The organism is Paenibacillus sp. TSM33 (genome assembly GCF_056099025.1).
Window position 1 is genome coordinate 1 of sequence record NZ_JBLZXB010000010.1, and the last position, 57,671, is coordinate 57,671.

At 47.3% G+C, this 57,671-nt stretch carries 59 protein-coding genes, 1 rRNA gene and 1 riboswitch (1 of these 61 running past the window's edge); of the genes, 47 read left to right on the plus strand and 13 right to left on the minus strand.

The features are described 5' to 3' along the window. The first annotated feature begins 19 nt into the window (after positions 1–19). From rrf to ACN6NF_RS04085, 4 genes are all read left to right on the plus strand, one after another. A 5S ribosomal RNA gene (gene rrf / locus ACN6NF_RS04070) occupies positions 20–136 on the plus strand. Positions 137–352: 216 nt separating this feature from the next. After that, a complete protein-coding gene (locus ACN6NF_RS04075; protein ID WP_474315397.1) occupies positions 353–1,345 on the plus strand; it encodes a beta-ketoacyl-ACP synthase 3 in 993 nt (330 codons plus the stop codon). A 133-nt stretch (positions 1,346–1,478) separates the two neighbouring features. Continuing rightward, complete coding sequence (locus ACN6NF_RS04080) at positions 1,479–3,614, plus strand: DNA topoisomerase III (protein WP_474315399.1); 2,136 nt, start codon at positions 1,479–1,481, stop codon at positions 3,612–3,614. A 99-nt stretch (positions 3,615–3,713) separates the two neighbouring features. After that, positions 3,714–3,851, plus strand: coding sequence for a hypothetical protein (locus ACN6NF_RS04085; RefSeq protein ID WP_016819760.1), 138 nt, complete (start codon positions 3,714–3,716; stop codon positions 3,849–3,851). A gap of 181 nt (positions 3,852–4,032) precedes the next feature. Here ACN6NF_RS04085 and ACN6NF_RS04090 read toward each other — a convergent pair whose 3' ends face one another. Both ACN6NF_RS04090 and ACN6NF_RS04095 read right to left on the minus strand, forming a co-directional pair. Continuing rightward, complete coding sequence (locus tag ACN6NF_RS04090; protein ID WP_474315402.1) at positions 4,033–5,193, minus strand: type II asparaginase; 1,161 nt, start codon at positions 5,191–5,193, stop codon at positions 4,033–4,035. Between the two features lie 352 nt (positions 5,194–5,545). After that, the gene (locus tag ACN6NF_RS04095) at positions 5,546–5,674 is read right to left on the minus strand and encodes a DUF4023 family protein (protein ID WP_013369463.1); all 129 of its coding nucleotides are present in this window, start codon (positions 5,672–5,674) and stop codon (positions 5,546–5,548) included. Between the two features lie 194 nt (positions 5,675–5,868). Here ACN6NF_RS04095 and ACN6NF_RS04100 point away from each other — a divergent pair, with 194 nt between their 5' ends. The 20 genes from ACN6NF_RS04100 (at position 5,869) to ACN6NF_RS04195 (ending at position 25,561) form a co-directional block, all read left to right on the plus strand. Continuing rightward, complete coding sequence (locus tag ACN6NF_RS04100; protein WP_013369464.1) at positions 5,869–6,132, plus strand: DUF1294 domain-containing protein; 264 nt, start codon at positions 5,869–5,871, stop codon at positions 6,130–6,132. Positions 6,133–6,280: 148 nt separating this feature from the next. Continuing rightward, positions 6,281–6,715, plus strand: a complete 435-nt coding sequence (locus ACN6NF_RS04105) for a universal stress protein (protein ID WP_013369465.1) — start codon at positions 6,281–6,283, stop codon at positions 6,713–6,715. 351 nt (positions 6,716–7,066) lie between these two features. Next, a riboswitch (purine riboswitch) is annotated at positions 7,067–7,168 on the plus strand. Positions 7,169–7,316: 148 nt separating this feature from the next. Further along, positions 7,317–7,802 carry a 5-(carboxyamino)imidazole ribonucleotide mutase gene (purE, locus tag ACN6NF_RS04110; RefSeq protein WP_013369467.1) on the plus strand — a complete coding sequence of 162 codons (486 nt, stop codon included), beginning with the start codon at positions 7,317–7,319 and terminating at the stop codon, positions 7,800–7,802. After that, the gene (purK, locus tag ACN6NF_RS04115) at positions 7,799–8,974 is read left to right on the plus strand and encodes a 5-(carboxyamino)imidazole ribonucleotide synthase (RefSeq protein ID WP_474315405.1); all 1,176 of its coding nucleotides are present in this window, start codon (positions 7,799–7,801) and stop codon (positions 8,972–8,974) included. Before purE ends, purK begins: the two co-directional genes overlap by 4 nt. Before the next feature lie 2 nt (positions 8,975–8,976). Next, a complete protein-coding gene (purB, locus tag ACN6NF_RS04120) occupies positions 8,977–10,275 on the plus strand; it encodes an adenylosuccinate lyase (RefSeq protein ID WP_474315406.1) in 1,299 nt (432 codons plus the stop codon). A gap of 218 nt (positions 10,276–10,493) precedes the next feature. After that, positions 10,494–10,676: a hypothetical protein gene (locus ACN6NF_RS04125; RefSeq protein ID WP_474315408.1), complete on the plus strand. Its 183-nt coding sequence runs from the start codon at positions 10,494–10,496 to the stop codon at positions 10,674–10,676. Positions 10,677–10,885: 209 nt separating this feature from the next. Further along, positions 10,886–11,767, plus strand: a complete 882-nt coding sequence (locus ACN6NF_RS04130; RefSeq protein WP_474315410.1) for a phosphoribosylaminoimidazolesuccinocarboxamide synthase — start codon at positions 10,886–10,888, stop codon at positions 11,765–11,767. 58 nt (positions 11,768–11,825) lie between these two features. Next, the gene (gene purS, locus ACN6NF_RS04135) at positions 11,826–12,071 is read left to right on the plus strand and encodes a phosphoribosylformylglycinamidine synthase subunit PurS (protein WP_063209723.1); all 246 of its coding nucleotides are present in this window, start codon (positions 11,826–11,828) and stop codon (positions 12,069–12,071) included. 4 nt (positions 12,072–12,075) lie between these two features. Then, positions 12,076–12,765 carry a phosphoribosylformylglycinamidine synthase subunit PurQ gene (gene purQ, locus ACN6NF_RS04140; RefSeq protein WP_016819768.1) on the plus strand — a complete coding sequence of 230 codons (690 nt, stop codon included), beginning with the start codon at positions 12,076–12,078 and terminating at the stop codon, positions 12,763–12,765. Beyond that, positions 12,743–14,986: a phosphoribosylformylglycinamidine synthase subunit PurL gene (gene purL, locus ACN6NF_RS04145; protein WP_474315414.1), complete on the plus strand. Its 2,244-nt coding sequence runs from the start codon at positions 12,743–12,745 to the stop codon at positions 14,984–14,986. The genes purQ and purL overlap by 23 nt, the downstream gene beginning before the upstream one ends. Then, entirely contained in the window at positions 14,971–16,452 is a 1,482-nt protein-coding gene (purF, locus tag ACN6NF_RS04150; RefSeq protein WP_474315417.1) for an amidophosphoribosyltransferase, read from the plus strand. Before purL ends, purF begins: the two co-directional genes overlap by 16 nt. A 707-nt stretch (positions 16,453–17,159) precedes the next feature. Further along, complete coding sequence (gene purM / locus ACN6NF_RS04155; RefSeq protein WP_474315418.1) at positions 17,160–18,200, plus strand: phosphoribosylformylglycinamidine cyclo-ligase; 1,041 nt, start codon at positions 17,160–17,162, stop codon at positions 18,198–18,200. Next, the gene (purN, locus tag ACN6NF_RS04160) at positions 18,200–18,814 is read left to right on the plus strand and encodes a phosphoribosylglycinamide formyltransferase (RefSeq protein WP_474315420.1); all 615 of its coding nucleotides are present in this window, start codon (positions 18,200–18,202) and stop codon (positions 18,812–18,814) included. The genes purM and purN overlap by 1 nt, the downstream gene beginning before the upstream one ends. 130 nt (positions 18,815–18,944) lie before the next feature. After that, positions 18,945–20,489, plus strand: a complete 1,545-nt coding sequence (gene purH, locus ACN6NF_RS04165; RefSeq protein ID WP_474315421.1) for a bifunctional phosphoribosylaminoimidazolecarboxamide formyltransferase/IMP cyclohydrolase — start codon at positions 18,945–18,947, stop codon at positions 20,487–20,489. Between the two features lie 63 nt (positions 20,490–20,552). Further along, positions 20,553–21,818 (plus strand): phosphoribosylamine--glycine ligase, encoded by a 1,266-nt coding sequence (gene purD, locus ACN6NF_RS04170; RefSeq protein WP_474315423.1) that lies wholly within the window; start codon positions 20,553–20,555, stop codon positions 21,816–21,818. A 125-nt stretch (positions 21,819–21,943) separates the two neighbouring features. Further along, positions 21,944–22,621, plus strand: a complete 678-nt coding sequence (locus ACN6NF_RS04175; protein ID WP_474315425.1) for a TetR/AcrR family transcriptional regulator — start codon at positions 21,944–21,946, stop codon at positions 22,619–22,621. A gap of 105 nt (positions 22,622–22,726) precedes the next feature. After that, positions 22,727–23,584 carry a transporter substrate-binding domain-containing protein gene (locus ACN6NF_RS04180; protein ID WP_474315427.1) on the plus strand — a complete coding sequence of 286 codons (858 nt, stop codon included), beginning with the start codon at positions 22,727–22,729 and terminating at the stop codon, positions 23,582–23,584. 87 nt (positions 23,585–23,671) lie between these two features. Further along, positions 23,672–24,319: an amino acid ABC transporter permease gene (locus tag ACN6NF_RS04185; RefSeq protein ID WP_474315428.1), complete on the plus strand. Its 648-nt coding sequence runs from the start codon at positions 23,672–23,674 to the stop codon at positions 24,317–24,319. Between the two features lie 13 nt (positions 24,320–24,332). After that, positions 24,333–25,082, plus strand: a complete 750-nt coding sequence (locus tag ACN6NF_RS04190; protein ID WP_474315429.1) for an amino acid ABC transporter ATP-binding protein — start codon at positions 24,333–24,335, stop codon at positions 25,080–25,082. Positions 25,083–25,135: 53 nt separating this feature from the next. Then, the gene (locus ACN6NF_RS04195) at positions 25,136–25,561 is read left to right on the plus strand and encodes an OsmC family protein (RefSeq protein WP_474315432.1); all 426 of its coding nucleotides are present in this window, start codon (positions 25,136–25,138) and stop codon (positions 25,559–25,561) included. Positions 25,562–25,745: 184 nt separating this feature from the next. On the opposite strand, the gene ACN6NF_RS04200 is transcribed toward ACN6NF_RS04195, so the two are convergent. The 5 genes from ACN6NF_RS04200 to ACN6NF_RS04220 form a co-directional block, all read right to left on the minus strand. Then, positions 25,746–26,723, minus strand: a complete 978-nt coding sequence (locus ACN6NF_RS04200) for a FecCD family ABC transporter permease (RefSeq protein ID WP_474315434.1) — start codon at positions 26,721–26,723, stop codon at positions 25,746–25,748. Beyond that, entirely contained in the window at positions 26,720–27,724 is a 1,005-nt protein-coding gene (locus ACN6NF_RS04205; protein ID WP_474315436.1) for a FecCD family ABC transporter permease, read from the minus strand. The genes ACN6NF_RS04200 and ACN6NF_RS04205 overlap by 4 nt, the downstream gene beginning before the upstream one ends. Next, entirely contained in the window at positions 27,721–28,701 is a 981-nt protein-coding gene (locus ACN6NF_RS04210) for an ABC transporter substrate-binding protein (protein WP_474315438.1), read from the minus strand. Before ACN6NF_RS04210 ends, ACN6NF_RS04205 begins: the two co-directional genes overlap by 4 nt. A gap of 204 nt (positions 28,702–28,905) precedes the next feature. Next, entirely contained in the window at positions 28,906–29,634 is a 729-nt protein-coding gene (locus ACN6NF_RS04215) for a response regulator (RefSeq protein ID WP_290404585.1), read from the minus strand. After that, positions 29,627–31,279, minus strand: a complete 1,653-nt coding sequence (locus ACN6NF_RS04220) for an ATP-binding protein (protein ID WP_474315442.1) — start codon at positions 31,277–31,279, stop codon at positions 29,627–29,629. Before ACN6NF_RS04220 ends, ACN6NF_RS04215 begins: the two co-directional genes overlap by 8 nt. Before the next feature lie 182 nt (positions 31,280–31,461). Between ACN6NF_RS04220 and ACN6NF_RS04225 the strand changes: the two genes are divergently transcribed. Beyond that, positions 31,462–31,755, plus strand: coding sequence for a putative quinol monooxygenase (locus tag ACN6NF_RS04225; protein WP_474315443.1), 294 nt, complete (start codon positions 31,462–31,464; stop codon positions 31,753–31,755). 45 nt (positions 31,756–31,800) lie between these two features. Next, complete coding sequence (locus ACN6NF_RS04230; protein ID WP_474315445.1) at positions 31,801–32,625, plus strand: aldo/keto reductase; 825 nt, start codon at positions 31,801–31,803, stop codon at positions 32,623–32,625. A 91-nt stretch (positions 32,626–32,716) separates the two neighbouring features. On the opposite strand, the gene ACN6NF_RS04235 is transcribed toward ACN6NF_RS04230, so the two are convergent. Together ACN6NF_RS04235 and ACN6NF_RS04240 are read right to left on the minus strand one after the other, a co-directional pair. Continuing rightward, positions 32,717–33,370, minus strand: a complete 654-nt coding sequence (locus tag ACN6NF_RS04235; RefSeq protein WP_474315447.1) for an SdpI family protein — start codon at positions 33,368–33,370, stop codon at positions 32,717–32,719. Next, complete coding sequence (locus ACN6NF_RS04240; RefSeq protein WP_025676831.1) at positions 33,367–33,678, minus strand: autorepressor SdpR family transcription factor; 312 nt, start codon at positions 33,676–33,678, stop codon at positions 33,367–33,369. The genes ACN6NF_RS04235 and ACN6NF_RS04240 overlap by 4 nt, the downstream gene beginning before the upstream one ends. A 212-nt stretch (positions 33,679–33,890) precedes the next feature. Here ACN6NF_RS04240 and ACN6NF_RS04245 point away from each other — a divergent pair, with 212 nt between their 5' ends. From ACN6NF_RS04245 to ACN6NF_RS04290, 10 genes are all read left to right on the plus strand, one after another. Next, complete coding sequence (locus ACN6NF_RS04245) at positions 33,891–34,502, plus strand: alpha/beta hydrolase (RefSeq protein WP_474315450.1); 612 nt, start codon at positions 33,891–33,893, stop codon at positions 34,500–34,502. Between the two features lie 73 nt (positions 34,503–34,575). Next, positions 34,576–34,800, plus strand: a complete 225-nt coding sequence (gene tlp / locus ACN6NF_RS04250) for a small acid-soluble spore protein Tlp (protein ID WP_016819791.1) — start codon at positions 34,576–34,578, stop codon at positions 34,798–34,800. 236 nt (positions 34,801–35,036) lie between these two features. Next, entirely contained in the window at positions 35,037–36,329 is a 1,293-nt protein-coding gene (locus ACN6NF_RS04255) for an ABC transporter substrate-binding protein (protein WP_474315453.1), read from the plus strand. Between the two features lie 27 nt (positions 36,330–36,356). Further along, on the plus strand, positions 36,357–37,319 hold the full coding sequence (locus ACN6NF_RS04260; RefSeq protein ID WP_474315455.1) for a carbohydrate ABC transporter permease: 963 nt from the start codon (positions 36,357–36,359) through the stop codon (positions 37,317–37,319). A gap of 3 nt (positions 37,320–37,322) precedes the next feature. Then, positions 37,323–38,162: a carbohydrate ABC transporter permease gene (locus ACN6NF_RS04265; protein WP_013369500.1), complete on the plus strand. Its 840-nt coding sequence runs from the start codon at positions 37,323–37,325 to the stop codon at positions 38,160–38,162. 209 nt (positions 38,163–38,371) lie between these two features. Next, a complete protein-coding gene (gene ilvA / locus ACN6NF_RS04270) occupies positions 38,372–39,658 on the plus strand; it encodes a threonine ammonia-lyase IlvA (RefSeq protein WP_474315457.1) in 1,287 nt (428 codons plus the stop codon). Between the two features lie 196 nt (positions 39,659–39,854). Next, on the plus strand, positions 39,855–40,829 hold the full coding sequence (locus ACN6NF_RS04275) for a glycoside hydrolase family 43 protein (protein WP_474315461.1): 975 nt from the start codon (positions 39,855–39,857) through the stop codon (positions 40,827–40,829). Positions 40,830–41,032: 203 nt separating this feature from the next. After that, positions 41,033–42,118, plus strand: a complete 1,086-nt coding sequence (locus tag ACN6NF_RS04280; RefSeq protein WP_474315464.1) for a FecCD family ABC transporter permease — start codon at positions 41,033–41,035, stop codon at positions 42,116–42,118. Further along, positions 42,118–43,143 carry a FecCD family ABC transporter permease gene (locus ACN6NF_RS04285; protein WP_474315466.1) on the plus strand — a complete coding sequence of 342 codons (1,026 nt, stop codon included), beginning with the start codon at positions 42,118–42,120 and terminating at the stop codon, positions 43,141–43,143. Before ACN6NF_RS04280 ends, ACN6NF_RS04285 begins: the two co-directional genes overlap by 1 nt. Positions 43,144–43,271: 128 nt before the next feature. Further along, complete coding sequence (locus ACN6NF_RS04290) at positions 43,272–44,219, plus strand: ABC transporter substrate-binding protein (RefSeq protein WP_474315468.1); 948 nt, start codon at positions 43,272–43,274, stop codon at positions 44,217–44,219. A 163-nt stretch (positions 44,220–44,382) separates the two neighbouring features. Here ACN6NF_RS04290 and ACN6NF_RS04295 read toward each other — a convergent pair whose 3' ends face one another. Continuing rightward, a complete protein-coding gene (locus tag ACN6NF_RS04295) occupies positions 44,383–44,814 on the minus strand; it encodes a hypothetical protein (RefSeq protein WP_474315470.1) in 432 nt (143 codons plus the stop codon). Between the two features lie 196 nt (positions 44,815–45,010). Between ACN6NF_RS04295 and ACN6NF_RS04300 the strand changes: the two genes are divergently transcribed. From ACN6NF_RS04300 to ACN6NF_RS04310, 3 genes are all read left to right on the plus strand, one after another. Then, entirely contained in the window at positions 45,011–45,310 is a 300-nt protein-coding gene (locus ACN6NF_RS04300) for a hypothetical protein (RefSeq protein WP_474315472.1), read from the plus strand. A gap of 274 nt (positions 45,311–45,584) precedes the next feature. After that, positions 45,585–46,409, plus strand: coding sequence for an alpha/beta hydrolase (locus tag ACN6NF_RS04305; RefSeq protein WP_474315475.1), 825 nt, complete (start codon positions 45,585–45,587; stop codon positions 46,407–46,409). Between the two features lie 92 nt (positions 46,410–46,501). Next, positions 46,502–47,290 (plus strand): dioxygenase family protein, encoded by a 789-nt coding sequence (locus ACN6NF_RS04310; protein ID WP_474315478.1) that lies wholly within the window; start codon positions 46,502–46,504, stop codon positions 47,288–47,290. Between the two features lie 72 nt (positions 47,291–47,362). Here ACN6NF_RS04310 and ACN6NF_RS04315 read toward each other — a convergent pair whose 3' ends face one another. Together ACN6NF_RS04315 and ACN6NF_RS04320 are read right to left on the minus strand one after the other, a co-directional pair. Beyond that, a complete protein-coding gene (locus ACN6NF_RS04315; RefSeq protein ID WP_474315481.1) occupies positions 47,363–48,286 on the minus strand; it encodes a hypothetical protein in 924 nt (307 codons plus the stop codon). A gap of 279 nt (positions 48,287–48,565) precedes the next feature. After that, positions 48,566–49,084 carry a DoxX family membrane protein gene (locus tag ACN6NF_RS04320; protein WP_474315483.1) on the minus strand — a complete coding sequence of 173 codons (519 nt, stop codon included), beginning with the start codon at positions 49,082–49,084 and terminating at the stop codon, positions 48,566–48,568. A gap of 250 nt (positions 49,085–49,334) precedes the next feature. On the opposite strand from ACN6NF_RS04320, the gene ACN6NF_RS04325 reads away from it, so the two are divergent. The 6 genes from ACN6NF_RS04325 (at position 49,335) to corA (ending at position 56,141) form a co-directional block, all read left to right on the plus strand. Next, positions 49,335–50,429, plus strand: a complete 1,095-nt coding sequence (locus tag ACN6NF_RS04325; RefSeq protein ID WP_474315486.1) for a DUF3048 domain-containing protein — start codon at positions 49,335–49,337, stop codon at positions 50,427–50,429. A 188-nt stretch (positions 50,430–50,617) separates the two neighbouring features. Continuing rightward, on the plus strand, positions 50,618–51,232 hold the full coding sequence (locus tag ACN6NF_RS04330) for a DUF47 domain-containing protein (protein WP_013369515.1): 615 nt from the start codon (positions 50,618–50,620) through the stop codon (positions 51,230–51,232). A 14-nt stretch (positions 51,233–51,246) separates the two neighbouring features. Next, a complete protein-coding gene (locus tag ACN6NF_RS04335) occupies positions 51,247–52,236 on the plus strand; it encodes an inorganic phosphate transporter (RefSeq protein ID WP_040102097.1) in 990 nt (329 codons plus the stop codon). A 241-nt stretch (positions 52,237–52,477) separates the two neighbouring features. Then, on the plus strand, positions 52,478–53,926 hold the full coding sequence (locus tag ACN6NF_RS04340) for an amino acid ABC transporter substrate-binding protein/permease (RefSeq protein ID WP_474315487.1): 1,449 nt from the start codon (positions 52,478–52,480) through the stop codon (positions 53,924–53,926). Further along, entirely contained in the window at positions 53,919–54,647 is a 729-nt protein-coding gene (locus ACN6NF_RS04345; protein ID WP_013369518.1) for an amino acid ABC transporter ATP-binding protein, read from the plus strand. Before ACN6NF_RS04340 ends, ACN6NF_RS04345 begins: the two co-directional genes overlap by 8 nt. A gap of 534 nt (positions 54,648–55,181) precedes the next feature. Beyond that, complete coding sequence (gene corA, locus ACN6NF_RS04350) at positions 55,182–56,141, plus strand: magnesium/cobalt transporter CorA (RefSeq protein WP_474315489.1); 960 nt, start codon at positions 55,182–55,184, stop codon at positions 56,139–56,141. A 6-nt stretch (positions 56,142–56,147) separates the two neighbouring features. Here corA and ACN6NF_RS04355 read toward each other — a convergent pair whose 3' ends face one another. Then, a complete protein-coding gene (locus ACN6NF_RS04355; protein WP_474315491.1) occupies positions 56,148–56,663 on the minus strand; it encodes a tyrosine protein kinase in 516 nt (171 codons plus the stop codon). Positions 56,664–56,892: 229 nt separating this feature from the next. Between ACN6NF_RS04355 and ACN6NF_RS04360 the strand changes: the two genes are divergently transcribed. Continuing rightward, complete coding sequence (locus ACN6NF_RS04360; protein WP_007428885.1) at positions 56,893–57,183, plus strand: YerC/YecD family TrpR-related protein; 291 nt, start codon at positions 56,893–56,895, stop codon at positions 57,181–57,183. Next, positions 57,183–57,671, plus strand: the 5' portion of a protein-coding gene (locus ACN6NF_RS04365; protein WP_474315493.1) for a sirohydrochlorin chelatase. 300 nt of this gene lie beyond the right edge of the window; the window shows 489 of its 789 coding nt (coding positions 1–489); it begins with the start codon at positions 57,183–57,185; its stop codon lies off the right edge, out of view. The genes ACN6NF_RS04360 and ACN6NF_RS04365 overlap by 1 nt, the downstream gene beginning before the upstream one ends.

Here is a 57,671-nt window from a genome sequence, read left to right on the forward strand (position 1 = left end):
TTTGCGAAGCAAATTCATGTTTGGTGGCGATAGCGGAGGGGTTCCACACGTACCCATCCCGAACACGACCGTTAAGCCCTCCAGCGCCGATGGTACTTGGACCGCAGGGTCCTGGGAGAGTAGGACGTTGCCAAGCAATAAGTAAAAGGGACCATGATCTTTTTGAGATCATGGTCCCTTTTTTTGTATTAAATAATAGTTGAATTTTAATTAAAGTAAGTTGGTTATAAGTTCGACTGAATCTGTGGATATTAGCTAGTAAATAGATACACATTTTTTAAAGAAAATTAGTACCAGGTATTAGTATCTGGTGTTATAATATGAATAAGGATTATAAAGGAGAGTGATCAGAATGTTAAATTCAAAAGCGAAGTTAACGGCTATAGGCACTTATGTACCTGAACGGATTTTGTCAAATGCTGACTTGGAGAAGCTTGTGGAAACTAGTGACGAGTGGATTGTACAACGGACGGGTATGCGGGAACGGCGAATCGCGGCTGAAGATCAGTATGTATCTGATTTATGTATACAAGCTATTAAACGTATGGTTAACCTTTATAATGTAAATGTGGACGATGTTGACATGATCGTTGTAGCCACGAGCACCCCTGATTACTATTTTCCTAGTACGGCTTCACGTATCCAGGCCTATTTTAATATTCCGAATACAGGGTCAATGGATGTTAGTGCTGCGTGTGCAGGCTTTGCCTATGGACTTCATTTGGCAAATGGCCTTATTACAGGTGGACTACATCGTAAGGTTCTAGTGATCGGAGCCGAAACCTTATCCAAAATTACAGATTATACGGACCGGACGACATGTGTTCTTTTTGGAGATGGGGCAGGGGTAGCACTTGTTGAATATGATGAGGATGAAGGATCGTTTTTGACCTCAGATATAGGAACCTTTGGGCAAGGAGGAGCGCATCTCTACCTCGCAGGATTATCTAACTATTTGGATGGAGAGAAACTGCAAGATAATGGTTTTATCGCTCAAAATGGACGCGAGGTTTACAAATGGGCTGTACGCTCTGTTCCAGCTGGAATCGAACGATTAATGGATAAGGCAAATATGAAGAAGGAAGATCTTGACTGGTTTGTACCTCATAGCGCTAATCTGAGAATGATTGAGTCCATATGTGAAAAGAGTGCAGTACCTTTAGAAAAGACGCTAACGAGTGTAGAGTTGTATGGCAATACCTCGGCGGCATCCATTCCATTGGCTTTACAGTGTGGATTGGATGATGGACGTTTAAGATATGGACAACATGTGGTGTTATATGGATTCGGGGGAGGCCTGACGTATGCGGGCCTGCTATTAAAATGGAGTGTGCCTGATTTGTAAGCTGCCTAACAAATGCATAAGCAATAGTAATAGTGTGTAAAGATCATGTTAATAAAGAGACGTTGGTTGGCATTAGATTTATCGTAAGATGGCAGGATGGTATAATTAACATTATGAGAGAAAGGAGCGTAACATGAAGGTATTGGTATTGGCAGAAAAACCATCCGTGGCCAGAGAGATTGCACGTGTGATGGGCAGCCGTGAGAAGCATAAAAGTTATATAGAAGGACCTAAGTATGTAGTGACCTGGGCTTTGGGTCATTTGGTCGGATTAGCAGAGCCTGAGGATTACGATTCTAAGTATGCGAATTGGAACTTGGAGGACTTGCCCATTCTTCCGAAGAACTCCAAGTTAAAGGTATTGCGGGAGAGCAATCACCAGTTCAAAGCTGTACAGCAGCTGATGAAACGACAGGACATTGGAGAACTTATCGTGGCAACAGATGCTGCTCGCGAAGGAGAACTGTTGGCGCGTTGGATTATACAAATGGCAAACTGGAAAAAGCCGTTCCGGCGCTTATGGATTTCCTCGCAGACGGATAAGGCAATTAAGGCAGGTTTCGCGAAATTATTGCCTGGCCAGCAGTTTGATCGTTTATATGAATCGGCTCGTTGTAGGGCTGAGGCGGACTGGATGATTGGTCTCAATGTGACCCGGGCGTTAACGGTTCGTTATAACGCTCAGCTTTCGGCTGGAAGGGTGCAGACACCGACACTGGGGATGATTATGGAACGTGAGAAAGAGATCACCCAGTTTCGTTCTCAGGAGTATGATACTTTGACGGCCGATTTTGGACATTTTCAGGCAATATGGCGGGCAGAAAATGGGGATTCACGCATGTTTGACCGTACTCAGGCAGAGACTTTGCGCCGCAGGCTTGAAGGGGGCAAAGGTACAGTTGTGAGTGTTAAAAAGAGTGAAAAAAACGAGCCTCACCCGCTGGCGTATGACTTAACTGAGTTGCAAAGAGATGCTAACCAGCGCTACGGCTTCTCGGCCAAGCAGACGTCCAATGTCCTTCAGCGTCTGTATGAGCAGCATAAGCTGGTGACCTATCCACGTACAGACAGCCGTTATCTTACCTCCGATATGGTGGGTACACTTAAGGAAAGGCTCAGTAGCGTAGCAGTCGGCCCGTATGCTTCCTTAGCACATCCACTATTGCGTAACAGCTTGCCAATCACCAAGCGAGTTGTGGATGACAGTAAAGTCACAGATCACCATGCGATTATTCCCACTGAGCAGACATTATTGCTTAATCAGTTAAGCCCAGAGGAACGTAAGCTGTATGATCTGATTGCACGCCGTTTTATTAGTCTGTTCTACCCACCTGCACGTTATGATGCTGTAGCTGTATCCGTCATAGTGGAGCAGGAAACATTTCAGGTAAAAGGTACAACCATAAAAGATAGCGGTTGGCGTGCTGTATATGACGAAAGTCATTATGAATTGGACGATGAAGAGACAGATGATCGGGAAAATAACGGACGGGGCGTTATTTTACCTGAGCTGAGAAAAGGAGATTCCGTCCAATTGCAGCGTTGTATTGTACGAGCTGGACGGACGATGCCGCCGAAGCGGTATACTGAAGCAGCCCTGCTGGCTCAGATGGAAAAGCACGGTCTGGGTACTCCAGCTACCCGCGCAGATCTAATCGAGAAACTCGTTAGCTCGGATACGATAGAGCGCCAGGGAAACGTGATGCATCCAACTGGAAAAGGCAAGCAACTGATCGAACTGGCGGCTCCGCAGCTGAGAACGCCTGAATTGACGGCACGATGGGAAGCAGAGTTGGAACGGATAGCCCGGGGGCAAGGACAACCTGAGCCATTTTTGAATTCTATCCGTGCTATGGCGAAAGAATTGGTTACTACTGTGAAAAATAGCAGTGCGGAGTACAAGCCTCATAACGTGACGAATAGCCATTGTCCGGATTGTGGTACAAAGTTGCTGGAGAAGAAAGGGAAGAAAGGCAAGTTCCTTGTATGTCCAAGTGCGGATTGCGGTTACCGTCGTTCAGGGGAAAAGCGCCTGTCCAATCGACGTTGCCCGCAGTGTCATAAGAAAATGGAAATAAAAGAGGGCAAGGCAGGTTTGTATGTAAGATGCTTACCCTGTGGCATTACGGAGACGCTGGATAAGGACAAGCAACGGGTAAACAAACGGGAACAGCAAAAGCTGGTAAAACAGTTTGAAAAGAAGGAATCTTTTGGCTCCAGTTTGGGTGATTTGCTAAAAGCAGCAATGGAGCAAAAGCAGGGCGAATAAAGAATGGCTCCAATGTGTTACAAGCTACACAATTAGCAGGCGTATGTCGGTATAAAAAAGCTTACTCCTTGGCATGGTAATCCGAGGAGGTGAGTATTTATGCCCAAACATAAGCCGCTTAAAATCAATAATCAGCAAAATAAATCAAGTATACTGGAGGAAGAAATCGCTGCTCATCCAGAGAAGCAAGCTAAATATCCTCCAAGCTTGAATGGGATTCCCAAACAGCAGTCTTAATGCTACCTGTAAGGGAAAACGAATGGCTGTATAAGACCAAGACGTTTGGATACCAGATGTAATCGTTATGGGTGCCAGACATTGTCTTGCATAAAAGAAGCAGCAGTACGGCGGTCAACCGTAACTGCTGCTTCTTTTTTATAATAAGGATGTTGTATTTATTTGATGTGGATAACTGCTCTTAGTATTCATTAAAAAAAGCTTGAATTTGATTAACATCATGCGTTTGGGTCAAAGCGAGCATGAGTAAAATCCGTGCTTTTTGCGGATTGAGCGAATCGGTGGACACAAAGTTCGATGCTGCGTCTTTTGTCGATGGGGACACAACTCCACTCCCTACGCGGGTGGAGCGAGCAATAATAACTCCTTTTTTACCTGCAGCCTCTGCGCCTTCTGAGGAGGTCTTGGACAAGGAACCATTACCGGAACCAGCGACCACTATGCCCTTGGCACCAGCTGCTACGGCAGCATCATACAAATAGCGACCGTTGTTTTGATACTCATATAAAATATCTACTTGTGGTAGTTGGGTGAGATTAGAGATATCGAATACAGAAGAAGTCGTATGCTTATGAGTGGATTTATTGTAGTAGTAAACTTGATCGCCCACTACAGCTCCAAGGTAGCCCTGTTCCACAGACTTGAACGTGTCGACTGCTGTTGTGTTCGTTTTCGTGATGTATCTTGCTGCACCGATGCGATCGTTCAGCAATACGAGTACACCTTGGCCTTTGGAGGCTGAAGCACCGGCAACTTTTACAGCATTATAAAGGTTAAATGGACCATCGGCACTGATGGCAGTAGCTGGGCGCATAGAACCAACAACAACCACAGGCTTATCGCTTTTAACGACAAGGTTGAGGAAGTATGCTGTTTCTTCCAATGTATCTGTACCGTGGGTAATAACAATGCCGTCTACATCATCTCTGGCAAGCAGCTCGTTGGTACGTTTGGCAAGTTTTAAGAGAATTTCATTATCAACGTCGGGGCTACCTACGTTAACCACTTGCTCGCCACTGACATTTGCAATACTTTTCATCTCAGGAACGGCATTGATCAAGGTTTCAACACCTAATGCGCCTGCTTTGTAGCCAGTTGTATCCGTGTTGACGGAGGATGACCCTGCAATGGTCCCTCCTGTGGCCAATATTTTAATATTGGGTAAGTGATTAGTTTGTGGATTTTCAGATTTGTCCGAAGTTGTAGTACTAGAAGTAGATAACGTTGTACTGGTTGTAGCTGCCGCCGCAACGTTAGCGGTAAATCCACCACTCCATAAGGTACTTCCGAGAATAAAGCTGGCCAACAGGGGAATCATTTTCATTTTTTTCATGTTAGTCATATAAAGCTCCTCTCCAATCTGAAACCTCAAAATGATAGATTAACTGACAAATATTTTGTCGAATTACGTTAATATCACGCATTATAGGGTGTAAAATCGTTTTTAGTCAATATATATGTTAGGAAACATGACTTTAAAACTTACTTTTTCATATGTAACCGCTTTAACTACAGACGAATGGGAAAAAATACAAAAAAACAACAAGCAGAAATCTTACAAGGAATCTGCTTGTTGTTTTTGATAAAAGGTGAACAACTGGTTTTACCTTTAATTTCATTTAATGAGAGTGACAAGGTGAAGTTTGTGTTTTACGGTATTTACATAGTTCTACAATTGAATACAGATCCCATGATCAGGGGTTTTTGCTATGCTGTTTTGTTGGCAAGCTAGCGCTGGGAGTCCCTTTTCCTTGTTTACGGTTACGTTCTGCCTTTTTTGCATTTTCTCGTAGCTTTTCAACGTATTCATGGGTGCTTTCCATCGTAGTTCCTCCTTTAAGACAAAATAGATGCACTCGGGAATTGCCCTCATACACCGTTACTATTTCCGCAAAAACGTTTTCCCAGTCAGAGAAAGCGTTGTTTCTATAAAAGGGGTGGGGTTATAATGGAGGAGAGAGCCCTATATAAGTCCTAATACCTGAAACTGGTACGGTGTGCAAAAGGAGGAGAGACATTGCAGACAGGCTTGTTGGTTTGGCTGCTGTTCATCAATGCAGTAGGCTATCTGGTAATGTCGGAAGATAAAAAGAGAGCACGTAAACACCGTGATCGCGTACCTGAACGGACGTTGTTTTTGCTGGCCCTGATCGGGGGCGCATTGGGTGTACTCATTGCGATGTACCGCAAACGCCATAAAACACGGCATATGACCTTCAGATTAGGTATTCCTGCGTTGCTATTCATTAACGCATTGCTCTATGGGTATTTTTTACGGTAAGGCTGGGAGTTTAGCTTCTCATAGGGAAGTTTAATGAGGATTGAGAAGGCTATTCTCGGCCATTACTTGATGTAATGGAGTGAACAACCACAGGAATACATATTTCAGGCTTTGATTAAACAAACTGAATTCGGAAGAGGTGCGTATTATGCTATTTTCAAAAGTATTGCTTGCTTATGACGGTTCGGATGCATCCAACAAAGCTTTACTGAAGGCGGCTGAATTGGTGAAGGCATCACCCTCCTCGAAGCTTGAGGTAGTAACAGCATTCGATTTCCCGCGGATTTTTATGGGCGAAGGTTTGGCTCCAATTCCAGCTTCGGTGAATAAAGAGTATTATGATTTGGCTGAGCAAACTACGGATGAAGTTAAAAAGCGGCTTGCTGAGCAAGGTGTAGACGCCAAGGTGGAGCTGATTCAAGGTTCGCCGGCCGAAGTCATTTTGGATTATGCCAATGAGAATGGCTTCGATGTGATTGTGATTGGCAGTCGCGGATTGGGTGGTATTCGTGAATTTGTATTAGGTAGCGTAAGTCACAATGTGGTGCAGCATGCACGTATCCCCGTGCTGGTCGTAAAATAACGAAGTAAAAAATGTAAAAGTCGGATCACTACCTGTACAGGAAGTGCCGGCTTTTTATTTTTGTTGGTAGAATGTAATGCTGGCCGTTATCAGTGTAGGTAGAAAGATAGCTAAATGTAATACAGTAGTCCTGAGGTATGCATATAAAGGGCTTGGTTTTTGTTAAACACGAACATTTAATTGCATCATTATGACAATGTTCGTTTTCAAGTTGACACAGGGTGTAGGGAATTGTTAAACTATGAAGTGTATTGTCGATAAAAAATGAACTTTAGGTACAATTTAATTAGGTACACATGTTGGAGCCGAAACCCATCACGATTATGCTGGGAAAGTATAGCGTTTTGGTATGGAGTAAGCACAATCCTGACTCGTATAATGCCGGGGATATGGCCCGGAAGTTTCTACCTGGAAACCTTAAATTTCCGGACTACGGGAGACATACGGCTGAAGCCGCATTGGATGCGGTGGAACAGGCTTGCTTTTGGCATGCCTTTAAGAGGCTCTGTCGTTTGTTTTTTCGTAGTCCGGTGTCTTGAAAATAACATTATTTTCGAGTGCCGGATTTTTGGCGCTTATTGATAAACAGGGAGTGAAGGACATGTCAGTGCAGGTCGCTGTCATTATGGGCAGCACATCAGACTGGGACACCATGCAACATGCATGTGCTGTGCTGGACGAGCTTGAAATCGGATATGAGAAAAAAGTAGTTTCAGCCCATCGTACACCGGATTTAATGTTTCGTTTTGCAGAAGAGGCCGCCGGGCGCGGACTAAAGGTCATTATTGCTGGAGCGGGTGGAGCTGCACATCTGCCGGGAATGGTGGCTGCGAAGACATCCTTGCCAGTGATTGGTGTGCCTGTCCAGTCGAAGGCTCTGAATGGTCTGGACTCCTTGCTCTCCATTGTGCAGATGCCGGGTGGTATTCCTGTTGCCACTGTGGCAATCGGTAAGGCAGGCTCTACCAACGCAGGGCTGCTAGCTGCACAAATATTAGGTGCTTTTGACGAAAAGATAAGTCAGCGGGTTGTGGCAAGACGCGACCGTATCCGTGACGAGGTACTGGAAGGCAGTGACTCGCTATGAATGAAGCATGTGAATCCGCAGGCCGTATCCGCCCTCCTGGCACAGTGATTGGAATTTTGGGAGGCGGACAATTAGGCAGAATGCTTGTACTGGCAGGAACAAACCTAGGCTATCGCTTCGTGACGCTAGACCCTGCACCGGATAGCCCGTGTGGACAGGTGTCAGAACAAATCCGTGCAGCCTATGATGATGAGCACGCGGCCAAGGAGCTGGCTGAACGGTGTGACGTGATCACGTATGAGTTTGAAAATGTGGATGCGGGTGTAGCCGCGCTTTTGGAACAGGAATCCAGTGTACCGCAGGGCAGCAGTCTTTTATACACAACACAGCATCGTCTGCGGGAAAAACGTGCTATTGAAGCAGCTGGTGTTCCTGTCGCTCCATATCGTGAAATCGGCAGTCCTGCTGATATGGCTCAAGCGGTAGCCGAACTGGGTGTGCCGTGTGTGCTCAAAACAGCAGTCGGCGGTTATGATGGCAAGGGTCAAGTGGTTATTCGCCAATCAGAGGAAGCCACGAATGCCTACGAGCAACTGGCTGGAAGCGGTGCGGAACTGGTGTTGGAACAGTTCATCCGTTTTCGCTGCGAAATCTCGGTGATTGTAGCTCGCAGCACGAACGGTGAAGCCAAAGCCTTTCCACCTGCGGAAAACATCCACGTGAACAACATTTTGCACACGTCGATTGTACCCGCACGCGTACCTGAAGCTGTCCAGGAGGAAGCACGCAAATTGGCGCTGGCTGTGGCGGAGTCATTGGATGCGGTGGGGCTGCTCGCTGTGGAGATGTTTGTCACCGAAGATGGACAATTATACGTTAATGAGTTGGCGCCACGCCCCCATAACTCCGGCCATTACACGATGGAGGGATGCGCCACCTCGCAATTTGAGCAACATATACGTGCGATTTGTGGTTTGCCACTGGGCAACACGAAGTTACTGACTCCGGTGGTGATGGTCAATGTACTAGGTGAGCATTTGGAGGACGTAATTCGACGGTTCGGACAATCAGATGCTGAAGCTGAAAGATTGAGTGTTGTACCAAAACTGCATTTGTATGGAAAAAGTGAAGCCAAGCCAGGCCGAAAGATGGGACATATTAATCTGTTGTGCCAGGACACGGAACAAGCGCTGGAATGGATTGATCAAACCAATATTTGGGGGAATAAATAGTCATGATCGAACGCTATAGCAGACCGGAAATGAGAGCGATTTGGACGGAAGAAAATAAATTTAAAGCTTGGCTGGAAGTAGAACTGTGTGCCTGTGAAGCATGGGCTGAGTTAGGCGTTATCCCAAAAGAAGATACTGTGGCTCTGCGCAAAAATGCAAGCTTTGATATTGAACGGATCTATGAAATTGAGCAGGAGACAAGACATGATGTCATTGCTTTTACCCGCACGGTATCCGAAAGTCTTGGCGACGAGCGCAAATGGGTACATTACGGTCTAACCTCCACAGACGTGGTTGATACGGCCCTAGGCTATCTTTTAAAGCAGGCGAATGAAATTCTGGAACGAGATATCTTGAATTTTATTGAAATTTTGAAGGAAAAAGCATTGGCTTACAAGCACACACCGATGATGGGACGTACACATGGAGTGCATGCAGAGCCGACCACATTTGGACTGAAGATGGGCCTGTGGTACGAGGAAATGAAGCGCAATCTGGAACGTTTCCGCTATGCTGCTGACCAGGTACAATACGGTAAAATGTCCGGTGCAGTTGGAACATACGCCAACATCGACCCGGCTGTGGAAGAATTCGTATGCCGGAAGCTGGGCACCAAGCCTGCCCCGATTTCTACACAAACACTCCAGCGCGACCGTCATGCTGAATACATGGCCACGTTGGCGTTGATCGCCACATCGTTGGACAAGTTTGCTACAGAAGTCCGTGCATTGCAAAAGAGTGAATTCCGTGAGGTAGAAGAAGCTTTTGCCAAGGGTCAAAAGGGATCTTCCGCCATGCCGCATAAACGCAATCCGATCGGAAGTGAAAACATCTCCGGTCTGGCACGTGTGATTCGTGGGCATATGATATCGGCGTATGAGAACGTAACACTGTGGCATGAACGCGACATTTCGCATTCTTCTGTAGAACGTATCATTCTGCCGGATGCAACGATGCTGTTGAACTACATGCTGAACCGTTTTGGCAATATCGTGAAAAATCTGACGGTCTTCCCTGAGAATATGAAGCGCAATATGGCGCGTACGTACGGTGTTCCATTCTCTGGCCGTATTATGACGAAGCTGATCGACAAGGGCTTTAGTCGTGAAAAAGCTTACGATACCGTACAACCACGTGCTATGCAGGCATGGGAAGAGCAACGCCAGTTCCGCGAAATCGTCGAGGCGACTCCGGAAATTACTGCCGTGCTTAGCCCCGACGAGATTGAGGATGCGTTCAACCCGGCTTGGCATTTGAAGAACGTGGATACGATCTTTAAAAAGCTGGGATTAGGGGAGTAGAGGGAAGGTTGGGGCTGGAGAGGCTCAGGAGCGGGATGAGGCCGCTGCGCGAACGGATCATTCTTCCGATTGCTGTTGCCCCTGGATTCCTGTGATTGAAATAAACCCGTAAAGGTGGAATCCAGGGGCAAAGGCAAGCGCTAACGCTTCTCCAGAACGATTCCGTCCGCTTCGCTACTTCCAGCACCAACCCTCATGTGGGAGCAGAACTCGGATAGGTGCGGCACATAAGATGCCGCACCTCCCCAAGAGTGATGGAAAAGCGTGTTCTACTACTTTTCCATCACAAGCAACCGCTCCTGGAAGAACTGCCGAATTTGCGCAGCAAACAGCCGCAGTCCTTCCAGGAACGCGAAGGCTCAAGAAGCGAAGCCTTGAGCCAGCCGTCCGCGCCGACGTAAAAGCGATGCTGAATGAGGGCTTGTACCAACAAGCCTTCATCCAGCGGAACGCGCTCGCTTCACCGTAGCTACAAAATAGACGCCCTCACCCTGCTCACCAGCCAACCCTTGCGGCAGCAGCCCTGGGGGTCCTCCCTGAGGGGAGGATTTAGGAGGGGCAAAGGTTCGATTTAGGAGGGGCCATACTCTTTTGAAAGAGGTGTAATGAAATGTCATTGTCTACCGCCGAAGGTCTGATTCATGCGCCGCTTTTGTACAAAGGCAAAGTGCGTGAGTTGTATGATCTCGGAGAACATTTTCTGATTGTCGTGACGGATCGGATTTCGGCTTTTGATTATGTATTGGAGCCGCCCGTGCCGGAAAAGGGGAATGTTCTGAACAAGCTCAGTGCTTTCTGGTTTGAGCAGACGAAAGACCTGCTGGAGAACCATGTCGTGCATACCGATGTAAACAAGCTCGGACATGTCATCGACGATCAGTATAAGGAGCTGCTAAAGGATCGGATCATGGTCACGCTGAAGGCTGAACGCATCGATATCGAGTGTGTGGTGCGCGGATATATTACCGGAGGTGGCTGGCGTCAGTATGAACAGACCGGTGAGGTAAACGGTATTCCATTGCCTAAGGGGCTACGTAAGAATGAACGCTTTCCCAAGCCTCTATTTACACCGGCTGCAAAAAACGACGTCGGTCACGACGAGGACATTTCCCTTCACCAAATGAAGGAACTGGTCGGGGTTGAGCTAACCGGTGAGCTTGAGGAAAAAAGCTTAGCATTGTACGAATTTGCGCGTGCTTTCTGCGAAAAGCGAGGAATCATTTTAGCGGATTGCAAGTTTGAGTTTGGTCTTGTTGATGGCAAGGTGATTTTGATTGATGAAATTTTCACTCCGGATTCATCTCGTTTCTGGGCACAGGAGAAGTATGAGCTGGATGTGGAGATTGACAGCATGGACAAGGAGCCGGTGCGAAGCTATTTGGCAGCCTCCGGTTGGGACAAGAACAGCAAGCCCGATCCGTTGCCTGCTGAGGTCGTAGAAGAAACAACTGCAAGATATACGGATATTTGGCGGCGTCTGACGGCACAGTAAATAGTAATCATAATTCAACCAATAGGATTCACTCATTCGGAGGAGGAACTGAAGGAACATGATGAAAGCAACAGTCTATGTCACGATAAAGCAAAGCGTTTTGGACCCGCAGGGGGTCGCGGTGCAGGGCGCACTGCATTCTATGGGTTTCGGAGAAGTGGAAAGCGTCAGAATTGGTAAGTATATGGAACTGAATCTGGATACAACAGACCGCGAGAGTGCAGAGAAACGCATCATCGAGATGTGTGAAAAGCTGTTGGCCAACACGGTCATTGAAGACTACCGCTACGAACTGGAGGGCTGATTCCATGAAATTTGCAGTTCTGGTTTTTCCGGGCTCCAACTGTGATATTGACTGCTATAAGGCGATAGAGGACACGGTCGGTGAACCTGTCGATTATGTTTGGCATACTGCAACGGATCTGTCACCTTACGATTGTATTCTTGTTCCGGGAGGCTTCTCCTACGGGGATTATCTGCGGTGTGGTGCGATTTCCCGGTTTGCTCCAGTGATGAAGGAAGTAGCCAAAGCGGCTGCCGAGGGCAAATATATTTTGGGGATTTGCAACGGTTTTCAAATTTTGACCGAAGCCGGGCTGTTGCCAGGAGCTTTGCGCCGTAATCTGTCGATGAAATTCCTTTGCCGTGATACGGTGTTGCAGGTTGCGAATAACCAAACGCCTTTTACAAGAGATTATGCTGCGGGTGAAGAGATCATTATTCCGATCGCACATGGTGAAGGCAACTATTACTGTGATGATGAGACGCTGGCTCGTTTGCAGGCGAACAATCAGATCGTATTTACGTATAAAGATAATCCCAATGGTTCCATGACGGATATTGCAGGGATTTGTAATGAACAAGGTAACGTGCTGGGCATGATGCCCCACCCGGAACGCGCGGTGGACGCATTGCTTGGAACGGATGACGGCAAACGTATGTTTACATCTATTTTGAATGCTTGGAGGGATCGTCATGGCGCAGCAAGTGTCCGCTAAGGAACCGACGGCAGAGCAGGTTGCCGAACATAAACTGTATCAGCAGATGGGTGTGTCGGACAGTGAATATGCGCTGATCTGTGAATTCATGGGGCGTCAGCCGAATTATACGGAGATTGGCGTGTTCAGTGTTATGTGGTCAGAGCATTGTGCTTACAAAAACTCCAAGCCGTTGCTGAGACGTTTCCCTACGAGTGGTCCGCGAGTGCTGATGGGACCCGGTGAAGGAGCAGGGATTGTAGATATTGGAGACAACCAAGCAGTTGTATTTAAAATCGAAAGTCATAACCATCCATCCGCTGTAGAACCTTTTCAAGGGGCAGCGACTGGAGTAGGCGGCATTATCCGTGATATTTTCTCCATGGGTGCAAGACCTGTGGCGGTGTTGAACTCGTTGCGTTTTGGCAAGCTGGAGAGCGACCGTGTGAAATATTTGTTTGAGCATGTGGTATCGGGTATTGCGGGCTACGGGAATTGTATCGGTATTCCGACCGTGGGTGGAGAGGTTGTATTTGACGAAAGCTACGAAGGCAATCCGCTCGTCAATGCAATGTGTGTAGGATTGATTGACCATGATAAAATCCAGCGCGGTGTGGCAAAAGGAGTCGGCAATCCGGTGTTTTATGTGGGGCCTCCGACAGGTCGTGACGGGATTCACGGAGCGACCTTCGCATCCGTTGAGTTGACAGAGGAATCCGAAGCGAATCGGACTGCGGTTCAAGTGGGCGATCCATTCATGGAAAAGCTGGTTATGGAATCATGTCTGGAACTGATCGACAGCGGTATTGTACTGGGTATTCAGGATATGGGCGCAGCGGGACTTACCTGCTCCAGTGCTGAAATGGCAAGCAAGGCGGGCAACGGTCTTGAGCTGTACCTGGATCAGGTGCCGCAACGTGAAGAGGGCATGACACCTTATGAAATGATGCTGTCTGAATCCCAGGAGCGTATGTTGTTCGTTGTTGAGCCTAAGGATGAAGCACAGGCGCTTGAAATTTTCGAGCGTTGGGGCGTCATTTGTGCCAAGGTCGGTAAAGTGACGGATGACGGTCGTTTGCGTTTGTTCCATCACGGTGAAGTGGTGGGTGATATGCCAGTGACGGCGCTGGTTGACGAGTGTCCGATCTATGACAAGCCTTCCGAAGTCCCTGCTTATTATGAGCAAAATGCTGCGATTGACACACTTCGGTATGCAGAAGTAACGGACTTGAACGGCGCGCTGAAAAAGGTGCTATCTTCACCAAGTGTAGCTAGCAAGAAATGGGTATACGAGCAATATGATTACATGGTTCGCACCAGTACGGCCGTTCGTCCGGGTTCGGATGCAGCTGTAGTGACCGTACGTGGCACCCGCAAGGGACTTGCAATGACTACGGACTGTAACGGACGTTATGTATATCTGGACCCTGAGGTAGGTGGACGGATTGCAGTCAGCGAAGCAGCTCGAAACATTGTATGCTCTGGTGGAGAGCCTTTGGCGATTACGGACAATCTGAACTTTGGTAACCCTGAAAAACCGGATATTTTCTGGCAAATGGAAAAAGCCGTAGACGGTATGGCAGAAGCTTGCCGTGTACTGGATACACCTGTTATCGGGGGCAACGTTAGCTTGTACAACGAAAATGCCAAAGGTTCGATCTATCCGACGCCTGTAGTCGGAATGGTCGGTCTGGTACATGATACAGATCATATTACGACACAAGGCTTCAAAGCCGAAGGCGATGTCATTTTCCTAGTGGGAGAGACGAAGGCTGAACTAGGAGGCAGTGAGTTCCAGGCTGTCGTGCACGGTGTATCCGAAGGACGTCCGCCTGAGCTCGATTTGAATGTAGAGAAAAAACTGCTGACAGCGGTGCTAGGAGCGATTCAGGCCGGATTGGTACAATCCGCACATGATCTCGCAGAGGGCGGATTGGCTGTAGCGCTTGCCGAATCCGGCATTAGCAGCGGATTAGGAGTGCAGGTTAACGTAGAAACGTCTTTGCGCCCTGACCATGCTTTATTCAGCGAAAGTCAATCCCGCATTTTGTTATCTGCATCACCGGATAAAGCGTCTGCGCTGGAAGCACATCTGCGTGGACTGGAAGTACCAGTTACCGTATTGGGAAAAGTTGAAGGATCACAATTGACAGTTGAGGTGAACGGACAACCCGCTTTGAACGAGGCAGTCGCCAGTTTGAAGCAAATCTGGGAGGATGTCATTCCATGTCTGATGAAATAACAGCACGGACGTTGTGGACTGGAGATTATTATAATGAAGGCTCGGGTAAAGAGGGGCTGTTCGATAAATTAAAAGAGGAATGCGGCGTATTCGGGGTGTACAGACACTCCGATGCCGCTTCCCTAGCCTATTACGGCTTGCACGCGCTTCAGCATCGTGGTGAAGAAAGTGCAGGTATCTGTGTGAGCAGTGGCGACGAATTCCATTATCATCGTGGAATGGGACTTGTCAAAGAAGTATTTAATAAAGACTTAATGGCTTCGTTGACAGGCGATATTGCCATAGGACATGTGCGCTATTCGACAAGTGGAGACAGTAAACTGACGAATGCACAGCCTTTGGTGTTCAAGTATCGTGATGGTGATTTGGCGGTAGCGACGAACGGAAATATCGTGAATGCTTTGCAAATTCGGCATGAGCTGGAGCAGGGTGGGTCTATTTTTCAAACAACCAGCGATACCGAAGTAGTAGCACATTTGATCGCCCGGTCGTCCAAGGATTTAGTGGAGGCTGCCAAGGATGCATTAAAGCGTATTGTCGGTGGGTTTGCTTTCCTTATTATGACCAATGACAAGCTGCTTGTGGCTTCTGATCCCAACGGCTTGCGTCCATTGACGATGGGCAGATTGGGCGATGCTTATTTGTTTGCATCCGAGTCTTGTGCCTTGGAAACTATTGGTGCAGAACTGTTGCGCGATATTGAGCCAGGTGAACTGCTAGTTCTGGATAAAAACGGACTGCACGAAGACCGTTATACGGAAGCTAAGCAGCGTAAAGCGCTGTGTGCGATGGAGTATATTTATTTTGCTCGTCCTGACAGTGACTTGAATGGTTCTAATCTTCATGCAGCACGCAAACGAATGGGCAGCCAGATGGCGCTAGAGGCTTTTGTCGATGCAGATTTGGTTACCGGTGTACCGGATTCCAGCATTTCGGCTGCAATTGGTTATGCAGAGCAAACAGGTATTCCCTATGAGCTGGGCATGATTAAAAATAAATACACTGGACGTACCTTTATTCAACCGAGTCAGGAGCTGCGCGAGCAGGGTGTGAAAATGAAGCTGAGCGCCGTACGCCGTGTTGTTGAAGGTAAACGGGTCATTATGATCGACGACTCTATCGTTCGGGGCACCACGTCTCGTCGAATCGTAAATATGCTGCGGGATGCGGGCGCGTTGGAAGTACATGTACGAATTACCTCACCGCCTTTCAAAAATCCGTGCTTCTACGGTATCGACACGCCGGACCGTCGGGAACTGATCGCTTCGTCCAAAACCGTGGAGGAAATTCGGCAAGAGATTAACGCCGATTCGCTCTATTTTATGAGCGCCGAGGGATTGATTGCCGCGGTAGGCGGACATAACGAACAGGATTACAAGGGCGGTTTGTGCCTGGCTTGTTTCGATAATGATTATCCGACACAGGTAGACTTTAAAGGCGAAGAAAAGTTCGGGTGTAGTTGTTAATATAGGAAACAAAAGAGGTACAGAGGTGCATAGGGATGGCGGTTCTGAGGGAACCACTCCGCGTGTGCAAGGTTCATACGATCGCTGTTGCCGCTGGATTCTTGGATTGAAATAACCCCTTACAGGGTTAGAATTCAGCGGCAAAGGCGAACGCTTCGCTTCTCCAGAATTCTTCCACCCGCTGCGTTCCTCAGGTGTGCAGCATTTTGCAGCAGTGCCTGGACCTCTTCTGTTCCCACCGGGAAGAGGATAGGTAAGGCCGTTAAAAACTCATGGCATAACTATTTCATGCCATGAGTTTTTAACAGGCGGCTTGTAAAGCCGCCTGTGAGCCAGCGAAGCGAGGCTCAGGCAGCAGGCAGAGCGAAGCTGCCTGCCTCAAGGGCCAAAGAAGTAAGCCGCCCGTTGGCGCTGCTCACTTCTTTGACCCGGCACGTCCCCGCCTTTGCGAAGCAAACAGTCCGGGACGTGCCCCCGCCGCCGTCACTACCAAAGGCGGCCACGCATTAAAGCGTGTCCTTGTGAATTGCGGGAAGATCCGCAACTCACAAAGGAAAACACGCGACGCTCAGCACGAACCACCACCAAGCAGCACCCAATCCTACGCATCTGACCGACTCTTGAGGGGTCCAGGGGGAGCATCCCCATGGAATCCTCCCTGCTAGGGAGGACTTAGGAGGGTCAATCATTTGAAGGAGTGTTCATGAATGTCCGAAGCATACAAAAACGCAGGGGTAGATATCGCTGCCGGTAATGAAGCAGTAGAACGGATGAAAAAGCACGTTAAACGTACCTTCCGTCCGGAAGTGCTCACGGACTTGGGCGGATTCGGTGCGTTGTTCGGCCTGAATAAAGATAAGTATGAGGAGCCTGTACTCGTTTCCGGTACCGATGGTGTCGGCACGAAGCTGAAGCTTGCCTTTGCAATGGATCGTCATGACACCATTGGCATTGATGCAGTTGCGATGTGCGTAAACGATATTGTCGTCGGAGGTGCAGAACCTCTCTTTTTTCTAGATTACCTTGCTTGTGACAAGGTTGTGCCCGAGAAGATTGAAGCTATAGTCGCTGGAATCGCGGAGGGCTGCCACCAGTCGGGATGTGCGTTGGTCGGCGGTGAAACCGCAGAAATGCCGGGGATGTACAGTGAGGGCGAATATGATATTGCTGGCTTCACGGTAGGGATTGTAGATAAAAGCAAAATCATTAACGGTAGTTCTATTGCTCCTGGAGATACCGTAATCGGACTAGCTTCCAGTGGTGTTCACAGTAATGGCTTCTCACTGGTTCGCAAGCTGTTATTGGAACAGCAAGGCTATGATTTGCATGATGAAATTGAAGACTTGAACGGCAAGCTGGGTGATGTACTGCTGGAGCCTACGAAAATTTATGTGAAATCTGTGCTGGCGTTGCTGGACAAGGTAAAAGTAAAAGGCATGGCGCATATCACGGGTGGCGGTTTTATTGAAAATATCCCTAGAGTGTTACCGGATCACGTCAATGTGGATATACAATACGGCACTTGGCCGATTCTGCCGATCTTCCAACTCATGCAGGAAAAAGGCGAAATCTCCAACAAAGACATGTTCACGACCTTCAATATGGGAATTGGAATGGTGATCGTTGTCGATGTAGAGCACGCACAGACCGCACTGGAAGTTTTGAAGGAACAGGGTGAAGCTGCGTATGTGATCGGAAAAGTAACGGAAGGCAGCTCTATCGTGACCTTTACGGGAGCCGAGGTATAATGGGCAATTACCGGATTGCTGTTTTTGCATCAGGCGAAGGGACGAACTTTCAGGCTTTGGTGGATGCGGCCGCACGGGGTGAACTGGGCGGCGCCTCGGTAGAACTACTTATCTGTGACAAGCCTGCGGCTGCTGCTGTAGCTAGAGCACAGAAAGCTGGAATTGCCTGTCATACTTTTCGCCCTAAGGAATATCCTGCCCGAGAAGACTATGAGCGTGAATTGGTGGCTTTGCTGGAGCAGAAATCGATTGACCTCATCGTGTTAGCAGGCTATATGCGTTTGCTATCCAGTGTCATGGTTGATGCCTACGCTGGGAAAATCATCAATATTCATCCGTCACTGCTTCCGGCATTTCCAGGCAAAGATGCTGTTGGACAGGCATTGGCCTATGGGGTGAAGGTAAGTGGAGTCACCGTCCATTTTGTGGACGGCGGGATGGACACTGGTGCGATTATTGCCCAACGTGTCGTAGAAGTTCACGATCATGATACGGCGGAATCCTTATCCGCAGCCATTCAATCCGTGGAACGTCAGCTATATCCAGAGGTAGTTGGTAGACTGGCTCAAGGCAAAATCCAATTGAATGGCCGCAAGGTGAGCTCACTTCTCTAAAGATAACTGTAATTTGTCATATCATTGTCATAACAAGGATACTGTACAGGCATTTTCCGATATTTCTCGGGAAATAAATTGATAGAAGAGAAATTTGCAAAATTCTGAAAGAGCTAAAGGAGGAGACAAGGTGAGTATTAAAAGAGCGCTCGTCAGCGTATCAGATAAACGGGGGATCGTGGAATTTTGCCGCGAGTTGTCCAAATTGGGTGTGGAGATCGTTTCGACAGGGGGAACGAGCAGCTTGCTGTCGAAGGAGGGCATTCCTGTCATCGGCATTTCAGAGGTAACGGGATTTCCGGAAATTATGGATGGACGTGTTAAAACACTCCACCCTGCGGTACACAGCGGTTTGCTGGCTGTTCGGGATAATGAAGAACATCAGCGCCAGATGAAGGAGCTTGGATTGGATTATATCGATCTGGTCGTTGTGAACCTGTATCCTTTTGCGGAAACGATCGCCAAACCCGGTGTAACCTATGAAGACGCGATTGAAAATATCGACATCGGCGGTCCAACAATGCTTCGTTCTGCGGCAAAAAACCATGCTTTTGTCAGTGTAGTGGTCGATGCGGATGACTATGGCACTGTACTGGAGGAAATACGTAAGGATGGCGACACGGAGCTGAATACCCGTAAGCGTTTGGCTGCAAAAGTGTTCCGTCATACGGCGTCATACGACGCTTTGATTTCCGATTACTTGTCGAATGTGACAGGTGATCCTTTGCCTGAGCGTTACACTGTAACCTATGAAAAAATTCAGGATTTGCGTTATGGCGAAAATCCCCATCAACAGGCGGCATTTTATCGTGAGCCTTTGGCGGCCAAGGGTACACTAACAACAGCGAAGCAACTTCACGGTAAAGAGTTGTCTTACAATAATATTAATGATGCGAATGCAGCCCTGCAAATCGTCAAAGAATTCAGCGAGCCGACAGTAGTTGCAGTTAAGCATATGAATCCTTGCGGTGTGGGAATTGGCGGCAGTATTTATGAAGCGTACAGCAAAGCTTACGCAGCAGATCCAACATCGATTTTTGGCGGCATTGTCGCGGCTAACCGGATTATTGACGGCGATACAGCACACAAGCTGAGTGAAATCTTTTTGGAAATTGTATTGGCACCGGGCTTCACGAAAGAAGCATTGGAGATTTTAACGAAAAAGAAAAATATCCGTTTGCTTGATCTGGGTGAGCTTTCCCCGTCTGAGGCGAAGAGCCGTTTCATCGTGACTTCCATTGAAGGCGGCATGGTTGTTCAGCAAAATGACGTTCATGCTGTGGACCCGGATGCACTTACGGTTGTAACAGAGCGTACGCCATCCGAGGAGGAATTGAAACAACTTTTGTTTAGCTGGAAAGTGGTTAAACATGTGAAATCCAACGCTATCGTACTGGCGGCAGATAATATGACCATTGGCGTAGGCGCAGGACAAATGAACCGTGTCGGAGCAGCCAAGATTGCGATCGAGCAGGCCGGTGACAAAGCAAAAGGTGCCGTATTGGCATCGGATGCATTTTTCCCGATGGGCGATACGCTGGAGTTGGCAGCTAAAGCAGGCATTACAGCAGTCATTCAGCCGGGCGGTTCCATTAAAGATGAAGAATCTATCAAGGTTGCTAACGAATATGGCATTGCTATGGTCTTTACAGGCGTACGTCATTTCAAACACTAAGTTGTGTGAGTTGTAGATGCAGCACACCTGAACGATCATAATGGGGCGGGAGGAATCACCTGAATGGATATTTTGGTTATCGGAGGGGGCGGCCGCGAACATGCAATTGTGTGGGCGCTGAAGAAAAGCCCCAAGGCCGGACAAATCTATTGTGCGCCAGGTAATGCTGGCATCGGACAATTAGCGGAGTGTGTGCCGATTCCGGTGAGTGAGTTTGACGCGCTGACAGAACTGGCGGAATCCAAAAAAGTCGGACTTGTCGTGGTAGGTCCCGATGATCCGCTGGCAGACGGTATTGTGGATGCCTTTGAAGCGAAGGGCATTCCAGTATTCGGACCGCGTAAAAATGCAGCGGAAATTGAAGGCAGTAAAATCTTCATGAAGGATTTGCTGCACAAATATCAAATTCCGACAGCAACTTATCGCAAGTTTTATACCTTTGAGGAAGCACATGCCTACTTGAAGGAACAGCCTATTCCGGTGGTCATTAAGGCCGACGGACTGGCAGCAGGCAAAGGCGTGACAGTTGCTTACTCGATGGAGGAAGCGGAAAAGGCGCTGTCCGATATTATGGTAGCGAAGGTTTTTGGAGAAGCGGGTGCACAGGTCGTGATTGAGGAGTTCCTCGCTGGACAGGAAATGTCGATTCTTTCCTTTGTTGACGGTGAAACGGTACGACCGATGGCAGCGGCGCAAGATCATAAGCCGGTTTTTGATGGTGACAAAGGACCAAACACAGGCGGCATGGGCACGTATTCCCCGTTGCCTCACATAGCCAATTCCATTATTGAGGAAGCCATTGATACGATTATTAAGCCGACGGCCAAGGCTATGGTTGCTGAAGGACGTCCGTTCCGTGGTGTTTTATTTGCTGGACTGATGATTTCGCTGGACGGCAAACCGAAGACGATTGAGTTTAATGCACGTTTTGGTGATCCAGAAACACAAGTCGTATTGCCTCGACTAAAATCCGACCTGCTCGATATTTTTCTCGCTGCCGTGAACGGCACACTGGATCAGGTGGAGATCGAGTGGAAGGATGAAGCTGCGGTGTGTGTGGTGCTGGCATCCGGAGGTTATCCTGGAACTTACGCCAAAGGGGTACCTATCCATGGACTGGATCAGGCAGATGAAGCCATCGTGTTCCATGCCGGCACAGGTATCAACGAACAGGGTGAGTGGGTAACGAACGGCGGACGCGTATTAGGCGTGGTTGGTTTGGGACGTGACATTGCCGAGGCACGTGACAAAGCTTACGAACAGGCGGCTCATATTACCTTTGAAGGCAAGCAGAACCGTACAGATATTGCGGCAAAAGCGTTGCTATAACAGCAATATATAGGATAAAGAGGACCTCAGCGGAGGTTCTCTTTTTTCGTTTGACAAAAGTATACTTATCCTATAGGATTAAAAATACAAAACTGACTGACTGATCAATCGGGAGGAGGAAACCCATGCAGCCGCGCAAGGCGAAGCAGCCCAAAACCCTTTCGAATGACTCACCTGTTGATCACGGGGGAGAAGAAACAGACCGCAGAACACAGCTTCTTCACATTGCGTTAAGGCGGTTTGCTGAGCAGGGTTACCACCAAACGAAGATTTCAGATATTGTGGTGGAGGCAGGAGTAGCTCAAGGCACATTTTATTGGCATTTTAAAAGTAAAGAGGCTCTGGCGCTGGAGATTATCGCTACAGGCCGTGAACAACTGTTGTCAGCGATCGGGCAGGGGTATCGCCGTGATGCAGGAACGCTGGCTGATATGGTTAAGGCATCGGAAGCGCTGTTTGTTCGGCTATTTCATTTTGCGTTGGAGAACCGTTATCTGATGGGTTTACTGCTGATCGGCAGTGGTGTCGATGAACCGGTGCGGCAGAGCATCCGTGAGACCAGAACTGCGATGGAGCTTGCATTCCGGCGCAATATAGAGCGAGCAATCGAGCTGAATATGCTGCCTGCCGAATTAGATGTCGAATTAAGGGCAGCCCTACTTATGAGCATGATTGAAGGTGTCATTATACGCTGGCTATTCGGTTCAGAGGGAACACATGACCATATCAAGCAGGTATCCGCTACAAGATTGGCAGAAGAGGCTGCTAATTTTGAATTTTACGGACTATTAGGCCAAAGCTAGTAGACGGACAACATCGCATGAATGAGTGGTTGGCAACAACATATAATACAGCCCAATTACACATATACACTTAAACATTTACATCTAGACAGGAGAGAACGACATATGAAAACACGTAAAAAAGGATTCTTGGTGACCACACTCATGGCTCTGGCATTGTTCAGCCTTGTGCTGAGCGCTTGCGGTACCAAACAGGAAGCTTCCAATGCCGGAACTGGAGCGGGCAGCAATAATGAGGCAGCCGCCAATCAGCTCGAAGCCATCAAGAAGGCTGGTGTAATGAAGGTAGGCATGATGGGTACTTACCCGCCGTACAATTTCTTGAACGACAACAAGGAGTTGGACGGGTTTGATGTGGATATTGCCAAAGAATTGGCGAAACGGATTGGAGTAAAAGCGGAGTTCACGGCACAAGAATTTTCGGGACTGATTCCAAGTCTGCAAAAGAAAAAATTCGATGCAGTGGTTAGCCAGGTGGCGATTACAGAGGATCGCAAGAAGGCCATTGACTTCACAGATCCCTATATCACCAATAATGTGAATATTATCGTGAATAGCAAAACAAATGACATTACGAAGCTGGAAGACTTTAAAGGCAAAACTATTGGTGTCGGCTTGGGGACAAATGATGAGTCTTATCTGCGCAACGAAGTGCTGCCAAAGGTAGGCGATTTTGAGATCAAAACATATGATGATGTCATTACTTCATTGAAGGATCTAAACTCTGGCCGTATTGATGCAACCATTAACAATCTATATGCTCTCAAGCCTATTATCGATAAAAATGGGTTCCAAATTAAAGCCGTAGGCGAGCCGATTAAATCAGATCAAGCAGCCGTAGCCATTAACCAGAAAACTCCTGAGCTCAAGGAAGCTTTGAACAAGGCTCTGAAGGAAATGAAGGAAGACGGCACTTACAAAACAATTTTCAAAAAATGGTTTGGCGAGGAGCCAAAAGAATAACGTAAGCCTGTTACAGGCGTCTGGCTCCAGTCTTGGCTTTTATGCTGACATGGGGCCACTCGTCTGAAAGAAGGGAATATATAAACGATGCTTGAATTAATGTGGGAGAACGTCCCTTTTTTATTGAAGGGCGCTTATTATACGCTGTATATAACGATTGTTTCTATGCTGTTTGGTTTAATTATTGGTTTGATTTTTGCTGTAGCGCGCTTAAAGGGGAATCGACCTGTTCGGTGGCTGGCTCGCATGTATGTATCAATCATCCGGGGAACGCCGGTTTTGGTACAGATTGCGGTCATTTATTATGGTTTGGATGATTACGGAATATCCTTCGGATCGCTGACGGCTGCTTGTCTTGCACTCAGTATTAATACAGGGGCGTACTTATCGGAGACGTTCCGTGGAGCTATTTTAGCCGTACCACAGGGACAGACCGAGGCTGCTTATGCGACGGGAATGTCGCCTGGTCAAACGATGTGGCGCATTATTCTGCCGCAGGCGGTACGCATTGCTATTGCACCGATGGGGAATACGTTTGTGGGTATGCTTAAAGAAACGTCGCTTGTGTCGGTTATCGGGGTTAGTGAATTGATGCGACAGGCACAGCTTTTACAGGCGCAGTATTTGCTCTACATGCCGTTTCTGCTCGAAATTGCCCTGATGTACTGGATTATGAGCATTGGATTCTCCGCTATACTGGAGCGGGTGGAAAAGCGTCTGACTCGAGCTTATTAGGTGGAGATGATAGATGATGATAACAACAAACGGATTAGGTAAACGATTCGGACAGGTAGAGGTTCTGAAAAGCATTGATTTTCAGGTTGCCGCTCGTGAAATCGTCGTATTGCTCGGTCCCAGCGGCTCAGGTAAAAGTACCCTGCTGCGTTGCCTGAACGGACTGGAAGAGCTGTCTTCCGGCAAGTTTGAGGTGAACGGGATTGAGGTTGATGCTATGGCTCCTGTTCGTGCCCGCCAAGCAGCCATTCGTGATATTCGCAAGCAGACGGGGATGGTGTTCCAGCAATTCAATCTGTATCCGCACAAAACAGCTATCGGCAATGTCATTGAAGGACTGCTGACAGTTAAGAAAATGCCGCGCGACAAGGCTATGTCTATCGGACTACAGCTACTAAAGCGGGTGGGGTTACTGGATAAGCAGGATGTACATCCATCTCGTCTGTCCGGTGGACAGCAGCAACGGGTAGCTATTGCACGTGCACTGGCGATGGACCCGGCGATTATGCTGTTCGATGAGCCGACATCGGCGCTTGATCCCGAACTCGTGGGTGAGGTGCTGGGGGTTATGCGGGAGTTGGCTCAAGATGGAATGACGATGGTCGTCGTGACTCATGAAATGAAATTTGCCCGCGAGGTGGCCGACAAGGTTGTATTTATGGCAGATGGAATCATTGTGGAAGAAGCTGCACCACAGGCGTTTTTTGATGCTCCCCAGCATGAGAGGACACAAAAGTTTTTGCGTCAAATTAGCGAATTTTAAGTTAGATCGAGGATGAATCATAGATTATTAAGATGGAAAGAAGGCAATTGATTATGAAAGTATCTACAACTTGGCACGGCAAACGCGCATTTACATCGGAAGGACCATCCGGTTATTCCGTAGGGATGGATGCTACGGCGGCTTATGGGGGTGATGGTAAAGGGATGACACCGATGGAACTGCTGTTGGCGGGTCTGGCGGGATGTATCGGTATTGATATTACGATGATTTTGGATCGTTTCTTGTCGGACATTACTCGAATTGATATCGATGCAGAAGGTACACGTAAGGAACAAATGCCAACGGGGTTTACAGCGATTGATCTGACTTTCCACGTAGATGGAGATATTCCGGATTACCGCGTATGGAAAGCGATTCAGATGGGTAAGGAAAAATATTGTGCAGTATCCGACTCCTTAAAAGCGGAAATTCGGATGCATCTCATTTTGAATGGAACAGAAGTACCCCATCCTGCATAAGTGTTGAGGGGTGAGGAGAGTCAGCCTGTGTTATATACAGGTTGACTCTCTTTTTTATTATGGATCTGAAAATATGACACATTTAGAAAAGAAATCAATCAGCGGATCGGTGTACAGGTGGGGAGTAATACAGCTAAACGCTACGGTATTGTGCAACGTTTAGCTGTAATGGAGAACTTGTCCTTTATCCGCTGCTTTTTTGTTTACGTTCCCGCAGCAATAGATACAGGAAATAGGGCGCGCCAATCACGGCTGTCACGATGCCAGCGGGAATTTCGAGCGGTGGCTTCAGCCCCCGTCCGAGCGCATCGGCAAGGACGAGGATCAGGGCACCGATCATGGCTGCGCCGGGCAATAGATAGCGGTGGCGATTGCCAAACAAACGCCGTGCCAGATGTGGTGCCAGCAGTCCTATAAAGCCGATGGAGCCGATGGCAGCGACACAGGAAGCAGCTAAGGCTACGGATACGGCCAGCAGTCCTGTGCGCAGACGCTTCACGCTTAGTCCTAAGCCAGCGGAGCTTTCCTCATCCAGACTCATAATATCCAGTTTGCGCTGTAGTGTATAGGCGAGAGGCAGCAATACAATTAACCATGGCATAAGCCCATATACTTCATCCCAGCCTTTGCCCCACAAGCTTCCAGCTAGCCAAGTCAGCGTATCGCTGGCTTCGAGTGGATATTTGACCAGAATATAATCGGTCGCAGCCTGGAAGATAGCACCTACCGCCAGCCCGGTTAAGGCTAGCATATTAGGACGCATGCCTCCCCTCATCGAAAGCTGTACGAGCAGCAGTGCGGCTAACCCGGCACCGACAAAGGCAGCGACAGGCAGCAGCGCCACCGGGGATGAGGGGAGCAGCACGATGACGAGAACCGCCGCAAAGCCGGCTCCCTTGGATACACCCACCACATCCGGCGAAGCCAGAGGGTTGCGAATCATACCTTGCAGCAACACGCCAGCTACTGCAAGACCAGCACCAGCCATGATGGCCAGCAGGTCACGAGGCAGTCGGTAATGGTGAACGATGAACCAGGAAGAGGCATTTCGGTCAGTCAGCGCCGTGATCAGCTCAGCGGGCGTAATGTAGGTGCTGCCCACGCCGATAGCTATAAAGGAAACACCCAGCATTATCACGAGTAAAATCCACAGCTTTTTCATCGTGAAGCCCTCCCGTTCTTGTGCGCCAGATATAAAAAGAAGGGCGCACCCACCAATGCGGTTACGATACCAACGGGCGATTCATAAGGAAAGGCAATAAATCGTCCAAGCACGTCTGCATATGTCAGCAGCAGAGCTCCGCAAATTGCAGACAGGGGAATGACCCGTTTGTAATTGTCGCCTGTAAATACCTTAATGATATTCGGCACCATCAGACCCACAAAGCCGATGGCCCCGGCTACCGCTACAGCAGAGCCTGCCAGCATAATAACTGAAACCGAGGCCAGCAAGCGGACAAGACGTACGTTTTGCCCCAGTCCCTGTGCGACCTCTGTACCGAGGCTAAGCACAGATAGCGAGGGGGCCAGCGCTAGTGCAAGGATCATACCGACGGCGAACCATGGCAACACCAGACGCGTGTCGGCCCAAGTAGACCCGTCGATGGCTCCAGCGAGCCAATACAGTACATCGGATATTTGCTCGTTGAATACGAGCAGACCCTGAGTGACAGAGGCCAGCAGCAGATGCACAGCCATCCCGGCAAGAGCCAGCTTGACTGGCGTCATGCCCGCCGTTCCGGCCAGCGCATATACGAAGGAGCCACCTGCGATCGCTCCGGCAAAAGCAAAATAAATGCTGCCGGACGACCCGATATTCGGCAGCAGCACGACCGACAGGACGACAGCCAACGAAGCGCCAGAGCTGACCCCAAATACCTGTGGCGAAGCCAGCGGGTTGCGTGTGATGGCTTGCATCAGCGCTCCGGCCACGGCAAGCCCGGCGCCGACGATCAGGCCAATGACGGCACGTGGTAGGCGTACCGTCAAGATAATGAGCTGATCCTTGGACGGATGCTCGGTGAAAAGCGCAGTCAGCATGGTGGGGATGTCCATCCTGACTGGGCCAATCGCCACGCTCAGCAGCAGTCCAGCCAGCAACGCGAATAGAAGTGCAAAGAAGACCGGCTTATTTAGCCGGTCGCGTAAGGCTTGTCCGATCAACGGGAGCCGTCTCCTTTAGTTTGCGCGGGATACAGAAGCGAAATCGCTTGCTCCAGTATTTTCTCGGCAGAGCCGAGTCCACGGTACCGGGTCCACAGTGCCCGATTTACTTCGTAAACTTCCCCTTTTTTCACAGCCGAAATGTTTTGCCATAACGGATTTTGCTTCCATTCTGCAAGCATCTTCTCATCGGCTTCCACCAAGAAGATCACATCCGGATCAGCTTGGGCAATCTGCTCCAGTGTCAGCTTGACTGTAGGCTCGCTTGTATTTTGAAGGGCATTGTGGATGCCTGCTTGCTCCAGCAGTTGTCCATCAAAAGATGAAGCGCCGTGAGCCGATAGTGAATCAGAACGGAATACCCCAAGCAATACGCTACGTGACTCACCAGTTGGGATGTCTTCTTTCAACTTTGCCATTGTGGCTTTATGTGCTGCAAGAATTTGCTCACCCTTTTCCTTCTCACCCAACGCGTCGGCGATAACATCGAAGGATGCCAGGTTTTGCTCATAAGAGGAATTGCGGCTCTTAAGAACAATGGTAGGAGCAATCTCGCTTAGTTCTTTGTATATGCTCTTATGACGGTTCAGATCAGCAATAATCAAATCGGGCTTCAAGGAGCTAATCGTTTCCAGGTTCGGCTGTTTGCGTGTGCCGACAGGCGTGAAGTCGATTCTTTTGCCAAGCAGCCCGTCGATATCATCATCATTTTCCTGAGCTATGCCGACAGGCATCACGCCCAGTTGGGTAGCAGCATCGACAAAAGAGAATTCCAACGTCACGATTCTTTTGGGTTTGCCTGTAACTTTGGTTTCTCCCATCTCATGTTTGATCGTTCGAGTGTCGCCTGTGGTTTGAGGTGCTGCTGCGTTATTATTTTGTGACTGGCCTCCACATCCGGCCATAACGGCTGTCAGTAGTACCAGAATCGCTGCAAGCAGCATGCCTGTGCGTAGTGGCTGTTTCGGTGTTGCCATATGTTGTCCCCCGTTCCAAATATGCTTACCAGAGAAACTGATAATCATTATCAATTAACTAACTGTTGACCATTCTAGCAACCGGGAAAGGGGACGTAAATAATGTGATCATTTAAACCGTTTTAGCCTATTATGAGAATTAAGTTCATTAAAATCACAAGCGAGAAGAGAGGATGGAAGAGACCAGACGTATGAATTGGTGGTTTATGCATTTTCCTGCCGTCTGCGATAGATACGCTCCGGTCTGCCGACAGTTCCGTACACCTGATCGTGGTGCGCATCGCCACTTTCCACTAAATATTCCAGATACCTTCTGGCGGTAGATCGGCTCATACCTAGCTCAATTCCCACGGTACCCGTAGTTACCTCACCTCGTCGATTCAGGAGATCAAGCACCTTTTCGCAAGTAACTTTATCAATGCCTTTGGCCCATAGCTCTCCTACTCCGTTACCCGTCATCCGACCCGTGCCCGCGCTTTGAAGCAGACGGTCAATCTCCGATTGCTCAACCGTAGATTGTTCTTCTTGCCATGTTGTGACTTGGCGGCGAAAACGAGCATATTCCTCTAAGGTCGCCCGCAATCTCTCGAATACGAGCGGCTTTACGATAAAATCAAATACACCTGCTCGAACCGCTTGTACCACAGTTTCAGCTTCCTTGGCGGCAGTCAGCATAATGACATCTGTAGCTGGATAGTGTTGCTTGATGAACGATAGCAGGGTTAGACCATTCGTATCGGGAAAATAAACATCCAGCACGGCTAAAGACGGACGCAGAACATCTAGTTGAAGCTTTGCCTCAAATTCGTTCGTTGCTATTGCACATACGGTGAACCCATCCACCTTTTCAATAAATCGTCGGTTAATTTCCGCAATTCGCGGATCATCTTCAATAATAAGAACCTCAATGTCCGATAAAACCCGCTCATTCATGGACGTAGCCCCCCTTTGTATTATTACTCGTATCTGTCTTAATTAAAGGAATGTATACTTCAAAAATGCTACCTCCACCAGGCCGTTCATGTACTTTGATGGAGCCACTCATTCGTTCGGTGTACTCCTGCACGAGAGCAAGGCCATATCCGTGTCCGGCCTCTGCTTTGGTTGATGCTCCCTTAACGAACAGCTTTTCCTGGATATCCTCCGAAATACCCGATCCATTATCCATAACTTCGACGATGATGGCTTCAGTCACTTCTTCAAGCCGGAACCAGACCTGTCCGTCAGGTATAGAGTCTATCGCAACTGCTTCCATAGCATTGTCCAGCAGGTTTCCGGCAATGGTAGCAAGAAGCGACCACTCCAATGTAGGAGACGGGGTTGAAAATGCTCCTTTTATATATGAATGGAGTACAATCCCTTTTTCCAACGCCTGTTTTTTCTTGCTGATCAGCAGGCTGGCGATGATTGAATCGGGTGAAAGAGAAGAGGAAACGGAACTATGTACACGATACTCTTCCGATTCCTGAGTAATAAAGTCCACTGCTTCGTCATAACACTCCAACTGAATCAGGCCGGATATGAGATATAGCCGATTGGTATATTCATGTGTTTGTGATCGCAACACGTCCGCATAATCCTTGACCTCCGTCAACTGCCGCGTCATGCGAAGCAGCTCTGTTTTGTCACGCAGGCTGGCAACGGTGCCTAGCATTCGTCCGAATCGATCCTTGATCGGTACACGGCTGACGACTACGACTCGTTGTTGGATCTCAATTTCCTCATTGAATACGTTTTGATCCTGATCCGGCTTCGTGCTAGGATTCTTTTCGATAAAATCTGTAGCAAGTACATCTGCCAGCTGATATGCCGCGCCCGCCAAGTGACGAAGCTCGCATCCATAGAGGCTAGTTTCCGGAGGAAGACCAAGCAAACGGACGGCTTGTGGATTGGCAAGTGTGACTTGTCCACTGCTATTAACCGCGATAATCCCTTCACCTATGGATTCGAGAATGGCTTGCTTTTCCTGATACAAACGTCCAATCTCCACTGGCTCCAGCCCATGCAGTTCGTGCCTTACCCGTCGTGCTATAACCAGACTTCCTAATATGCCGATCATTAGCGCGCCTACCATGAACCACAGCCATGTATATGTGTATGTACGAATATCTTGCGCCACATCTGTCATCAGGAAACCTACAGAAACGAGTCCGATAGCTCGGCCTTGTTCATCATAGACTGCGGTTTTGGCTCGCAGTGACGGTCCGAGAGAGCCGGTGGATTCCGTAATAAAGGACTGTCCTTGCAGCACCTTATTATTCAGCGGGTCCATCATAGGCTGCCCGATGCGTTCCGGGTTAACATGCCATTGGCGAATGAGATGACGATCTGCAATCGTAATAAAATCAGCGCCGGTGCTGGCTTGGACAGGTTTCACTGCTTCGTTGATCCGAACACGTAATTGCTTCGTGTCGGTCTGTTCTAGAGCATCCCTGACCTGTGCATCTACCGCAAGCGTATTGGCCACAGTCAGTGCCCTTTTCCCAATCTCTTCGTACAAGGCGGAGGTAATCATATAACGCAAGGATAATCCCAACAGCCCGGTAACGACCAGCACTAAAAGGGATATGAATACCATTAGTTTTGTCTGAAAACGCACATGCCTTCACCGCCATTAAACAAAATATAGGAGCAGTTGATCAGCCGATAAACACCCCAATATGAATCATTTTACTGTATTCCAGAAACGGCCGCACTTTTAATCTATCGAAAGAATGGTCTATAATAGAAATAGTTACATAATAAGAGGAGGAAAATATTATGATTATTATTCATGCCGATATGAAAGTTTTACCAGAAAAGAGAGAGGCCTTTTTGCAACAAACCCAAGGGTTGATCAGCGCATCACAAGCTGAAGAAGGCAATGTACGCTATACGTTAATGCAGGATTTGAATGATCTCAACGCATTTACGATGGTTGAAGAGTGGAAGGATGCTGCTGCTGTAGATTTCCATAACAAGTCTGCCCATTTCCAGGCATTTGTTGCTGCAGCTAAAGAATTGTTGGCTGCTCCGCTTGAAGTGAATGCTTTTCAGGATGCAACTAAACTGTAATCATTCCGTTGGATAATTTATAACTAGGAATAGGAGGAGATAGACATGGGGAACATTGCGGATACAGCTTTACTAAATAACGGAGTTCAGATGCCTTGGCTTGGTTTTGGTACGTACAAGGCGGAAGGCAATGAGGTCTACGAAGCAGTCAAAACAGCTATTGAGGTCGGTTATCGTCACATTGATACCGCGGCGATCTACGGCAATGAGGAACTGGTCGGACAAGCCATTCGTGACAGTGGAGCGGACAGAGACAATCTGTTTGTGACCACTAAGCTATGGAATCAAGATCAGGGCTACGATTCAACACTGCGTGCTTTCGAGGAAAGTCGCAAGCGGTTGTGCCTGGATATCATTGACTTGTACCTTATCCATTGGCCTGGCAAGGACAAGTACAAGGAAACTTGGAAGGCGTTCGAACGGCTGTATGAAGAAGGAAGCGTACGCGCGATTGGAGTAAGCAACTTCCAAATTCACCATCTCGAAGACCTCCTGAAAGACAGCAATATTGTACCTGTCATCAATCAGGTAGAGCTTCACCCGCGTCTGACACAGCAAGAGCTGCATCAATACTGCCGGGAACACCAAATTCAGCTTGAATCGTGGAGTCCTCTGATGAAGGGAAAACTGACGGAGCAGCCAGATATCGTTGAGATTGCTGCCAAATACGGCAAAACGACTTCTCAGGTTATTTTGCGTTGGCACCTGGATCGGGGGATTGTGACGATTCCCAAATCGGTTACCGCGCATCGTATCCGCGAAAATGCCGATTTGTTCGATTTTGAACTGACAACTGAGGATATTAACCGAATCAATGGTCTTCATCAGGATGAGCGTGTAGGCACCCACCCCGATAAACTGTTGTTTTAAATAAATATTCACTTATAAAAAGGACCTTCCATTCTGCGTTTATCGCGGTTTGGGAGGTTCCTTTTTTAGTTTTAGGTGTGGCTTTGTCTATTTACTTGTTTAGCTTACGATACAACAAGAAAGAATAGAGTACAGGAGAGATAACGGATATGATCAGTACGGTTAGGAAAATGACTACTCCCGCCATTCCACCTACCCATGCCGCCACCAGCGCTGAAGCACCGCCAAGCATCATCATAGGCCCACCGAAACGGTGCGTTTTACGCCATACCTCGGGATTAGACAGAGTCCACGGCGTGCGGATACCGAACGTATAGTTCGGCTGTACCTGAGTCATATAATTCCCCATCACCATCAGCATCAGGCCTATTAACCCTAAAATTATAGCATTCATTTGCAGTCGTATATTGAGGTTATACAGCAGCATTCCCCATCCAGCTACAGCGAGAACTACAGAAATACCTACACGTGTAACTTCATAGGCTTTTGAAAATTTCTCATAATTAGCTCTGTTGGGGTCCATGTGGCGTGCCAATCGAATGACCAGTGGGACTAGGCCCAACAACACGAGCATGATAATAGAACCACTTTTGCTCGTATACCCGTCTGCTGTATTGTTAAAGTTAATATGCGAGGCTAGAACATTGGGAAGTCGGTCGTACAGCAGTATAGCGCCTATGGCGGGTGATAAGGCAATCAAAGTTGTCACAACATCCGTCAGGCTCCAAGGTGTTCGAAATTTCATTCAGATTCCTCCCCATCCTTAATATGATTCCTATTTTTTTTCGCAGGGGTATCGGAGTGGGCGATACTAAACATCCAACCGATCACATCCGCCACAACCGTTGTATGCAGGGTGTAGATAATGTTTTGCCCCTGTCGTTCATCCAGCACCAGCCCAGCCTGCTTCAGGATATTGAGATGGTGGGAGATGCTGGGTTTACTAATTTGAAAATGTTCAGCTACTTCGCCTGCGCTCATGCTTTTTTCCTTTAAAAGCTGCAAGATTGTACGCCGGGTCGGATCAGCCAAAGCTTTGAAGGCATCGTTCAAAATACATTTCCTCCTTTAGATATTTAGATAATATTCTAAATATCTAACAACATAATAAAATACAGCTATACTACATGTCAATGGAACAAGACATCATTTTAGAAAAAATGAACGAGGACAATTATGTTTGTATAAAGCAGTGAAATGGGCTATAATCAATTTATACAAAAGTAAGATTCTTAATTTAAAGCTAAATAGAGGAGGGAATAGATATGAAACACGTCTTTCGTAAAGGAAATGATCCGCAAGCCCCGGTTATTTTGCTGTTGCATGGTACCGGCGGGAATGAACAAGACTTGCTACCATTGGCTGATTTGGTTGCACCAGGCGCATCTGTGTTAGGTGTGAGAGGTAATGTGCTGGAAAATAGAATGCCGCGCTTCTTTCGCCGTTTGGCAGAGGGTGTGTTCGACATTGAGGATCTCGTATTTCGTACCAAAGAACTAAGCGAATTTGTCGATTCAGCTGCAGAGCAATATGATTTTGACCGTAGCAACGTGGTGGCTCTGGGCTATTCCAATGGAGCCAACATAGCGGCCAGTATGCTCTTCCATGATGCAAAAGCGCTGCGTGGGGCCATTCTCCATCATGCTATGGTGCCATTGCGAGGGCTGGAACTGCCGGACTTGAACGGTGTCCCTGTATTTCTGTCTTCCGGTGAAAATGACCCGATTGTTCCAGCGGCGGAATCTCAGGAGCTGCAAGCCCTGCTGGAAGGGGCCGGTGCACAGGTGGAAGCCTACTTGGAACGCAATGGTCATCAATTGACTCGCACTGAAGCCGAAGCAGCAGGCCGATGGTTTGGAAAGCATTTTAATGTATAAAATAACTCGATAACGATCAAGCTACGGTTTAGCGCTCTAGTGAGCGATTCTATGATTAGGAGGCGTCAAACTGATGGCAAAACCGGATAATCGAGCAGATAATGTGGAGCATTTGCAACAAAATATTCAGAATACATTGCAGAATCTTCATGAGGCTGAAGGATATCTAAACGAATTTTCCTCTGAAATCAGCAATGAGGAGCGTCAGCAGATCGAAGAAAAAAATAATCGTCGTAAACAAAGTATTAGATCATTTCGAGAAGAAGTGAAAGACGAAGCAGCACATTCGCAAGAGTAGTTAACATAGCGCGACCCAACTCCGAGTTTCAATTGGAGTTGGGTCGTTTTTTATGCAGAAATCATCATATTCCCGTCCAATTCATTTTCCCCCTATAACGCAATGAGATCTGTTTTACAAAAAAACGAATTTTTTTTGAATAATGTTGTTGTAAACTAATTTGTATTGATGTTAAATAATAAAAGAAAGCGCAATCATTTACGAATTAGGATTTCATCATGCGAAGGGGGAAGGATATGCTGCTGCGAAGAAAAAGCATGGCTTTGATGCTTATGGCGGTGGTTTTGATGGCTGGACTGCTGCAAGGTTGTTCTTTCAAGACTGATGAAAAGGATGGGCCGGGAACAGAACTTGTATTGTGGACATTCAATGAACTGCATGAGAAGTTTTTTCTGCAAATGGCTGACCAATGGAACCAACAGCACCCTGATGAATTGATTATTTTGAAAGCGAATACATTTCCTTATGACAATCACCACAGCAAGCTCTCGATTGCGTTGCAATCAGGAGTGGGAGCGCCGGATATCGCGGATATTGAGGTCAACAAGATTGGTAATTTCCTCAAAGGAATACCGCAACTGGTCCCGCTCAATCCGGTGATTGACCCTGAGATCAATAACATTGTGCCTTCCAGAGTACAGATTTACGGCAAAGACGGTAAGTATTACGGCATTGACTTCCACGTCGGAGCCGAAGTGATGTATTACAATAAAGAGATTATGGATCAGGCGGGGGTAGACCCGGATTCCATTGTTACCTGGGCAGACTACGCTGCTGCTGGCAAGCAAGTGCTGGCCAAAACGGGCAAGCCGATGGCGACCTTGGAGACCAATGACCTGTGGAGCTACTGGCCGATGATCTCCCAGCAAAATTCAGATTTTTTGAATGAGAAGGGCGAATTGACGCTGGATAACGAAACCAATATTAAAACACTTGAGTTTCTCCAACAGATGATAAAAGACAAAATCGCTATTCCCGCACCGGGCGGTGGGCATCATATGGAGGAATACTACGGGTTTATGAACAAAGGCGGAGCCGCTTCGGTGTGGATGCCGATGTGGTATATGGGACGGTTTACCGATTACATGCCTGACCTGAAAGGAAAAATCATCATTAGACCGATGCCAGCATGGGAAAAAGGCGGCTATCGCTCAGCAGGTATGGGCGGGACCGGAACGGTAGTCACGAACCAATCGAAGCACCAGGATTTGGCGATGCGTTTTCTAGCCTTTGCCAAGCTGTCCAAGCAAGGGAATGTGGAGATTTGGAAGCAGCTAGGGTTTGATCCCATCCGCAGTGAAGTGTGGACTATGCCGGAAGCCAAAGCCAAAAATAAATTTACGGATTACTTCGGAACGAATATTTTTGACACGCTGATCGAAGTAAAAGATGAAATCAATGCGGTGCATATTGGACCGAAAACGCCTGACATCGCCAGTGCTGTACGTAATAAAATACTTTATCGGACACTACAGAGTGGCGAAGATCCAGCCACGGTGCTGCATGAGCTAGCAGATGAACTGAGATAGACCCCAACAGGAAAGGGAGTGAGATTCATGGCAACGCCCGTTCATACGAACGCTAATGTACCGACAGGTCAGCCGCCAAAAACTCAGCGTCCGACCAGAAGCCAATGGAGCCGATTTATTCATTCCAGTCGTACGGCACCGTATGTATTTGTCCTTCCATTTTTACTGTCCTTTGCGCTGTTTTTTGCGTATCCGGTCATCTCGACGGTCATTATGAGCTTTCAGGAAGTCCTGCCAGGGATAACAACTTACGTTGGCCTGGAAAATTATAAGGATTTAATGAATCCTACATTTGGAAAAGCAATTTTGAACAGCGTCCTGTACACGCTGCTTACACTGGTCGTGCTGATTCCTCTGCCACTGGTACTGGCGGTATTGCTAAATTCGCCTAAAATGCCGGGTAGAGGGCTGTTTCGCTCCGTAATGTTTATACCCGCACTCACCTCAGTGGTGGTAGCAGGAACAATCTTCCGACTCATGTTCGGGGAATTGGACGGCTCGCTGATGAACTCCCTGTTGGGGATATTCGGTCTTGAGCCTTACAAATGGCTAATGAATGCGAACACCGGCTTTTTAGCGTTGATCGTGTTGGCCTTATGGAGATGGCTGGGGGTAAACATGCTGTACTACATGTCGGGGCTACAGAACATTCCTCCCGAGTTGTATGAAGCTGCGCAGATTGATGGGGCCAGCCGCTTCGAATCATTTTGGCGGATTACGATTCCTATGCTGAAACCCGTGACGATCTACGTATTTACGATCAGTATTTATGCCGGGTTATCCATGTTCACCGAGAGCTATATGCTGTGGAACGGAAATAACTCCCCGAATGATATTGGATTAACGATTGTGGGCTATCTCTATCGCCAAGGTCTGGAACAGAACAGTATGGGCTTTGGAGCAGCGGTGGGTATTGTATTGCTCGTATTCACATTAGTACTGAACCTGATCCAGCTCAAATTTTTTGGCATGTTTCGGAAGGAGGATTAAGCGATGGCTCAGAAACAAAAAGGCCCATTATCCGCATTTCTCGTTGTCCTGTTCATCCTGTTTGCCGGGTTCGCCCTGTTTCCGCTATTTGCCGTGACGCTTGCCTCATTCAAGCCATCAACGGAGCTGTTGCGCTACGGCTTGAATCTCAAGCTGGAGTGGGCCATCATGTCCTTAAAAAACTATGCGTTCATCTTTCAGGGGACGACGGATTATTTTCAATGGTACTGGAATAGCCTTGTCATTACCGTCTTGTTTACGGTGTTATGTCTGATATTGTCTGCGATGGTCGGGTATGGCCTGGAGATGTATCGTTTTAGACTGAAAAATGTGATTTTTACACTGGTGCTGGTCGTGATGATGATCCCGGTAGAAATTATTATGCTGCCACTTTACAAACTCATGATCGGTATGAAGCTGATCAATACGGTATGGGGTGTGATTTTGCCATTTGTCGTCGCACCGATTCCGATCTTTTTCTTCCGTCAATATTTGAGCGGAGTACCCAAGGACTTTATGGATGCTGCACGGGTTGACGGCTGTTCAGAGTATGGTATTTTTGTGCGGATTATGATGCCTCTGATGGCACCTGCCTTTGCGGCAATGGCTATTTTACAAGCTATGAACAGTTGGAATAACTTCCTGTGGCCGATGATCGTATTGCGTACTAACGACATGCTGACACTGCCAATCGGTCTGTCCAGCCTGCTGACGCCATATGGCAACAATTATGATGTGCTGATTGCCGGTTCAGTCCTGGCTATTTTGCCGATTCTCGTCGTGTTTCTGTTCTTCCAGCGTTATTTTATTGAAGGGATGACGGCAGGCGGGGTAAAAGGATAATCATTACGGTGCTGAATGAGTCGACTGAATACAATAAATATATAGAGTCAGGAAGAGCGGTCGGGCATTGTCTCGGCCTGTTTTTTTATGAATTCAATGATTTTCATTCTCATTTTCATGGCTATCAACTGCACAAGCTATAGGTAAACGTGGTATGATGTTTGAAAGATTTCAAATACAGAAATATTCAGGCGGAGCGTGGAGAACCTATGGAACCAACAGAAACCCAGAAAACCGACCCGGCCACAGCGTCAACCGTGGGCATGGAGGATATTGTACGGGCTCATCATATGCTGCGTGAGGTGATTGTTCGTACACCTTTACAGAGGGATGCCGTCCTATCGGCCAAATATAACTGTAATGTGTATCTGAAGCGAGAGGATCTCCAAGTTGTGCGGTCCTTTAAAATCCGTGGAGCTTACAATATGATCCGCAGCCTAACTCCTGAGCAAATGGAAAAAGGGATCGTGTGCGCGAGTGCGGGTAATCATGCACAAGGTGTGGCTTTTTCATGTAACGCGCTTGGCATCCACGGTAAAATATTTATGCCGAGCACAACGCCCAATCAGAAAGTGAAGCAGGTACGTCGTTTTGGCGGAGACAGTGTAGAGGTCATTTTGACCGGAGATACGTTTGACGATGCTTATGACGAGGCTATGAAGGTATGCAGCGAGCAGGAAATGACCTTTATCCATCCGTTCGATCAACCAAAAATTATTGCGGGCAATGGTACGATTGCGATGGAAGTTATGGAGAGTCTGGATACACCTGCGGACTATATGTTCGTGACGATTGGCGGCGGCGGTTTGGCGGCAGGCATAGGTACGTATGTCAAAACGGTGAGTCCGGCCACCAAAGTAATCGGTGTAGAACCCCTAGGCGCAGCATCGATGACGGAAGCAATGCGTTTGAACAAGGTCGTTACACTGGAGCACATAGACAAGTTCGTTGACGGGGCTGCGGTGAAGCGAGTGGGTCAGTTAACGTATGACATTTGTAAACATACCTTGGATGATATTGTGAAGGTCCCGGAAGGCAAGGCATGTACAGCGATTCTGGCGTTGTATAATGAAAATGCGATTGTTGTGGAGCCCGCGGGCTCGCTGCCTGTAGCAGCACTTGATCTGTATCGTGAGCAGATTCAAGGCAAAACAGTAGTCTGTATCGTCAGTGGTGGCAATAACGACATTGATCGTATGCAGGAGATTAAGGAACGCTCCCTGATTTACGAAGGACTAAAGCATTATTTCATGGTGAATTTTCCGCAAAGAGCAGGGGCACTGCGTGAGTTTCTTCAGGAGGTGCTTGGACCAGACGATGACATCACAAGGTTTGAGTATACGAAAAAGAATGATAAGGAAAATGGCCCGGCGCTGGTCGGCATTGAGTTGTACCACAAGGAAGACTATCTTCCTTTAATTGAACGAATGAATCGCAAGGGCATTCAATATACGGAATTGAACAAAAATGAAAATCTGTTTAATATGCTAATCTAGCAAGGAGCCTACGGGCTCTTTTTTTTGTATGTGCAATGTTATGCGTAGTTTATAAATTTCTTTTTATTTGAAATAAAGCGTTTACAAAACAGAAGTTTATAGGTTAATATATGTGTAACTTCATAAGTATAAACACTAATGTAATAAGCGTGTCACCGATTTTCATTATAAGATACTTATTCGGAGGTGCGAAAGAATGTTGAAAGCATGGAAAAAATCAGTACAGGGTAAATTCGCCCGAACAGCGTTTGCTGCCGTAACTTCGGCTGCTTTGTTGCTGTCCGTGGTGCCGTCTACATCAGCCGAGCATTGGGCGTTAACTGGTGATGTGGCAGCACATGATCCGTCCATCACGAAGGAAGGCAATGCATGGTATATTTTCTCGACAGGGCAGGGGATACAGGTTCAAAGATCGGATGACGGACGCAATTTTTACAGATTGCCGCAAATCTTCTTGTCGCCGCCATCTTGGTGGAAATCGTATGTACCTAAGCAGAAGACTAATGACGTGTGGGCACCGGATGCTCAGAAGTACAATGGACGTGTCTGGGTTTACTATTCCATTTCTACTTTCGGGTCGCGCACTTCGGCCATTGGCTTGACTTCAGCAACAAGCATCGGTGCAGGAAGCTGGAGAGATGATGGACTGGTGCTGCGTACGACGGATTCTGACGATTATAATGCGATTGACCCGAATCTGGTCATTGACGCTTCCGGTAACCCGTGGCTTTCCTTCGGTTCATGGAATTCAGGCTTGAAAGTGACTCGACTAGATAAAAATACGATGAAGCCAACGGGGCAGATTTATTCTATTGCTAGACGTACGGCTGGTGGTTTGGAAGCACCGCATGTTACATACCGCAACGGCTATTATTATCTGTTTGCTTCCATTGATAACTGCTGCAAAGGCGTAGACAGTAATTACAAAATTATTTATGGTCGCTCCACCAGTATTACCGGACCGTATGTAGACAAGAGCGGAAAAAGCTTGATGGACGGCGGTGGAACGATACTGGATGCGGGGAATGACCGCTGGAAGGGACCGGGCGGACAATCTGTCTATAACAACAGTGTGATTGCGCGTCACGCCTATGATGCCACCGATGGCGGAAATCCAAAGTTGCTGATTAGTGATTTGAAGTGGGATTCAGCAGGCTGGCCTACGTACTAAAATAGAGGGTTACTTGAGATCATTCGAGTAGCGCTCTCCCATAGATATATTCAAAAAACTGTTCCTCCTAATGGGGGAACAGTTTTTGGCTTGCAATGTCATAGAAACATGCTATTATGTATCAAGTTGATAATCATTATCATTGACGTTATCGTAATGAGAGCCATGGTGGCTTTCAGGTATGGAGGGAGTGACCTCACCGAATGCAGTCTAAAGACAGCCTGGATAAACATACAGCTTCGACAGAGAGGACCGCTCCTGAAGTAGCCTCTGTAGCCCGTCCGGTGCTCCGAGCGGGTAGGATTCGGCAGGCGTTGTTGTTTACAGCTTCTGCTGTATTGTTGGCCTTGGCCATATTCGCTGCCATTTCTTTTGGAGCCAAGGACCTGACCGTAAGCACGGTGTGGTCGGCAGTATTCCACTATGATCGTTCGCTGATGACACACAGGATCATTCATGAGCTGCGATTGCCGCGTGTACTCGGTGCAGCCATCATTGGGGCTGCGCTGGCAGTTGCAGGCTCTCTGATACAAGGCATTACACGCAACCCGCTGGGGGACACAGGTGTGCTGGGCATTAACGCAGGAGCGATGTTTGTAGTTGCAGTGAGTTTTGCTTTCTTCCCCGATCTACCATACGGGACGTTAATTATATTGTCGTTCCTGGGGGCACTGATGAGTACCTTACTGGTATTCGGGCTGGGAGCTTCCGCGCCAGGGGGATTGACCCCCATGAGGCTAACGGTGTCTGGAGCTGTGACAGCCGCCTTGTTAGGTTCTATGACTTCGGGAATTGCGATTTATTTTGATCTAAGTCAGGATTTAGCCTTCTGGTATGCGGGTGGTGTTGCCGGAATCAAATGGTCGCAGCTTGGGATCCTTGCACCGATTTTGCTTATTGTGATCGCTTGGTCTATGGGGCTCGCACGCTCCATTTCATTGATTTCAATGGGGGATGAGGTAGCGCTGAATCTGGGATTAAATCTCAGGCGCATCCGGCTGTTAGGGCTGCTAACTGTGGTGGTCCTGGCTGGACTGTCCGTATCGGCTGCCGGGGCCATCGGCTTTGTAGGCTTGGTCGTTCCACATATTGCTCGCAAACTGATCGGTGTGGATTATCGCCAGATCGTACCATTGTCTGCATTATTGGGAGCCGTGCTACTAGTGCTGGCTGATTTGGGAGCGAGAATGGCGAATCCACCGGAGGAGCTAGCTATTGGAATTATGGTGTCTTTTATCGGAGTACCTTTTTTCCTCTTTCTCGCTCGTAAGGAAAGGAGGGAACTATAGTGAGACGCTCTCTAGGGACAGGGGATACAAGAACGACCAAGGCTTGGCTCGTTTGCTTAGTATTGGCGGGAATTAGCTTTGTTGTCCTTGTGCTGGGTTTGAATACCGGAACGATTCGTATTCCACCGCTACGTGTGCTGGATACACTATTTGGCGGGGGGAGCGGACGCGATCACATGGTCCTGTTTGAATACCGTCTGCCGCGGATTGTTGTAACGGTGCTGGCTGGAGCGGGACTGGGTGCAGCCGGGACGGTCATGCAGGGCTTATCGCGAAACGCACTCGCAGATCCGGGAGTGCTGGGCCTTCATGCGGGGGCTGCGTTGGGCCTGGTGATGTATGTCAGCTTTTTTCGCGATCTGGAAGGATCAGCAGCCCTGTTCATTCCCTTGTTTACCTTTGCGGGGGGTGTCATTGCGGCGGTACTGATTGTTGTGTTGTCCTATAGTAGCAGCAGAGGAATCGTGCCTGTGCGGCTGATCCTGTCCGGTATCGGTGTAGCCTCAGGGCTCAGCGCCATCACGCTGTATTGGTCGTTGCGGCTGGATGAAGATACGTATGCATTTACCGCACGTTGGCTGGCTGGCAGCGTATGGGGACGGGACTGGATACATGCAGTGGCTTTACTACCGTGGATTGTCATTGTATTGCCTTATGTTCTATCTCAGACACGTAGCCTGAATAATCTGTCGCTGGGTGATGAGACCGCAGCTGGAATTGGTACAAGTGTGAAGCGCCAGCGCTTGATATTGCTTGGCGCAGCAGTGGCTCTTTCGAGCGCCAGCGTATCCATGGCCGGAGGCATCGGTTTTATTGGGCTGATTGCGCCTCATCTGGCTCGCCGTCTGGTTGGGCCGATGTATCAGCATTTGCTGCCAGTAGCCGCTTTGGTCGGAGTTGTCATTCTGGTCACAGCAGATACGATTGGTCGTTCGGTATTTCAGCCGAATGCGATTCCAGCAGGTGTAGTGGTTGCTGTGGTAGGAGCTCCATATTTTTTATTCTTGTTGTCCCGAACCAAATGACAACAGGATTAGGTTACATATGAAATCCAAAGCTGCACATGATGCAGCATGCTGAACAACAACGAAGTAGAAGCCTTGACGATTTAACTTTATAAAATAGAGCTTCTATAGTATAGGGGAGAATATTCATGAGAAAAAATAGATTTGAGGGTTCAGGGCTTAAACGTTCATGGGTAGCCCTGTCTCTTGTTGCATGCATGATCATGCTGTCCGCTTGTGGACAAACAGCAAACAAACAAGCAAGTGATACGAAAGCGGCCGATAGTGCCCAAACCGCCATTAGTGCGGATTCGCGTATTGCTTCAATGTCTATTCATTTGACGAATAATCTGTTGGCGTTGGGCATTACTCCAGCAGGTTCGGTTATTGGTGGAGATGTGAAGGATTTTCTGCCCCATGTAAAAGATCGTCTTCAAAATACTCGTAAGCTGGGAGTTGTCACAGACCCCGATATGGAAGCGGTACTGGAACTTCAACCTGATCATATTTTCCTCGACAAAAAATATTCGGGAACTGATGTGGCCAAGTTCGAAAAAATTGCACCGACCGAGGTTTTTGATTTGGATGAAGGCACATGGAAGGATCAATTGAAAAAAATAGCTGCCATGGTTAAACATGAAGCACAGGCAGACACCTTTCTGAAAGATTACGATACACAGAGGGAACGGGTCAAAAAGCTCATTCATTCCAAAATCGGAGACGGGACGGTCATGGCTGTACGTGTCACAGCAAAAGAAGTTCGTGTCATGGGGATGAAGCGTCCAGTAGGACCGTTGTTGTATCAGGACTTAGGCTTGAAGCCAGCTAAAGGTGTGGAAAAGATTAACAAGGCCTACCAGGTTGTATCCCAAGAGGTTTTACCAGATTACGATGCTGATGCCATCCTGGTTATTATCAGTAAAGGTGCGGATGCCCAAAAGGTATATAAGCAGCTGGAGGGAAATACAGTATGGCAAGGACTCAAAGCTGTGAAGCAAGGTCATGTCTACATGTTGGACGGACAGCCTTGGCTGGACTATTCCGCGATGGGGCACAAAATTGCATTGGATAATGCAGAACAACTATTTTCCAAATAAATGCGAAAGTACATCAAGCCGTATTCCCCATGCATCTTCTTGCAGGTGGGGATAAGGCTTTTCTGACGATTCCCAAGCTTCGAGTCAGATGGCTGATTGCAAATAAAAAGGAGCTGCTACGATTCCGTAATGAGGCAGCTCCAGCACTGTGTGAATTGCAAGATTATGAACGTTTTTTACGCAGAAAAATCGGTTTGAGTCCAATAAAGCCAATAGCCGCAAGCACTACATTCATCCAAGGTGAGATTTTGAATACCGGTAGCACACTGCGCAGCGCAAGTCCGGCGACAAGAATGACAACAACCAGGACTACATACATCAAGATGGATTTGAAATTCATTTGGGGCTTCACGGGAGCATGGTCTGGCTGCTGTGTCTCCTCGCCTTCTTCCGGACGGTCCATGAAATTCATCAGTGCTTCAACCAGCAGAATGGCACCTGCGGCGATAATGATAAGGGTGGAAAGGCTAATTTTTTCAAAAGGTGAGATATCCCCGCCTGTGAAGGTGATAAACCAACCGATAATCGCCTGTGTCAAGAAAAACATGGACAAGGCAACCCATGCAATAAGCGTATAATTTTTTGCTTTATTCATTGCTTCCTCCTGCTTTATGATCGTATCCCAAGCTGATGGAATCACCATTTTGTAACAAAGACAGTATACGTGAGGAAACGACGGATGGCAAAAGGCTTTATCCATTATGTATATTACCGCTGCATTCTCCTCAAACTGGATACAGGGTGAGCACATAGAGCAACCTGAATATAAAACGTTGAGAGGATGTAGCATCATGGAACTGGAGAACCAGGCAGATTACTCAGTCCAAAAACGACTGACAGGGGCTCCGAACGGGAACAGCGGGGGAGCCTTGCTTGCAAACGTAAGTCACCGGAGCGTTCAAGGGACATCTCCAACGTACCGTATATTGGACGATGCTGAAGTGACTGAGGATACAGTATTTGTGGGTGAACTAGGTGAACAGAGCTTCCGTAGCCTGTGGCATGAAGATCAAAATAACGGCGCCTCTTGTAAACTGGAGTGGGAGGGACGAGTCGAAACCCACCAAATGTTCAGGCACAGCTACGAGTAGCAAGTCGTCTGCTTTAATGTAGCGGAGGCACTCTATAAGCGAGTAGTATGGCGTTCTCCGGTATCACATCGGGGAGCGCCATTTGTTTACTTCCGTATCGGTATGAACTGACAGGTTGACAAGGAAGCAGGGCGATGATAGACTGACTTTACTATAAAACTTATTAAACTTATCGGAATTAAAGTGAATGAATATCCTGGATGGATATTCCACGTTACTATAAGAGTTTGAATGATGAAATGTTGTAGTGAAGCTTGAAACAGGGGGAATCAGGATGGAACGGCAAATTGGAATTCGTTTTGAACATGAGGAACTGGCCGCCACAATTCATTATCCAAAGCGTACGAATGGGGGAGAGCGTCAGAGGCGAGTTCCGCTCGTTGTCATTTGTCACGGTTTTGTGGGCAATCGTATCGGAGTCGATCGCTTATTTGTCAAAACTGCGCGTGAGCTGGCCGAAGGGGGATATTTTGTACTGCGTTTTGACTTTGCCGGTTGTGGGGAAAGTACGGGTGAATACGGCAAGCAGGGGCTAGAGTCCATGATTAATCAGACACGCACCGTGTTGGATTACGCCGTGAATTGCGCGGACATTGACCCCACTAAAGTTACGCTGATCGGTCACAGTTTAGGGGGCGCGGTTGCTCTTCTCACAGCTGTTCGTGACAAGAGAGTACAGAACCTGGTCCTTTGGTCAGCAGTCGGCTACCCGTTCAACGATATTGTCAAAATAACGGAGCGAAGCGTGTACGACGAGTCTGTTAAAACCGGTCATGCAGACTATCTGGGCTATAAGTTTACACCTACTTATTTTGAGTCATTAGCTCAATTCCAACCGTTCCAGGAGGCCGTTAAATTTAATGGTGATGTGCTCGTTATTCATGGCACCTCGGATGATATCATTCCTGTGGATTATGCATTTCTGTTTCAAAAGGTATTCTGGATGCGTTCAGAAGGACGCTGTGATAAGGAGATTATTTTCCAAGGAAATCATACTTTCTCGTCAGGCAAAGAGCGGCAACAGCTGATTGACCGCACACTGGAATGGCTGGATGAACAGGAAAATATTCAACGGGATTGGCAGCACTGGATGATCTGATTTCAGGGTGTAACGGATTGTATTGGAAATTGCGCCTCCGCCGGAGTAAAATGAAAGAGTAACACTATACTGGCGTGTGGAGGTTGGCAGCGATGACATTACCCTCAATTTTTGTTGCGCATGGTTCACCGACACTGGCTGTAGAAAATAACGCATATACCAGTTTTCTTGCAAAGCTGGGCGCGAGCCTGCCCCGACCCAAAGGAATTGTCATATTTTCCGCGCATTGGGATAGCCCCGATCAATGTATCGGCGCGGATGATCAGCATGCAGCGTTGCACGATTTCTACGGCTTTCCCGAAGAAATGTACACTCTTGATTACCCTGCACCAGGCGATCCAAAGCTGTATGAGGAGATAGGGCATCTGTTCAGTCAGCATAACCTGTTCCACCAGCCGGTTCGGAACCGGGGACTGGATCATGGAGCATGGGTGGTTTTGCGGCATATATATCCTGATGCGGACATACCGGTCGTCCCCTTATCCATTGATTCACGACGCGATCCCCAGGAGCAATACGAGATTGGACGGATGCTGGCGCCACTGCGTGAACAAGGGATTTTGATCCTCGGTAGTGGGGGCTTGGTCCACAACTTGCGGACACTCAAGCAGACGAGTGAGCCAGTCGATTGGGCCGTTCAATATGATGACTGGATCGCACAGCAGCTTCAGGACTGGAATTTGCGTCATCTGTTCCAATATGACAAGAAGGCTCCGTATGCCAAGCAGGCGGTTCCTTCGTATGGAATAGAGCACTTTTCGCCTTTGTTTTACGTGATGGGGGCTGCGGATCATGATCGTACCGCGCGTAAGCTTTTTCAGTCGTATGTCCTTGGCTCATTGAGTCTTAATTGTTGGGCTTTTGGTCAAAATGATCTGTAAATGTAAGAAAAAGAACTTCCGAAACCACATGGCGTGTGGGGTTGGAAGTTCTTTTGGTGTGTTCTTCTTTGATTAATTAGCAGGCACGTTCTTTTTTAGCCAGGCGGATACTTGCGGAGTTCGCATATCTTCATTTTGATCCAATAGTGTCATAAATGCCTTCAGCTTTTGAATGTAGGTACTCTTCGAATCCCTGTTGCGTTGAACGACGAGCTGATACCCTATCTTGGCATTGGGACGAATCTTCCCGGTGTCATCATCGAATAGTGGTGTATTGTTCGTACCATAAAAAGTATAGAAGAAATAGAGATCATGTAATGATTTCACTGCCTGTGTACGATTGGAATGTGGATATTGGGTTATAAATGACTCTTGCGCCAGCACCCTTCCGGCTAACTGTTGATAACCGATGTGTAATGCCGCATTCTTGGTAGCCGGCTGTCCAGATTCCGTTGCCATGATGTCAATATAGCTGCGGATATCTGCGGTAATGTCATTTCCGAATACTTTATATTTTTCATAGTTGATGACTGGGTAAAACATGCCTTCTGCGGTTTCAAGTTTGTAGCCGGCATCTCTGGATTGAGTGAGTAATTTTTTCAGTTTTGCATCGTTTGTCCGACTGATTACATTAGTGAACGAATCACCGGGTTTATAGACTTGATTAATCTTAGTTTGAACAGAGGTCGGATATAAGGTCTGTGCATATGAATCCAATTGCTGTTTCTGTGCATTTTCGAAATGTAGCACTAGGATGGTAGCTTGAGAGGCAGGAATGGATTGAATATGTTTTTGCAAATAAATGAATGCCTGAGGTAGCTTACCTGGTTGGCGAAGTAGCTGCTCGAAGGTTTTGGAAATATGTTGTACAACTTCTGCTTGAGATATTGTAGTAGATGTCGCTGCTTTGGCTGATGTCGTAGATCCCAATCCGATCGTCTGTACTGTGAAAGTTACTGCTGCGAGCATGAGATAGGCTTTGGTGATTTTTTTCATGGTATAACCCTCCATTAGGTTCTTTGATGTAACTGTAGTGTACAAGGTAAATGTATCGTGAACATTCCATGTTGTATCCAACTTGTAAACGTTCGGGGGAAAGATGAACCCGAAAAAGGAGTCTCCAAGTCAGGATGGACTTGAGGACTCCTTTGTTCATTTAAATAGAGGAGGGTACAGCGTAGCTACACAAAACACCAAAGAGACACCAAAGAGAAGCAGCACAGCTGCACAAAAAAACAACCATTAGCCGGAGGATAACGGTTGTTTTTTGGATAGTTAAGCTATTTTTCGATTGGGGTCCGTTTGATAAGTATTTTTATTTTTACCAAACAGTCCGCGCAGGAAGGGCAGTACCCAACGGTCAAAGCCGATTCTTCCGGCATTTGCACCAGCAACGATAAGGAAGATTTCAACCAGCAGGTAGATTGCATTGGTGCTTACTGTACCCGAGAACAGGAACGAGAAGTTCATGACCATAGCCATCAAAGTAGCCAGTGTAGTCAATGTACCGAGAAGCAGGCCAACCCCGACCAAGAACTCACCCAATGGGATCAGGACGTTGAACAAACCAACATTCGGCAGGGCAAAGGCTTCAAGGAACGATCCCCACCAGCCTTGTACAGCGGGATGGTCTCCACCTGTTTTAGCAATGGCCCCCGAGATAAATCCACCTGCATCGAATCCGCCAGTCAGCTTCTCAAGTCCGTGGGTCATCCATTCATAACCTAGATAAACCCTTACTACGGTCAGCAGCCACATTGCCACTTTGTTCTCACGTAACCAGTTGTTAAACATTCAAACCACTCCTCTTTTTTAATCTATAATGATGGGTTGTATTTCATTTGGATTGGGATGATCATCTTTGCTACACCTTTATTGTATTAGGTTCAGTTACACTTATTTGTGATAAAAATCACAAAGTCTGAATGTTTTTTAAATTTTAATGTCTTCAGATAAGTATTCTATAGAGAGGTACTGCTTCAATCAAGACAAAAACAGGAAAAAAAGCTTATAATGAGAAAAATAACGATATGGAGGGATGAACTTGTCCGGGCCCATGTCCCAACGAAATCATTGGTTACGTGTGATGGCCTCAGCTCTGTTATGCATGACAATGATGTCTTGTTCTGCGATGTCCAATACGGGGGAATCTGAATCTGTTCCCCAACCGACCCAGCACGAAACAGAGAAGGAGGCGCTTGAACCGCCTAGGGAGCCAACTGTTCCGGCATTTACAGCTCCGCTTACCGGGCTTCCGGTGGAGCAGCCTGTTATAGAGCGGCCGCTGGCTATTATGATTAACAACGCTCCGGCCGCGCGTCCACAGGCGGGGCTTAGCCAGGCAGACATGGTGTATGAGGTTCTTGCAGAAGGTGGAATTACCCGTTTGGTAGCTTTTTTCCAAAGTCATGGTGGAGATGTGAAGATTGGTCCGGTCCGCAGCATTCGGCCGTATTTGATCGAACTGGGCGAAACCTATGGTGCGTTGCCGATACATGCAGGAGGAAGTACAGATGCCTATGCCATTTTACAGCAGCAGCGGAAGGAACATCTGGATGAAATTTCAAATGGAGGGGCTTACTTCTGGCGAAGTAAGGATCGTCGTCCACCACATAATTTATACACGGATGTGAGTAGGCTACGCAAAGGAAGCGAAAGCAAAGGGTATACCAAGCAGACGGAGGTTCCAGTATATTCATATCTTAAAACTGGTGAAACTCCAGTTATGGTGGACGAGAGTGCTACATCTTTACACATCCGGTTTTTGCTAAAAAGCTATCGCGTATCTTATACCTATGATCCATCGGATCAACGATATAAGCGTTTTGTGAACGAAAAGTCACATCTGGATCAAAATAATAATCAACAGCTCTCAGCGGCTAATGTTATTGTGATGAGCACGAGGCATCGAACGCTGGATGATGTAGGCAGACTAAGTGTTGAGCTGGACGGTAGCGGAGAGGCCATGGTGTTTCAACAAGGACAGTTAATACGTGCTGAATGGCAGCATACATCTGGCGATGCGATTCGGTTTATGAAAAATGGGGTTGAAATCCCGTTAACACCAGGTACATCCTATATACATGTAGTACCTGCAGATACTTCACTAACGGAACATGTAACGTTTGAAGCGAATTAGAAAACGTAATACACCTTTTTAGGAAAAAATTGTCGGATAATGACTGTCCATGTCGGGCATTGTATACGTATATCTTGAAATTTGCTTTTACAAACATTACAAAAACATTGATGAGTGTGATAAGATAGCAAAGGTTGTCTATTGCAGTCGAAACAGGTTGCGGATATTTTCGTAAAGGGGTAATCGTTATGAGATTGAAGAAAAAGGATATATTCTTCGAGACGTTGGAAAATATGGCAGATACGATCGTGCAAGCAGCCGATTATTTTGCCCAACATACTTCAAATTTTCAAGATGTTACTTTGTTTACCAATGAGATGAAGAAGTATGAAAATAAGTGTGATGATTACACACACACGATTATTACTGAGTTGAACAAGACCTTCATTACGCCGCTGGAACGCGACGACATCATGGAACTGACAACGACCATGGATGATGTGCTGGACGGTCTTGAAGCGACAGCCTCTCGTTTTTATATGTACAACATTACAGAGCCGGACGAGTATATTGTGCAGTTTGCTGATATTTTGCGTCAATCAGCTTACGAAATTCAGAAGGCTGTACATTTGCTTTCACAGAAAAAATTGTTGGCTATTCGTGAATACACCATTCGCCTGAATGATTTGGAAAATCAGGGGGATGAATTATTGCGTATTTGCATCAAAAACCTGTTTGCAACTGTAACTGATCCAATTGAGCTGATTAAACGCAAAGAATTGTACGAACGCCTTGAAACGACAACGGATTCATGCGAGGATGTTGCAAATATGCTGGAATCCATCATTATGCGTAACTCGTAAGGGAGTCCTTTTACATGGATACAAGTTTACTGGTATTAGGTATTGTTATTTTTCTTGCTCTGGCATTTGATTTTATTAATGGGTTTCATGATACGGCGAACGCAATTGCTACTTCGGTCTCGACCCGTGCATTGACGCCACGACGTGCGATTATTATGGCTGCAGTTATGAACTTTCTCGGGGCAATCATGTTCACGGGGGTTGCTAAGACCATTGGTGGAAGTGTTGCTGACCCTACCAAGCTTACGAATGGTATTGATATCGTTATTGCAACGCTGATCGCTGCGATTATCTGGAATCTCTTGACTTGGTGGTTCGGTATTCCTTCATCCTCTTCCCATGCATTGATCGGTGCGTTGGCCGGAGCGGTGTATGTAGGTGCGGGACAGGATAAATTAAATTGGAGCGGCTTCATCGGGATTGTTGAGGGCCTTATTTTCTCCCCGTTGATTGCTTTTGTTGTCGGTTACATTGTGATGATGATTTTGAAATACATCTTTGCTTATCGCAGTCCGCATACGGTAAACAAAGGATTCCGCACCATGCAGGTGATTACGGCAGCCATTCAGTCGTTTACGCATGGTACGAATGATGCTCAGAAGGCGATGGGAATTATCACATTCGCACTCGTCTCGGCAGGGTATCAAGACCATTTGGAAGTACCCATGTGGGTGAAAATTTCAGCTGCAACAGCCATGGCGCTTGGTACATCTATTGGGGGCTGGAAGATCATCAAAACGATGGGGACTAAAATTTTTAAAATTGACCCAATCAATGGATTCGCAGCCGACGTTTCGGGGGCTTCCGTTATATTCACAGCTACTTTGCTACATTTGCCAGTAAGTACCACTCATGCCATTACTTCTGCAATTCTTGGTGTGGGGTCTGCGAAGCGTTTTAGTGCAGTTCGTTGGTCATTGGCTGGTCGTATTGTAATAACTTGGGTAATAACGATTCCAATTTCTGCGCTGTTGTCAGGTTTGATTTTTAAAATTCTTTTCTAGTTTTCATCATGAATCCCTGAAAAAGAACATACAATATAGGATACACAATAAGCTTCCGTCCGCTTTTTGCGGCAGGGGCTTATTGGCATTCTAGGGGCAAAAATACATCTCCAAAGTTCACACATCCAGATAGTTCCATGAGATGTTTTTAAAAAAATACCTGACATCAAAGTAGTCAATTTTTAATAACTCCTGTAGAATAAACAGAAAACTTGAACCGTTCAACTGACTGGAGGATCTTATGCAAAAACCAAGAAAACTAATAGCACTCATGATTTGTTTGTTTTCTGTGGTTGCCCTGGCCGGTAATTTCGGTGTAGTGGCTCACGCAGAAAATAAAACAAAATATGATATCGGCACGGATACAACGTTCGCGCCTTTTGAGTTTGAAGATGTTAATGGTAAATTTGTCGGAATCGACATGGATTTACTGGCAGCTATTGCTAAGGATCAGAATTTTGAGTATACCGTTAAGCCACTTGGCTTTAACGCGGCAGTGCAGGCCCTTGAAACGAATCAAGTGGATGGTGTCATTGCCGGGATGAGTATTACAGATGAACGTAAGCAAAAATTTGATTTTTCTGAGCCCTATTTCGACTCAGGTGTTGTCATGGCGGTCCGCAAGGATAATGATACGATTAAACGCTATGAGGACCTGAAAGGACAGCGTGTCGCTGTCAAAACAGGAACAGAAGGCTACACGTTCGCGGAATCCATTAAGGCGAAATATGGCTTTACTACAGTTCCATTCGACGATTCTTCTCAAATGTATGATGAAGTTAAAACAGGTAATTCGGTTGCCTGCTTTGATGACTTTCCGGTACTGGCATACGGTGTGACTCAGAATAATGGTCTTAAGCTGGTGACCGATAAGGAAAAAGGCGGTTCTTACGGTTTTGCTGTCAACCAAGGCAAAAATGCGGAGCTGCTGGAGAAATTCAATGCTGGGCTCGTGAATCTTCGCAACAGTGGGGAATATGACAAGATTATGTCCAAATATTTGGGCGAATCAGGCAAAGGTGTGGCCCCTGTAGAACGCAGCCGCTGGGAGCTCATTTCCGCTTCGCTGCCTGCGTTGGTTAAAGGGATGGGAAATACGCTGTTGTACACCCTGGTATCCTTGCTCGTAGCCTTTTTGCTGGGACTAGTGTTTGGCTTTATGAAAGTTAGCCATAACAAGGTGTTCCGCGGTATTGCAACTGTTTTCGTTGATGTATTCCGTGGTATTCCACTGATCGTACTTGCATTCTTTATTTACTTTGGTATCCCACAGGCACTCGATTTTAAAATGCCGCTTTTTGTCGCAGCGGTGTTGACGTTATCCCTGAACGCTGGTGCTTATGTGACCGAAATTATCCGCGGGGGTATTCAGTCCATTGATCCGGGACAAATGGAAGCCGCTCGTTCGCTTGGCTTGCCATACCGGACAGCCATGCTGAAGATCATTTTGCCACAAGCCGTGAAAATCATGATCCCGTCGTTTATCAATCAGTTGGTTATTACGTTGAAGGATACGTCCATTCTGTCGGTTATCGGTCTGGTTGAATTGACTCAATCGGGCAAAATCATTATTGCACGGACGTTCCAATCCTTTGATATTTGGCTGGTCGTTGCGGTGATGTATCTTATCGTCATTACAGTCCTGACCAAAATTTCCAACCGTCTTGAAGGGAGAGTTCGCCGTGGGTAAAATTATCGTTAAAAACCTGAAAAAAAGCTATGGCAGTAACCAGGTGCTAAAAGGTATTGACATGCAAGTACGGGAAGGCGAAGTTGTATGTGTCATTGGACCTTCGGGTTCAGGGAAAAGTACGTTTTTGCGTTGTATGAATATGCTGGAGGAAATTACAGCTGGTGAGGTCATCGTCGATGACTACAAATTGGGTGACAAAAACGTGGACATTAACAAGGTCCGTGAAAATATAGGTATGGTGTTTCAGCATTTCAACCTGTTCCCGCATATGACGGTGCTCAAGAACATTATGTTCGCGCCAACTGAGCTGGGCAAACAGACGAAGACAGAGGCCCGCGAGACAGCTATGAAGCTGCTGGATCGTGTAGGTTTGGCCGATAAGGCAGATGCATTGCCAGGACAGCTTTCCGGCGGTCAGAAGCAGCGTGTGGCGATTGCACGTGCGCTGGCAATGAACCCAGACATTATGCTGTTCGACGAGCCAACCTCGGCGCTTGATCCTGAAATGGTGGGCGAAGTGCTCGGCGTAATGAAAGATCTGGCACGCGAAGGCATGACGATGATGATCGTAACGCATGAGATGGGCTTTGCACGGGAAGTAAGCGACCGTGTCGTGTTTATGGACGGTGGTTACATCGTAGAAGAAGGAACACCACAAGAGGTATTTGGTAATCCGAAAAACGAGCGGACCATTAGTTTCTTGGAGAAGGTATTGTAAGTGGGCAGGGTTTACTTTGAGCGCAGATAGAGATGTGTGTGACGCTCCGCGTTCCATTTATCTTCCGATCGCTGTTGTCCCTGAATTTTTTTGGATTATGTAACACATGAAAAGGTTAGAATTCAGGGGCAAAGGCGAGCGCTTCGCTTCTCCGGATTCAAATGGACCACTACGCTACTGCCCGCTGAATCTGCTCCTTTCTTGGCAAAAGCCTGCGCCACTTTTAAATGAGTGGGTATAGGCAGCGGAATTGGCGCAGCGCTTTGCTTGCTGCGCCGAGGGGGATATAGCGAGTAAGTATCATTCGATTTGAATGGTGGAACCGGGCATCCCACAACTGTATAAGAAATCAAAAAAGATTTAAGTGGTAACGAATAAATTATTTTAAGGATATGTTAGGGAGGATTGAACCTGACATATCCTTTTCTTATTTAGTGTATAGAAATATAGAACTTGAGATTTGTATAATGTGGAATGGCTTATATAAAATATAATTAACATATAAGACGGCAGTATAAGCGAGGGGGACGTACGGTGATACGTACATTGGCTATAGGTCATGATCATCAGGTGACAGTGGGACAACCATTGGAGCAGATTGTCATGGAAGATTACATATGGATCTGGGCTGATTTTAACGAACCTACAGATCGAGAGTCGGAGCTGCTGACAAGTTATTTTCATTTTCACCCGCTGGCTGTAGAGGATTGCATGCATGTTCTGCAACGTCCCAAGCTGGATTATTACGAGAATGTACAGTTTCTGGTGTTACATGCGCTTGATGTAGATACATTAGAGGCGGAAGAGGTGGATATGTTTATTAGCAACCGTTTTTTGGTTACATATCATCATTATGAACTAGAGGAGCTGGATCAGGCCTGGGAGCGGATTGTCGAGCATGCGAACGAACGCAAAATATGGTCTCGCGGACCGCTGGCTGCAGCTTATACAGTGATGGACAAGCTGGTAGATAACTATTTTCCTAGCCTTTTCATCATTGAGGATGAATTAGCCGAGCTTGAAGGTTTGGGCGCACACGAATCGGTAGAGGAATTAATGAAGCAGGTATTTGACCTGCGTGGCAGGTTGCTCAAGCTGCGCCGTACGATCGTACCGATGCGTGATCTGATGTACCGAGTTTTGAATTCACAGCATGTGCAGGGTCAAGGGGATCATATGGCTTATTTTACGGATATCTATGATCATTTATTGAAGCTGACGGACATGCTGGAGGCCGACCGCGAGATGACAGCCGACCTGAGAGACAGTTACATATCGCTTAATTCCAATCGCATGAATTCAATTATGAAGACGCTGACCGTAATTACGACCATTTTTATGCCCTTGACGCTGATTGCAGGAATCTATGGTATGAATTTTTCGAATATGCCCGAGTTGGGCTGGAAATATGGATATTTTGGCGTACTGTTCTTTATGTTCTTATTGAGTGTTGCGATGGTGGTGTGGTTTATGCGCCGAGGTTGGTTTAAATAAAATAGCCTACTTTCTTGTGCGTTTGCGCGGACGTCTGCGTGGGGTAGTGGTACTTTTGCGCTGTGTCTTTCTCCGGCGTCGGCGTGGTGGTGTATATTCATCCAGTTCCTCAGTAATTGGTGTTGTCGTTTTTTTGCTTGCGTTTTTGTTGAATGCTGGGAGCGAGCCCATAATCAGTTTTGCCATCGGAGCAAATTGCTGCACGCTAGACATGATCTTTTGTACCTTGCCGACCGTAGCAACAATCCCGTCAATACCGCCCATACGGTCAATAATACCTTTAATATCGTTGAGATTACCAAGATTGCCAAGACCGCCAAGCAGCCCTCCTTTGGCTGGGACGGGGTCTGGCGTGACCACGGCGGCATCTGTTATACTCGCTGGTGCCTCATAAGGCACCACGGCGGAGGAATCGACTTGCGGAACTTCGCTGTAGGGATCGAGTCCAGGATAAGGAGTTGAACTATACGGATCGGAAATAGAACGCGTTTGCGCCCTCCGATGATAGTAATGTCCAGGCATGAGATCACATTCCTTTGCAGATTGATACTCTACTGTATGTTACAAACGCACAGTGGGTTTAGGCGCGTGTCCTGAAATGAGGTATAAAAGCGGATTTGGGCATTCGTACAGGATGTTTCTGTAGTCATGTAATGTTGTTCTGTAATGCGTGAAACCGTTAATGCTTGAAAAACTAACTATTTGTCGAGTACAATGAGGAGAGATTGTAACCTTTGGGAGATGATAATCTATGCAGCTTAAAAAGCTTAATGATAAAAGTATTGATCAATTGTTCGAAGCTATTTTAACTCTTAAAAATTTGGAAGAGTGCTATGTATTTTTTGATGATCTGTGCACAATTAATGAAATTCAATCCCTCTCCCAACGTCTGGAGGTTGCCCGTATGCTTGGCAAAGGCAGCACATATAATCAGATTGAAGCTGAGACAGGCGCCAGTACAGCCACCATTTCACGTGTGAAACGTTGTCTGAACTATGGGAATGACGGGTATAAAATGACTCTGGAACGTCTGGGCCGCTAATGCAGAGCCCTGGGATACTAGTCATCAGCCATGGCTCTAGAGAGCCATATTGGGTGGAACAGGTGGATCAGGCAGTTGCAAAGCTTCAATTGCTGGAAGCAATGCCGATAGAGGTTTCGTTTTTGGAAACGGTTAAAGGAAGATTGATTCAAAATGGGATTGACCGTCTGGAAGCCTTGGGAGTAACGGATTTACTGGTTATTCCTTTGTTTGTGTCGTCAGGCAGTACGCATGTAGATGAAATTAGCTATGCGCTGGGAGTCAAAGCTGCGCCAGACAAAGAAACGGATTTGGAACCCTTTCGATTGAAGGCACGTGTGCATTTTGGTAGTCCATTGGATGATGGCGAAGATGTTGCCCGCATGGTGTGGGACAAGGTTCGCCCGTTGTCGGTCGATCCTGCGCGAGAGGTCATTTTACTCGTAGGACACGGGAGCGCGCACAACGGCTTTCTTCAGCGCTGGGAGCAAGGGATTTCCTCGTTGGCC

Bases quoted from the DNA above. Each gene is read 5' to 3' on its own strand.
- ACN6NF_RS04075 (WP_474315397.1), top strand. From the start codon at position 353: ATGTTAAATTCAAAAGCGAAGTTAACGGCTATAGGCACTTATGTACCT.
- ACN6NF_RS04080 (WP_474315399.1), top strand. From the start codon at position 1,479: ATGAAGGTATTGGTATTGGCAGAAAAACCATCCGTGGCCAGAGAGATT.
- ACN6NF_RS04085 (WP_016819760.1), top strand. From the start codon at position 3,714: ATGCCCAAACATAAGCCGCTTAAAATCAATAATCAGCAAAATAAATCA.
- ACN6NF_RS04090 (WP_474315402.1), bottom strand. From the start codon at position 5,193: ATGACTAACATGAAAAAAATGAAAATGATTCCCCTGTTGGCCAGCTTT.
- ACN6NF_RS04095 (WP_013369463.1), bottom strand. From the start codon at position 5,674: ATGGAAAGCACCCATGAATACGTTGAAAAGCTACGAGAAAATGCAAAA.
- ACN6NF_RS04105 (WP_013369465.1), top strand. From the start codon at position 6,281: ATGCTATTTTCAAAAGTATTGCTTGCTTATGACGGTTCGGATGCATCC.
- purE (WP_013369467.1), top strand. From the start codon at position 7,317: ATGTCAGTGCAGGTCGCTGTCATTATGGGCAGCACATCAGACTGGGAC.
- purK (WP_474315405.1), top strand. From the start codon at position 7,799: ATGAATGAAGCATGTGAATCCGCAGGCCGTATCCGCCCTCCTGGCACA.
- purB (WP_474315406.1), top strand. From the start codon at position 8,977: ATGATCGAACGCTATAGCAGACCGGAAATGAGAGCGATTTGGACGGAA.
- ACN6NF_RS04130 (WP_474315410.1), top strand. From the start codon at position 10,886: ATGTCATTGTCTACCGCCGAAGGTCTGATTCATGCGCCGCTTTTGTAC.
- purS (WP_063209723.1), top strand. From the start codon at position 11,826: ATGATGAAAGCAACAGTCTATGTCACGATAAAGCAAAGCGTTTTGGAC.
- purQ (WP_016819768.1), top strand. From the start codon at position 12,076: ATGAAATTTGCAGTTCTGGTTTTTCCGGGCTCCAACTGTGATATTGAC.
- purL (WP_474315414.1), top strand. From the start codon at position 12,743: ATGGCGCAGCAAGTGTCCGCTAAGGAACCGACGGCAGAGCAGGTTGCC.
- purF (WP_474315417.1), top strand. From the start codon at position 14,971: ATGTCTGATGAAATAACAGCACGGACGTTGTGGACTGGAGATTATTAT.
- purM (WP_474315418.1), top strand. From the start codon at position 17,160: ATGTCCGAAGCATACAAAAACGCAGGGGTAGATATCGCTGCCGGTAAT.
- purN (WP_474315420.1), top strand. From the start codon at position 18,200: ATGGGCAATTACCGGATTGCTGTTTTTGCATCAGGCGAAGGGACGAAC.
- purD (WP_474315423.1), top strand. From the start codon at position 20,553: ATGGATATTTTGGTTATCGGAGGGGGCGGCCGCGAACATGCAATTGTG.
- ACN6NF_RS04175 (WP_474315425.1), top strand. From the start codon at position 21,944: ATGCAGCCGCGCAAGGCGAAGCAGCCCAAAACCCTTTCGAATGACTCA.
- ACN6NF_RS04180 (WP_474315427.1), top strand. From the start codon at position 22,727: ATGAAAACACGTAAAAAAGGATTCTTGGTGACCACACTCATGGCTCTG.
- ACN6NF_RS04185 (WP_474315428.1), top strand. From the start codon at position 23,672: ATGCTTGAATTAATGTGGGAGAACGTCCCTTTTTTATTGAAGGGCGCT.
- ACN6NF_RS04190 (WP_474315429.1), top strand. From the start codon at position 24,333: ATGATGATAACAACAAACGGATTAGGTAAACGATTCGGACAGGTAGAG.
- ACN6NF_RS04195 (WP_474315432.1), top strand. From the start codon at position 25,136: ATGAAAGTATCTACAACTTGGCACGGCAAACGCGCATTTACATCGGAA.
- ACN6NF_RS04200 (WP_474315434.1), bottom strand. From the start codon at position 26,723: ATGAAAAAGCTGTGGATTTTACTCGTGATAATGCTGGGTGTTTCCTTT.
- ACN6NF_RS04210 (WP_474315438.1), bottom strand. From the start codon at position 28,701: ATGGCAACACCGAAACAGCCACTACGCACAGGCATGCTGCTTGCAGCG.
- ACN6NF_RS04215 (WP_290404585.1), bottom strand. From the start codon at position 29,634: ATGAATGAGCGGGTTTTATCGGACATTGAGGTTCTTATTATTGAAGAT.
- ACN6NF_RS04220 (WP_474315442.1), bottom strand. From the start codon at position 31,279: ATGGTATTCATATCCCTTTTAGTGCTGGTCGTTACCGGGCTGTTGGGA.
- ACN6NF_RS04225 (WP_474315443.1), top strand. From the start codon at position 31,462: ATGATTATTATTCATGCCGATATGAAAGTTTTACCAGAAAAGAGAGAG.
- ACN6NF_RS04230 (WP_474315445.1), top strand. From the start codon at position 31,801: ATGGGGAACATTGCGGATACAGCTTTACTAAATAACGGAGTTCAGATG.
- ACN6NF_RS04235 (WP_474315447.1), bottom strand. From the start codon at position 33,370: ATGAAATTTCGAACACCTTGGAGCCTGACGGATGTTGTGACAACTTTG.
- ACN6NF_RS04245 (WP_474315450.1), top strand. From the start codon at position 33,891: ATGAAACACGTCTTTCGTAAAGGAAATGATCCGCAAGCCCCGGTTATT.
- tlp (WP_016819791.1), top strand. From the start codon at position 34,576: ATGGCAAAACCGGATAATCGAGCAGATAATGTGGAGCATTTGCAACAA.
- ACN6NF_RS04255 (WP_474315453.1), top strand. From the start codon at position 35,037: ATGCTGCTGCGAAGAAAAAGCATGGCTTTGATGCTTATGGCGGTGGTT.
- ACN6NF_RS04260 (WP_474315455.1), top strand. From the start codon at position 36,357: ATGGCAACGCCCGTTCATACGAACGCTAATGTACCGACAGGTCAGCCG.
- ACN6NF_RS04265 (WP_013369500.1), top strand. From the start codon at position 37,323: ATGGCTCAGAAACAAAAAGGCCCATTATCCGCATTTCTCGTTGTCCTG.
- ilvA (WP_474315457.1), top strand. From the start codon at position 38,372: ATGGAACCAACAGAAACCCAGAAAACCGACCCGGCCACAGCGTCAACC.
- ACN6NF_RS04275 (WP_474315461.1), top strand. From the start codon at position 39,855: ATGTTGAAAGCATGGAAAAAATCAGTACAGGGTAAATTCGCCCGAACA.
- ACN6NF_RS04280 (WP_474315464.1), top strand. From the start codon at position 41,033: ATGCAGTCTAAAGACAGCCTGGATAAACATACAGCTTCGACAGAGAGG.
- ACN6NF_RS04290 (WP_474315468.1), top strand. From the start codon at position 43,272: ATGAGAAAAAATAGATTTGAGGGTTCAGGGCTTAAACGTTCATGGGTA.
- ACN6NF_RS04295 (WP_474315470.1), bottom strand. From the start codon at position 44,814: ATGAATAAAGCAAAAAATTATACGCTTATTGCATGGGTTGCCTTGTCC.
- ACN6NF_RS04300 (WP_474315472.1), top strand. From the start codon at position 45,011: ATGGAACTGGAGAACCAGGCAGATTACTCAGTCCAAAAACGACTGACA.
- ACN6NF_RS04305 (WP_474315475.1), top strand. From the start codon at position 45,585: ATGGAACGGCAAATTGGAATTCGTTTTGAACATGAGGAACTGGCCGCC.
- ACN6NF_RS04310 (WP_474315478.1), top strand. From the start codon at position 46,502: ATGACATTACCCTCAATTTTTGTTGCGCATGGTTCACCGACACTGGCT.
- ACN6NF_RS04315 (WP_474315481.1), bottom strand. From the start codon at position 48,286: ATGAAAAAAATCACCAAAGCCTATCTCATGCTCGCAGCAGTAACTTTC.
- ACN6NF_RS04320 (WP_474315483.1), bottom strand. From the start codon at position 49,084: ATGTTTAACAACTGGTTACGTGAGAACAAAGTGGCAATGTGGCTGCTG.
- ACN6NF_RS04330 (WP_013369515.1), top strand. From the start codon at position 50,618: ATGAGATTGAAGAAAAAGGATATATTCTTCGAGACGTTGGAAAATATG.
- ACN6NF_RS04335 (WP_040102097.1), top strand. From the start codon at position 51,247: ATGGATACAAGTTTACTGGTATTAGGTATTGTTATTTTTCTTGCTCTG.
- ACN6NF_RS04340 (WP_474315487.1), top strand. From the start codon at position 52,478: ATGCAAAAACCAAGAAAACTAATAGCACTCATGATTTGTTTGTTTTCT.
- ACN6NF_RS04355 (WP_474315491.1), bottom strand. From the start codon at position 56,663: ATGCCTGGACATTACTATCATCGGAGGGCGCAAACGCGTTCTATTTCC.
- ACN6NF_RS04360 (WP_007428885.1), top strand. From the start codon at position 56,893: ATGCAGCTTAAAAAGCTTAATGATAAAAGTATTGATCAATTGTTCGAA.